Annotated in this window: 52 protein-coding genes and 1 other RNA gene (1 of these 53 running past the window's edge); 16 read left to right on the forward strand and 37 right to left on the reverse strand. The window is 60.2% G+C overall.

Annotation, left to right across the window (positions count from 1 at the left end; all coding sequences use genetic code 11):
* The first annotated feature begins 466 nt into the window (after window positions 1–466).
* The 5 genes from M5G20_RS21350 (at window position 467) to M5G20_RS21370 (ending at window position 7156) form a co-directional block, all read left to right on the forward strand.
* Entirely contained in the window at window positions 467–1627 is a 1161-nt protein-coding gene (locus M5G20_RS21350) for an efflux RND transporter periplasmic adaptor subunit (protein ID WP_273920728.1), read from the forward strand.
* Complete coding sequence (locus M5G20_RS21355) at window positions 1624–4731, forward strand: multidrug efflux RND transporter permease subunit (protein WP_273920729.1); 3108 nt, start codon at window positions 1624–1626, stop codon at window positions 4729–4731. Before M5G20_RS21350 ends, M5G20_RS21355 begins: the two co-directional genes overlap by 4 nt.
* A gap of 8 nt (window positions 4732–4739) precedes the next feature.
* A complete protein-coding gene (locus M5G20_RS21360) occupies window positions 4740–5417 on the forward strand; it encodes a heavy metal response regulator transcription factor (protein ID WP_273920730.1) in 678 nt (225 codons plus the stop codon).
* Window positions 5407–6771: a heavy metal sensor histidine kinase gene (locus M5G20_RS21365; protein WP_273920732.1), complete on the forward strand. Its 1365-nt coding sequence runs from the start codon at window positions 5407–5409 to the stop codon at window positions 6769–6771. The genes M5G20_RS21360 and M5G20_RS21365 overlap by 11 nt, the downstream gene beginning before the upstream one ends.
* Before the next feature lie 166 nt (window positions 6772–6937).
* The gene (locus M5G20_RS21370; RefSeq protein ID WP_337994299.1) at window positions 6938–7156 is read left to right on the forward strand and encodes a hypothetical protein; all 219 of its coding nucleotides are present in this window, start codon (window positions 6938–6940) and stop codon (window positions 7154–7156) included.
* A 154-nt stretch (window positions 7157–7310) separates the two neighbouring features.
* Here M5G20_RS21370 and lpxC read toward each other — a convergent pair whose 3' ends face one another.
* From lpxC to rsmI, 18 genes are all read right to left on the reverse strand, one after another.
* Window positions 7311–8222: a UDP-3-O-acyl-N-acetylglucosamine deacetylase gene (gene lpxC / locus M5G20_RS21375; protein ID WP_075945611.1), complete on the reverse strand. Its 912-nt coding sequence runs from the start codon at window positions 8220–8222 to the stop codon at window positions 7311–7313.
* A 112-nt stretch (window positions 8223–8334) separates the two neighbouring features.
* Window positions 8335–9528 carry a cell division protein FtsZ gene (ftsZ, locus tag M5G20_RS21380; RefSeq protein WP_075945612.1) on the reverse strand — a complete coding sequence of 398 codons (1194 nt, stop codon included), beginning with the start codon at window positions 9526–9528 and terminating at the stop codon, window positions 8335–8337.
* Between the two features lie 71 nt (window positions 9529–9599).
* Window positions 9600–10859, reverse strand: coding sequence for a cell division protein FtsA (gene ftsA, locus M5G20_RS21385; RefSeq protein ID WP_056853192.1), 1260 nt, complete (start codon window positions 10857–10859; stop codon window positions 9600–9602).
* 15 nt (window positions 10860–10874) lie between these two features.
* On the reverse strand, window positions 10875–11741 hold the full coding sequence (locus M5G20_RS21390) for a cell division protein FtsQ/DivIB (protein ID WP_273920736.1): 867 nt from the start codon (window positions 11739–11741) through the stop codon (window positions 10875–10877).
* A 4-nt stretch (window positions 11742–11745) separates the two neighbouring features.
* On the reverse strand, window positions 11746–12702 hold the full coding sequence (locus M5G20_RS21395) for a D-alanine--D-alanine ligase (RefSeq protein WP_273920738.1): 957 nt from the start codon (window positions 12700–12702) through the stop codon (window positions 11746–11748).
* Window positions 12699–14159, reverse strand: a complete 1461-nt coding sequence (gene murC / locus M5G20_RS21400) for a UDP-N-acetylmuramate--L-alanine ligase (protein WP_273920739.1) — start codon at window positions 14157–14159, stop codon at window positions 12699–12701. The genes M5G20_RS21395 and murC overlap by 4 nt, the downstream gene beginning before the upstream one ends.
* Window positions 14152–15222, reverse strand: a complete 1071-nt coding sequence (gene murG / locus M5G20_RS21405; protein WP_273920740.1) for an undecaprenyldiphospho-muramoylpentapeptide beta-N-acetylglucosaminyltransferase — start codon at window positions 15220–15222, stop codon at window positions 14152–14154. The genes murC and murG overlap by 8 nt, the downstream gene beginning before the upstream one ends.
* The gene (ftsW, locus tag M5G20_RS21410; protein WP_273920782.1) at window positions 15212–16423 is read right to left on the reverse strand and encodes a putative lipid II flippase FtsW; all 1212 of its coding nucleotides are present in this window, start codon (window positions 16421–16423) and stop codon (window positions 15212–15214) included. Before ftsW ends, murG begins: the two co-directional genes overlap by 11 nt.
* A 2-nt stretch (window positions 16424–16425) precedes the next feature.
* Entirely contained in the window at window positions 16426–17772 is a 1347-nt protein-coding gene (gene murD, locus M5G20_RS21415) for a UDP-N-acetylmuramoyl-L-alanine--D-glutamate ligase (RefSeq protein WP_273920741.1), read from the reverse strand.
* A 6-nt stretch (window positions 17773–17778) separates the two neighbouring features.
* Window positions 17779–18861, reverse strand: coding sequence for a phospho-N-acetylmuramoyl-pentapeptide-transferase (gene mraY / locus M5G20_RS21420; RefSeq protein WP_008005012.1), 1083 nt, complete (start codon window positions 18859–18861; stop codon window positions 17779–17781).
* Entirely contained in the window at window positions 18861–20228 is a 1368-nt protein-coding gene (locus M5G20_RS21425) for a UDP-N-acetylmuramoyl-tripeptide--D-alanyl-D-alanine ligase (protein WP_273920742.1), read from the reverse strand. Before M5G20_RS21425 ends, mraY begins: the two co-directional genes overlap by 1 nt.
* Window positions 20221–21684, reverse strand: coding sequence for a UDP-N-acetylmuramoyl-L-alanyl-D-glutamate--2,6-diaminopimelate ligase (locus M5G20_RS21430; protein ID WP_273920743.1), 1464 nt, complete (start codon window positions 21682–21684; stop codon window positions 20221–20223). Before M5G20_RS21430 ends, M5G20_RS21425 begins: the two co-directional genes overlap by 8 nt.
* Window positions 21684–23423, reverse strand: a complete 1740-nt coding sequence (locus M5G20_RS21435; RefSeq protein ID WP_273920783.1) for a peptidoglycan D,D-transpeptidase FtsI family protein — start codon at window positions 23421–23423, stop codon at window positions 21684–21686. The genes M5G20_RS21430 and M5G20_RS21435 overlap by 1 nt, the downstream gene beginning before the upstream one ends.
* Window positions 23423–23716 (reverse strand): cell division protein FtsL, encoded by a 294-nt coding sequence (gene ftsL, locus M5G20_RS21440; RefSeq protein WP_075945622.1) that lies wholly within the window; start codon window positions 23714–23716, stop codon window positions 23423–23425. Before ftsL ends, M5G20_RS21435 begins: the two co-directional genes overlap by 1 nt.
* The gene (gene rsmH, locus M5G20_RS21445; RefSeq protein WP_412071934.1) at window positions 23713–24660 is read right to left on the reverse strand and encodes a 16S rRNA (cytosine(1402)-N(4))-methyltransferase RsmH; all 948 of its coding nucleotides are present in this window, start codon (window positions 24658–24660) and stop codon (window positions 23713–23715) included. The genes ftsL and rsmH overlap by 4 nt, the downstream gene beginning before the upstream one ends.
* On the reverse strand, window positions 24657–25112 hold the full coding sequence (gene mraZ, locus M5G20_RS21450; RefSeq protein WP_007917012.1) for a division/cell wall cluster transcriptional repressor MraZ: 456 nt from the start codon (window positions 25110–25112) through the stop codon (window positions 24657–24659). The genes rsmH and mraZ overlap by 4 nt, the downstream gene beginning before the upstream one ends.
* Before the next feature lie 538 nt (window positions 25113–25650).
* An RNA gene (gene rnpB, locus M5G20_RS21455) (RNase P RNA component class A) lies at window positions 25651–26004 on the reverse strand.
* Between the two features lie 75 nt (window positions 26005–26079).
* Entirely contained in the window at window positions 26080–26952 is an 873-nt protein-coding gene (gene rsmI / locus M5G20_RS21460; protein WP_273920744.1) for a 16S rRNA (cytidine(1402)-2'-O)-methyltransferase, read from the reverse strand.
* A 209-nt stretch (window positions 26953–27161) separates the two neighbouring features.
* On the opposite strand from rsmI, the gene M5G20_RS21465 reads away from it, so the two are divergent.
* The 4 genes from M5G20_RS21465 (at window position 27162) to M5G20_RS21480 (ending at window position 30605) form a co-directional block, all read left to right on the forward strand.
* Entirely contained in the window at window positions 27162–28973 is a 1812-nt protein-coding gene (locus M5G20_RS21465; RefSeq protein WP_273920745.1) for a penicillin-binding protein activator, read from the forward strand.
* Window positions 28973–29335, forward strand: a complete 363-nt coding sequence (locus M5G20_RS21470) for a YraN family protein (RefSeq protein WP_133840321.1) — start codon at window positions 28973–28975, stop codon at window positions 29333–29335. The genes M5G20_RS21465 and M5G20_RS21470 overlap by 1 nt, the downstream gene beginning before the upstream one ends.
* A gap of 101 nt (window positions 29336–29436) precedes the next feature.
* Window positions 29437–30030 carry a phosphoheptose isomerase gene (locus tag M5G20_RS21475; RefSeq protein WP_007904374.1) on the forward strand — a complete coding sequence of 198 codons (594 nt, stop codon included), beginning with the start codon at window positions 29437–29439 and terminating at the stop codon, window positions 30028–30030.
* Window positions 30027–30605 carry a BON domain-containing protein gene (locus tag M5G20_RS21480; RefSeq protein WP_056853208.1) on the forward strand — a complete coding sequence of 193 codons (579 nt, stop codon included), beginning with the start codon at window positions 30027–30029 and terminating at the stop codon, window positions 30603–30605. The genes M5G20_RS21475 and M5G20_RS21480 overlap by 4 nt, the downstream gene beginning before the upstream one ends.
* A 94-nt stretch (window positions 30606–30699) precedes the next feature.
* Here M5G20_RS21480 and M5G20_RS21485 read toward each other — a convergent pair whose 3' ends face one another.
* From M5G20_RS21485 to rplM, 7 genes are all read right to left on the reverse strand, one after another.
* Entirely contained in the window at window positions 30700–31113 is a 414-nt protein-coding gene (locus tag M5G20_RS21485) for a ClpXP protease specificity-enhancing factor (protein WP_212626606.1), read from the reverse strand.
* A gap of 17 nt (window positions 31114–31130) precedes the next feature.
* Window positions 31131–31748, reverse strand: a complete 618-nt coding sequence (locus M5G20_RS21490) for a glutathione S-transferase N-terminal domain-containing protein (protein WP_056853210.1) — start codon at window positions 31746–31748, stop codon at window positions 31131–31133.
* Window positions 31749–31898: 150 nt separating this feature from the next.
* Window positions 31899–32681, reverse strand: coding sequence for a cytochrome c1 (locus M5G20_RS21495; RefSeq protein ID WP_212626605.1), 783 nt, complete (start codon window positions 32679–32681; stop codon window positions 31899–31901).
* Window positions 32681–33892 carry a cytochrome b gene (locus tag M5G20_RS21500; protein WP_273920747.1) on the reverse strand — a complete coding sequence of 404 codons (1212 nt, stop codon included), beginning with the start codon at window positions 33890–33892 and terminating at the stop codon, window positions 32681–32683. Before M5G20_RS21500 ends, M5G20_RS21495 begins: the two co-directional genes overlap by 1 nt.
* Window positions 33892–34485: a ubiquinol-cytochrome c reductase iron-sulfur subunit gene (gene petA / locus M5G20_RS21505; RefSeq protein ID WP_273920749.1), complete on the reverse strand. Its 594-nt coding sequence runs from the start codon at window positions 34483–34485 to the stop codon at window positions 33892–33894. Before petA ends, M5G20_RS21500 begins: the two co-directional genes overlap by 1 nt.
* A 268-nt stretch (window positions 34486–34753) precedes the next feature.
* The gene (gene rpsI, locus M5G20_RS21510; RefSeq protein WP_003228056.1) at window positions 34754–35146 is read right to left on the reverse strand and encodes a 30S ribosomal protein S9; all 393 of its coding nucleotides are present in this window, start codon (window positions 35144–35146) and stop codon (window positions 34754–34756) included.
* Window positions 35147–35160: 14 nt separating this feature from the next.
* A complete protein-coding gene (gene rplM / locus M5G20_RS21515) occupies window positions 35161–35589 on the reverse strand; it encodes a 50S ribosomal protein L13 (RefSeq protein WP_007917032.1) in 429 nt (142 codons plus the stop codon).
* 245 nt (window positions 35590–35834) lie between these two features.
* Between rplM and M5G20_RS21520 the strand changes: the two genes are divergently transcribed.
* The gene (locus M5G20_RS21520; RefSeq protein ID WP_273920751.1) at window positions 35835–36875 is read left to right on the forward strand and encodes an NADP(H)-dependent aldo-keto reductase; all 1041 of its coding nucleotides are present in this window, start codon (window positions 35835–35837) and stop codon (window positions 36873–36875) included.
* Between the two features lie 92 nt (window positions 36876–36967).
* On the opposite strand, the gene M5G20_RS21525 is transcribed toward M5G20_RS21520, so the two are convergent.
* Window positions 36968–38104, reverse strand: coding sequence for an acyl-CoA dehydrogenase family protein (locus M5G20_RS21525; protein WP_273920752.1), 1137 nt, complete (start codon window positions 38102–38104; stop codon window positions 36968–36970).
* A 146-nt stretch (window positions 38105–38250) separates the two neighbouring features.
* Here M5G20_RS21525 and M5G20_RS21530 point away from each other — a divergent pair, with 146 nt between their 5' ends.
* The 5 genes from M5G20_RS21530 (at window position 38251) to M5G20_RS21550 (ending at window position 44746) form a co-directional block, all read left to right on the forward strand.
* Complete coding sequence (locus M5G20_RS21530) at window positions 38251–39246, forward strand: GlxA family transcriptional regulator (protein ID WP_160390378.1); 996 nt, start codon at window positions 38251–38253, stop codon at window positions 39244–39246.
* Window positions 39247–39435: 189 nt separating this feature from the next.
* On the forward strand, window positions 39436–41382 hold the full coding sequence (locus M5G20_RS21535) for a flavin monoamine oxidase family protein (protein WP_273920753.1): 1947 nt from the start codon (window positions 39436–39438) through the stop codon (window positions 41380–41382).
* 197 nt (window positions 41383–41579) lie between these two features.
* Window positions 41580–42467: a nitrilase family protein gene (locus M5G20_RS21540; RefSeq protein ID WP_273920755.1), complete on the forward strand. Its 888-nt coding sequence runs from the start codon at window positions 41580–41582 to the stop codon at window positions 42465–42467.
* 17 nt (window positions 42468–42484) lie between these two features.
* Complete coding sequence (locus M5G20_RS21545) at window positions 42485–43690, forward strand: hypothetical protein (protein ID WP_273920756.1); 1206 nt, start codon at window positions 42485–42487, stop codon at window positions 43688–43690.
* 78 nt (window positions 43691–43768) lie between these two features.
* Window positions 43769–44746, forward strand: coding sequence for an asparaginase (locus tag M5G20_RS21550; protein WP_273920757.1), 978 nt, complete (start codon window positions 43769–43771; stop codon window positions 44744–44746).
* Window positions 44747–44935: 189 nt separating this feature from the next.
* Here M5G20_RS21550 and zapE read toward each other — a convergent pair whose 3' ends face one another.
* The 3 genes from zapE to M5G20_RS21565 form a co-directional block, all read right to left on the reverse strand.
* A complete protein-coding gene (zapE, locus tag M5G20_RS21555; protein WP_150733875.1) occupies window positions 44936–46030 on the reverse strand; it encodes a cell division protein ZapE in 1095 nt (364 codons plus the stop codon).
* A gap of 90 nt (window positions 46031–46120) precedes the next feature.
* Window positions 46121–47476, reverse strand: a complete 1356-nt coding sequence (locus tag M5G20_RS21560; RefSeq protein ID WP_273920758.1) for a tryptophan--tRNA ligase — start codon at window positions 47474–47476, stop codon at window positions 46121–46123.
* 24 nt (window positions 47477–47500) lie between these two features.
* Window positions 47501–48130 carry an alpha/beta hydrolase gene (locus M5G20_RS21565; RefSeq protein WP_273920760.1) on the reverse strand — a complete coding sequence of 210 codons (630 nt, stop codon included), beginning with the start codon at window positions 48128–48130 and terminating at the stop codon, window positions 47501–47503.
* A gap of 144 nt (window positions 48131–48274) precedes the next feature.
* Here M5G20_RS21565 and M5G20_RS21570 point away from each other — a divergent pair, with 144 nt between their 5' ends.
* Entirely contained in the window at window positions 48275–48709 is a 435-nt protein-coding gene (locus M5G20_RS21570) for a YhcB family protein (protein WP_047533043.1), read from the forward strand.
* Between the two features lie 85 nt (window positions 48710–48794).
* On the opposite strand, the gene M5G20_RS21575 is transcribed toward M5G20_RS21570, so the two are convergent.
* From M5G20_RS21575 to ehuR, 8 genes are all read right to left on the reverse strand, one after another.
* Window positions 48795–50180, reverse strand: coding sequence for an aspartate aminotransferase family protein (locus M5G20_RS21575; RefSeq protein ID WP_273920761.1), 1386 nt, complete (start codon window positions 50178–50180; stop codon window positions 48795–48797).
* Between the two features lie 11 nt (window positions 50181–50191).
* Window positions 50192–51664 (reverse strand): NAD-dependent succinate-semialdehyde dehydrogenase, encoded by a 1473-nt coding sequence (locus M5G20_RS21580; protein ID WP_273920762.1) that lies wholly within the window; start codon window positions 51662–51664, stop codon window positions 50192–50194.
* A 140-nt stretch (window positions 51665–51804) separates the two neighbouring features.
* Window positions 51805–52284: an Lrp/AsnC family transcriptional regulator gene (locus tag M5G20_RS21585; protein WP_273920763.1), complete on the reverse strand. Its 480-nt coding sequence runs from the start codon at window positions 52282–52284 to the stop codon at window positions 51805–51807.
* A 70-nt stretch (window positions 52285–52354) separates the two neighbouring features.
* Window positions 52355–53356, reverse strand: coding sequence for a N(2)-acetyl-L-2,4-diaminobutanoate deacetylase DoeB (gene doeB / locus M5G20_RS21590; RefSeq protein ID WP_273920764.1), 1002 nt, complete (start codon window positions 53354–53356; stop codon window positions 52355–52357).
* 3 nt (window positions 53357–53359) lie between these two features.
* Window positions 53360–54550, reverse strand: coding sequence for an ectoine hydrolase DoeA (gene doeA, locus M5G20_RS21595; protein WP_273920766.1), 1191 nt, complete (start codon window positions 54548–54550; stop codon window positions 53360–53362).
* A gap of 43 nt (window positions 54551–54593) precedes the next feature.
* Complete coding sequence (gene eutC / locus M5G20_RS21600) at window positions 54594–55586, reverse strand: ectoine utilization protein EutC (RefSeq protein WP_273920767.1); 993 nt, start codon at window positions 55584–55586, stop codon at window positions 54594–54596.
* A 36-nt stretch (window positions 55587–55622) separates the two neighbouring features.
* Window positions 55623–56594, reverse strand: a complete 972-nt coding sequence (eutB, locus tag M5G20_RS21605; RefSeq protein WP_273920768.1) for a hydroxyectoine utilization dehydratase EutB — start codon at window positions 56592–56594, stop codon at window positions 55623–55625.
* Between the two features lie 105 nt (window positions 56595–56699).
* A protein-coding gene (gene ehuR / locus M5G20_RS21610; RefSeq protein WP_273920784.1) for a MocR-like ectoine utilization transcription factor EhuR crosses the window boundary here: on the reverse strand, window positions 56700–57671 show its 3' portion. The gene runs 423 nt beyond the window's last position; 972 of the gene's 1395 nt are visible here — the last part of the coding sequence; its start codon lies beyond the right edge, outside the window; the stop codon is at window positions 56700–56702.

Genomic DNA, 57671 nt, shown 5'->3' on the forward strand with positions numbered 1-57671 from the left:
TCTTCACCACTCCACAGGCCGAGCGTTAGCTCGCCTGCCGCTCTTGATCTTGATCTTGATCCACCCGCCCCCTCGGCAGGCTGAGTGGAGGTTCTGCGCAGTGGGCAACCCGGCATGGATGCCGGGTTAGCCGCCCCCGGCCATGGATGGCCGATGGCGGCGGGCCCACGGAGCAGGACCGGAGCGAGGGCATGCCGAGCCCAGGCGAGGCACCGAACGAAAGGGGCAAGAGCCCTTTGGTTACTTTGGGGCTTTTCCAAAGTGACCCGCTGTAAGAGCGGAACCCTAAGCAGCCGTTACCGCAGCAACGGATATGTACTCGATCCCCCTACAGCCTGGTCGGCCCAGAGGCCGCCAAGGCGAGCCAAACTGACAGCGCCGTCAGTTAGCCGTCAGCTTCCCGACTACCAAACAGGTTTATAAAGGGACATACCCACCTGTAACCCAGCCCCGGCGCCCCACTCGCATGCGAATCCAGCAAAAGCCCGCCCTGCTCGTCGCCCTCCTGATCATCCTGGCAGCGCTGGGCGTGTGGTACGCCATCAAACCCGCCAAAGCAAAACCGGCCAGCCCCACCGCCATCCCCGTGCGGGTGGTCAGCGTGACCGAAAAAGATGTTCCGCGCTTCGTCAGCGGCATCGGCTCGGTGCTCTCACTGCACAGCGTCGTGGTCCGCCCGCAAATCGACGGCATCCTCACCAAAATCATGGTCAAGGAAGGCCAACGGGTGAAAAAAGGCGACCTGCTGGCCACCATCGACGATCGCTCGATCCGCGCCAGCCTCGACCAGGCCCGGGCGCAACTGGGCGAAAGCCAGGCGCAGCTGCAAGTGGCGCTGGTCAACCTCAAACGCTACAAACTGCTGAGCGTCGACGACGGCGTCTCCAAGCAGACCTACGACCAGCAACAAGCACTGGTTAACCAGCTCAAAGCCACCGCCCAGGGCAACCAGGCCTCCATTGATGCTGCTCAGGTGCAACTGTCCTACACACAGATTCGCTCTCCGGTGACCGGTCGCGTCGGTATTCGCACAGTGGATGAAGGCAACTTCCTGCGCATGACCGACGCTCAGGGCCTGTTCACCGTGACCCAGATCGACCCGATCGCCGTAGAGTTCTCCCTGCCGCAACAAATGCTGCCAACCCTGCAGGGCCTGATCAACGACCCTCAGCATGCCCGGGTGAAGGCCTACATCGGTGCCGACTCCGACGGCGAAACCGGCAACCTGTTGGGCGAAGGCCATTTGACCCTGATCGACAACCAGATCAACGCCAACACCGGCACCATTCGCGCCAAGGCCGAATTCAACAACCCGGGACAGAAACTCTGGCCGGGCCTGCTGGTGACGGTAAAAATTCAGACCGCATTGGATAGAGATGCGTTGGTCGTGCCGCCCAACGTCGTACAACGGGGCCTCGATCAACATTTCGTCTATCGCCTCAATGGCGACAAGGTCGAAACCGTCCCGGTGCAAATGGTCTATCAGGACAGCGGTCAGAACATCATCAAAGGCGTACAGCCTGGGGATAAACTGGTCAGCGACGGTCAGTCCCGCCTCAAACCCGGCTCGACGGTGCAGGTGCTGACCGAACCGCCGCAGGTGGTGCAATCGGAGCCAACACCATGAAGGGCCACGGTTCGATCTCCGCCTGGTGCATCGACCATCCGGTGGCGACCATCCTGCTGACCTTTGCCTTGGTGCTGCTGGGCGCGATGGCCTTCCCGCGCCTGCCCATCGCGCCGCTGCCGGAGGCGGAATTCCCGACCATCCAGGTGGCCGCGCAACTGCCCGGCGCCAGCCCGGAAACCATGGCCTCGTCGGTGGCCACCCCTCTGGAAGTGCAATTCAGCGCCATTCCCGGCGTGACCCAGATGACCTCGAGCAGCGCCCTCGGCTCGACCAACCTGACCCTGCAATTCACCCTCGACAAGAGCATCGACACCGCCGCCCAGGAAGTGCAGGCCGCGATTAACACCGCCGCCGGCAAGCTGCCCAAGGACATGCCCAACCTGCCGACCTGGCGCAAGGTCAACCCGGCCGACAGCCCGGTGTTGATCCTCAGCGTCAACTCGTCGCTGATGCCCGGCCCGGAGCTCAGCGACCTGACGGAAACCTTGTTGTCCCGTCAGCTCAGTCAGGTCGACGGTGTAGGACAGGTCTCCATTACCGGTCAGCAACGTCCGGCGATTCGCGTTCAGGTGTCCGCCGATAAACTGGCGGCCATCGGCCTGACCCTGGCCGACATCCGTCTGGCCATCCAGCAAACCAGCCTCAACCTGGCCAAAGGTGCGCTCTACGGCGAGTCGAGCATCTCAACGCTGTCGACCAATGATCAACTGTTCCATCCCGACGAATACAGCCAGCTGATCGTTTCCTACAAGGATGGCGCACCGGTTCACCTCAAAGATGTCGCCAAAGTCGTCAACGGTTCGGAAAATGATTACGTTCAGGCCTGGGCCGGATCGCAGCCGGGCGTAAACCTGGTGATCTTCCGCCAGCCAGGCGCCAACATCGTCGAGACCGTGGATCGCATTCAGGCGGCACTGCCGGCGCTGCAAGCGATGTTGCCGGCCTCGGTGCAGGTCAAGGTGCTGATCGACCGCACCCAGACCATCCGCGCGTCGCTGCATGAAGTGGAAATCACCTTGCTGATCGCCGTGCTGCTGGTGGTGGCCGTGATGGCGCTGTTCCTGCGCCAGTTGTCGGCCACGCTGATTGTGTCGGCGGTGCTCGGTGTGTCGCTGATCGCCAGTTTTGCCCTGATGTATGTCATGGGCTTCAGCCTGAACAACCTGACGCTGGTGGCGATCGTGGTGGCCGTGGGGTTTGTGGTCGACGATGCGATTGTGGTGGTGGAGAACATTCACCGCCATCTGGAGGCCGGCGACGGCATGCGCGAGGCGGCGATCAAGGGTGCCGGGGAAATCGGCTTCACCGTGGTCTCGATCAGTTTCTCGCTGGTGGCGGCATTCATTCCGCTGCTGTTCATGGGTGGCGTGGTCGGGCGGCTGTTCAAGGAATTTGCCTTGACTGCCACCTCGACCATCATGATTTCGGTGGTGGTGTCCCTGACATTGGCGCCAACCCTGGCCGCGCTGTTCATGCGCGCGCCGGCGCATCATGCCCACGACAAACCGGGCTTTGGTGAGCGCTTGTTGGCGTGGTACGAAAAAGGCCTGCGCCGCGCCCTCGCCCATCAGAAAACCATGATCGGCGTGTTCGCGCTGTCACTGGGTCTGGCCGTTGCCGGTTACATCTTCATTCCCAAGGGCTTCTTTCCGATTCAGGACACCGGTTTTGTCCTGGGTACGACTGAAGCCGCTGCCGATATTTCCTACGGCGACATGGTGAAAAAACACCTGGCGATGGCCGAAATCGTCGCCGCCGATCCCGCCGTCGACACCTTCTCGCACTCGGTCGGGGTCTCGGGCAGTAACCAGACCATCGCCAACGGACGGTTCTGGATCACCCTGAAAAAACGCGGTGACCGCGACGTCTCGGCCAGTGAGTTCATTGACCGGATTCGCCCGCAACTGATGAAAGTGCCGGGCATCGTCCTGTACCTGCGTGCCGGGCAAGACATCAACCTCAGTTCTGGCCCGAGCCGCGCCCAATACCAATATGTGCTCAAAAGCAACGACGGCCCGACCCTGAGCACCTGGACCCAGCGCCTCACGGAAAAACTGCGCGCCAACCCGGCCTTTCGCGATATTTCCAACGACCTGCAACTGGGCGGCAGCATCACCCACATCAGCATCGACCGCAGCGCCGCGGCCCGTTTCGGCCTCACTGCCAGCGATGTCGACGAAGCGCTGTACGATGCGTTTGGCCAGCGGCAGATCAACGAATTCCAGACCCAGATCAATCAGTACAACGTGATTCTGGAACTCGACACCCGGCAACGCGGCAAAGCCGAAAGCCTCAACTATTTCTACCTGCGCTCGCCGCTGAGCGGGGAAATGGTGCCGCTGTCGGCCCTGGCCAGATTCGATGCGCCGACCATCGGCCCGCTGTCCATCGCCCACGACGGCATGTTCCCGGCCGCCAACCTGTCGTTCAACCTGGCCCCCGGCGTGGCGTTGGGCGATGCGGTGATCATGCTCAATCAAGCCAAGGTCGACATCGGCATGCCGGCGGCCATCAGCGGTAATTTCCAGGGGGCGGCGCAGGCCTTCCAGAGTTCGCTGGCCAGCCAGCCATGGCTGATTCTCGCAGCACTGCTGGCGGTGTACATCATTCTCGGTGTGCTCTACGAGAGCTTCGTGCATCCGCTGACGATCATCTCGACATTGCCCTCGGCCGGCCTCGGCGCGGTGATCATGTTGTGGATCTGCGGCCAGGATTTTTCGATCATGGCGCTGATCGGGCTGGTGTTGTTGATCGGCATCGTGAAGAAGAACGGCATCCTGATGATCGACTTCGCACTCGAAGCCCAGCGCAACGGTGGCCTGTCGCCGGAAGAGGCGATCTTCAAGGCTTGTATCACCCGTTTCCGGCCGATCATCATGACCACCCTCGCCGCCCTGCTCGGCGCCCTGCCGCTGATGCTCGGCTACGGCACCGGAGCCGAACTGCGCCAACCATTGGGGATCGCCGTAGTCGGTGGCTTGCTGGTGAGCCAGGCGCTGACGCTGTTCACCACGCCGGTCATATACTTATGGCTGGAGCGTTTATTTCATAGGCACACTCCAGCAGCTGCGCCCACACCGGCGCTGGCGACCACAGACTGAGGCGGGTCATGCGCGTTCTGATTATCGAAGACGAAGAAAAAACCGCGGACTATCTGCACCGCGGCCTGACGGAACAGGGTTACACCGTGGACCTGGCTCGCGATGGCGTGGAAGGTCTGCACATGGCGCTGGAAAGCGACTACGCGGTGATCGTCCTCGACGTGATGCTGCCGGGCCTCGACGGCTTTGGCGTCCTGCGTGCCTTGCGTGCACGCAAGCAAACCCCGGTGATCATGCTCACTGCCCGCGAGCGGGTGGAAGACCGTATCAGGGGCCTGCGCGACGGGGCCGACGATTACCTCGGCAAACCGTTTTCCTTCCTTGAACTGGTGGCGCGCCTGCAAGCGCTGACCCGCCGCAGTGGCGGCCATGAACCGGTGCAAGTGAGCATCGCCGACCTGTGGATAGATTTGATCAGCCGCAAGGCCACCCGCGCCGGCACGCGACTGGAGCTGACCGCCAAGGAGTTCTCGCTGCTCAGCGTCCTGGCCCGGCGCCAGGGTGAAATCCTCTCGAAAACCGCCATCGCCGAAATGGTCTGGGACATCAATTTCGACAGCGACGCCAACGTCGTCGAAGTCGCGATCAAACGCCTGCGGGCCAAGCTCGACGGGCCTTTCGAAGAGAAACTGCTGCACACGATTCGTGGCATGGGTTATGTGCTGGAGAGCCGTGGTGTCCAGTAATTCCATTGCGCTGCGCCTGAGCGGGATGTTTACGCTGGTGGCGCTGTTGGTGTTTTTGTTAATCGGTTGGGCGCTCTACCAACAGGTCGACAAAGGCCTGGGATTGTTGCCCGAAGCCGAACTGGATGCGCGCTACAGCGTGCTTGAATCCACCGTGGGCCGCTACGGCACGCCCGAGCATTGGGTGAAGATCAACAACAAGCTCAAGCTGCTGGGCGAAGAAGACAAGCGCATCAGCTTCTGGATCGTCAGCGGCGATGCGCGCTACGAATACGGCAACCCAACACCGCAGATCCGCGCTTTCGCCGAAGGCTCGCTGGGCATGCGCGACATGCTCCTGCCGGATCAGCCCTACCCGCTGAAAGTGCTGGTCAGCGAATTCCCGGCCAAGGATCAGCGTCCGCCACTGCGCTTCATGATCGCCATCGACACCGAGACCTTTCACCAGACCCAGCATCAACTGCTGATTGCCTTGATCGCCCTGGCGATCGTTGGCGTGCTGATGGCCTCGGCGCTGGGGTATTGGGTGGCGCGCATTGGCCTCAAACCATTGATCAAACTGTCCCACGAGGCCCAGCGGCTGGCCCCGCCCCTGCGCTCCGGGCGCTTGCGCCTGTCGCCGTTGCCGCCGGAGCTGGATCAGTTCGTCAACGCCTTCAACTCCACCCTGGAGCGGGTCGAACAGGCTTACTCGCGCCTGGAGTCGTTCAACGCCGATGTCGCCCATGAATTGCGCTCACCGCTGACCAATCTGATCGGCCAGACCCAGGTGGCACTGACCCGTGGACGCTCGGCGGAGCATTATTTCGAAGTGCTGCAATCGAACCTCGAAGAACTTGAGCGTCTGCGCTCGATCATCAATGACATGCTGTTCCTCGCCAGTGCGGATCAGGGCAGCAAAGCGACCAAACTGACCTCGACTTCGCTGGCCGATGAAGTGGCGACCACCCTGGAGTACCTCGATTTCATCCTCGAGGACGCCCGGGTCGAAGTACACGTCAGCGGGGATGCCCGGGTGCGCATCGAGATCGCGCATTTGCGCCGGGCCTTGATCAACCTGTTGAGCAACGCGGTGCAGCACACCGAGCCCGGGCAGGTGATTGAAGTAAGGATCGAAGCCGGGGAGCATCAGGTCAGCATCGGTGTGGCGAACCCCGGTTCGCCGATTGCCAGCGAACATCTGCCACGGTTGTTCGAGCGCTTCTATCGCGTTGACGCCTCGCGCAGCAACAGCGGCAACAACCATGGGTTGGGGCTGGCGATCGTCAAGGCGATTGCGTTGATGCATGGGGGGGATGTGTTTGTACGCAGTGACCACGGGATGAACACGTTCGGCATTCACCTTCCTGTCTGAGACACACAAAATACCCTGGCGAGCGAGCTTGCTCGCGCTGGGCTGGCATCACCACTATTGCCGTAACCGCAATAGTCCTTTCATGAATCCGCGCTTTTTCCCAACGCCCGACATCCTTATCTTTGCCCGCACCAAACAGCACTTGCCAAGCAAGAAGGTTTTAAAGATGTCCAACAGTATGGGTATTGCCAGCGCTTTCGTTTTGTCCTCTTTGTTCCTGTCGCCATTCGCCATGGCCGAAGAGTCGCAGGCCTTTGTTGCACAAAACAGCGCTCGTGCCGCTGCGTACAAAGAGCACCAAAGTGAGATGACAGCCAAAGCCCGGGAAGCCACCCAAGCTCCACAAGCGTCGAGCATTCAGTCCCGAGTCGACAAAAACAGCTGATTTTCGCGCATCGCTCCACTTTCCCTCGACACTTTTCATCGGCTCTTCCCTTTGAAAAGTTGTCTTCAAAGCCGCTACTGTCAGCGGCTTTTTTTTGTTGCATAAAAAAAGGCCACCCGAAGGTAGCCTTTAAAAAACTAGAGAGGTTTTTTACTTACACGGCCGCAACAGGGCGCATGTAAGAGATCGGTGCAGTGCTGGCGTCTTCGAAAGTCACGACTTCCCAAGCATCTGTCTGCTCAATCAACTTGCGCAGCAGCTGGTTGTTCAATGCATGTCCGGACTTGAAGCCCTTGAACTCACCAATCAGGCTATTGCCCAGCAGGTAGAGGTCACCAATTGCATCGAGGATCTTGTGCTTCACGAATTCGTCTTCATAGCGAAGGCCGTCTTCGTTCAGTACACCATCCGCGTCGACCACAATAGCGTTTTCAACGCTGCCGCCGAGTGCGAGGTTGTGCTTGCGCAGGTACTCGATGTCACTCATGAAACCAAAGGTACGGGCGCGGCTGACTTCTTTTACGAACGAAGTGCTGGAAAAATCCACGCTTGCACTTTGTGTGCGGTCACGGAAAACCGGGTGATCGAAATCGATCTCGAAGCTCACCTTGAAACCTTCGAAAGGGACGAAAGTGGCGCGCTTGTCGCCGTCTTCCACTGTCACTTCACGCAGGATGCGGATGAACTTCTTGGCAGCGTCCTGTTCTTCCAGGCCAGCCGACTGAATCAGAAATACGAAGGGTCCAGCGCTACCATCCATGATCGGGACTTCGGACGCGGAGAGCTCGACGTAGGCGTTATCGATGCCCAGGCCAGCCATGGCCGAGAGCAAGTGCTCCACCGTATCCACTTTGGTGTCACCGTTGACCAATGTGGTCGACATCGTGGTTTCACCAACGTTTTCCGCGCGAGCCGGGATCTGCACCACAGGGTCCAGGTCGGCACGAACAAACACGATGCCGGTGTCGACAGGCGCAGGCTTGAGGGTCAGGTAGACCTTCTCCCCGGAGTGCAGACCTACACCTGTGGCACGGATAATATTTTTCAGTGTGCGTTGTTTAATCATGGCTTGGGCCGCTTCAGCGCAAATTGCGAACTGGTATCAACAAAGGCTGGCGATGATAGCAGACCACGCCTTTGCTGAACACCAATCACCTTCATAGCCCTGATACATTTCATCAATCGGCCTGACGACGCAGGAATGCCGGGATGTCCAGGTAGTCCAGATCATCTTGCGGATTCATCTTCGCGGCAGCCGCAGCACCGGCCTGAGCCTGGTTGCGCATGACGGTCGGACGGTCCAGGTCACGGTAGTTAACCGCTGGAGCTTCCTGACGAACAGGGGCTTGTTGTTGTGGCTGCGAAGGCATCGAAGTGTGAACGGTATTGTCGATGACCTTCACAGGCTTCTCGATTTTAGCGCCCAGACCGGTTGCAACGACAGTCACGTGCAGCTCGTCGCGCATGTCCGGATCGATAACAGTACCGACCTTGACCATCGCGTGCTCGGAAGCGAAGGCTTCGATGATGCTACCCACGTCGGAGTACTCACCCAGGGACAGGTCAGGACCGGCGGTGATGTTCACCAGGATGCCGCGTGCACCTTGCAGGTTCACGTCTTCGAGCAACGGGTTGCGAATGGCCGCTTCGGTGGCTTCACGTGCACGGTTCGGACCGCTGGCGCAGCCAGTGCCCATCATCGCCATGCCCATTTCGCTCATCACGGTGCGCACGTCGGCGAAGTCGACGTTGATCATGCCCGGACGCTTGATGATGTCGGAGATACCGCGAACGGCACCGGCCAGTACATCGTCAGCCTTGGCGAAAGCCGACAGCAGGCTGGCGTCTTTACCGAGGATGGTCAGCAGCTTCTCGTTGGGGATAGTGATCAACGAGTCGACGCTTTCAGACAGCAGGCGAATACCTTCGTCGGCCAGCTGCATGCGCTTGCGACCTTCGAACGGGAATGGACGGGTCACCACCGCAACGGTGAGGATCCCCATTTCCTTGGCCACTTCGGCAATGATCGGCGCAGCACCGGTACCGGTACCACCGCCCATGCCAGTGGTGATGAACACCATGTTGGTGCCCTGCAGGACTTCGGCAATGCGCTCACGGTCTTCGAGAGCGGCCTGACGACCTACTTCAGGGTTGGCACCGGCACCCAGACCTTTGGTCACGCCAGTACCCAGTTGCAGGATGGTCCGCGCGCTGATGCTTTTCAGCGCCTGGGCATCAGTGTTGGCGCAGATGAACTCAACGCCTTCAATGTTGCTCTTGACCATGTGGTTGACAGCGTTGCCGCCGCCTCCGCCAACACCGATAACCTTAATGACCGGGCTTGCGGGGATGTTGTCTACGAGTTCGAACATTTTCCCTCTCCTTTACGTTCTCTAGTTTTTTCGCCTACTGCGTGTATCTACAACGGTGCTGCGGTAAATCTTCAGAAATTGCCCTGGACCCAGCTCTTGATGCGATCGAGCAAGGCGCCTTTGGGCTCTTCGTTGCTGTAGCTGTCGCGACTGCCGATGCCCGAGAACGAAATGCCGTCGGATTGCTTCTGCAGGCCGTACATCAACAGGCCAACGCCGGTGGAATAGATCGGGTTGCGGACCACGTCATCCAGGCCTCGCACGCCGTGCGGAACGCCCAGGCGTACCGGCATGTGGAAGATTTCCTCGGCCAGTTCGGTGGCGCCTTCCATCTTCGACGTACCGCCGGTCAGCACGATGCCGGCCGGGATCAGGTCTTCGTAGCCGCTGCGACGCAGCTCGGCCTGGATCAGCGTGAACAGCTCGTCGTAACGCGGCTCGACCACTTCGGCCAAGGCCTGGCGGGACAGTTCGCGCGGCGGACGGTCGCCAACACTCGGCACCTTGATGGTTTCACCGGCACCCGCCAGCTTGGCCAGGGCGCAGGCGTAGCGAATCTTGATTTCTTCGGCGTACTGGGTCGGGGTGCGCAACGCCATGGCGATGTCGTTGGTCACCTGATCGCCCGCAATCGGGATCACCGCGGTGTGGCGGATCGCGCCTTCGGTGAAGATCGCGATGTCGGTGGTGCCACCGCCAATGTCCACCAGGCACACGCCCAGCTCTTTCTCGTCGTCGGTCAGGACCGAATAGGCCGAAGCCAGTTGCTCGAGAATGATGTCGTCGATTTCCAGGCCACAGCGGCGCACGCATTTTTCAATGTTCTGTGCGGCGTTGACGGCGCAGGTGACCACGTGAACCTTGGCTTCCAGACGAACGCCGGACATGCCCAGTGGCTCGCGCACGCCTTCCTGGTTATCGATCACGTAATCCTGCGGCAGGGTGTGCAGCACACGCTGGTCGGCCGGGATCGCCACGGCCTGGGCAGCGTCGAGTACGCGCTCAAGGTCGGCGGAGCTGACTTCGCGATCACGAATTGCCACGATGCCGTGGGAGTTCAGGCTGCGGATGTGATTGCCGGCCACGCCGACAAATGCCGAGTGAATGCGGCAACCAGCCATCAGCTGCGCTTCTTCAATCGCGCGCTGGATCGATTGCACGGTGGACTCGATGTTCACCACCACGCCTTTTTTCAGGCCACGGGACGGGTGCGTACCGATCCCGACGATTTCCAGCGTGCCGTCGTCCGAAACCTCGCCCACCAGCGCCACCACCTTGGAGGTGCCGATATCGAGACCGACGATCATTTTGCCGCTTTGCACGTTTGCCATGGGTCCTGCCTCTTCTTAATTCTTCGCGACAGCGGGTTGGGCTGCCGTCGGCGCTACTGGTTCCCGCCAGCCAACAGCGAGGCCGTTGGCGTAGCGCAGATCGATGCGCGCAATGTTCGTAATCTGTTCTTTGAGCGTCTTGTCATAGATGGCAATGAAACGGCGCATCTTTTCCACCTGGTTGCCGCGCCCCAGCAGCAGTTCGATCCCGGGGCCCGCACTGCCTGGGCCGGTGGTCAGGAACCAGCTGCCTCGTTCACGCAACTCCAGGCGCGCAATCGAGAAGCCCAGCGGTCTGAGCATCTGGCTCAGGACCTGGTATTGCTGCATCACCTGCTGTTGCGCCCGTTGTGGACCAAACAGCTGAGGCAAGTGTTCGTAGTTCGCCAACTCACGCGGGGTGAAGGCCTGGCCCTGGTTGTTCAACAGCGACTCGTCACCCCAACGGGCTACCGGCAGTTGCTCCTCCAGGCGGATCACCACTTGATCCGGCCACACCCTGCGCACTTCGGCGTGGGCAATCCATGGCATCTTTTCCAGCTCGGTGCGCATGCTCGCCAGGTCGATGGTGAAGAAACTCGACGCCACATACGGGGCGATTCGCTGCTGCACCGCTTGCTGGCTGATGTAACTCAAGTCGCCCTGCACGTTGACCTTGGTGATCGGCCGGTCGGCGTACGGCAGCAAACGCTGCGCGCCTTCGTAGGTACCGAACCCCAATGCCACCAGCAGCACCGGCCAGAACAGGCTTTTCAGAAAGCCAAAATTGGCTTTCGGCAGGCGCGCAGACATCGGCTCTTTGGCAACCATTCGGCTGGCACCCCGCGGCACCGGCTTGCGGCCGGGAGCGGGTGGCTGATGACGAAGCTGAGCGCCTTGCATGGTCTTAACCTCTTGCCTCGATACTTGCGGCCAGGATCGCCAGAACCAGTTGCTGGAAATCCAGACCGGCCGCACGGGCCGCCATCGGAACCAGACTGTGATCGGTCATGCCCGGTGCGGTATTCACTTCCAGAAACCAGAACTGCCCGTCGGCGTCCTGCATCACGTCTGCCCTGCCCCAACCGGCGATACCCAGCGCTTCACAGGCTTTCGCCGTGAGGTCCATGAGTTCCTTTTCCTTGGTGCTGTCCAGCCCGCATGGAATGCGGTACTGGGTATCGTTGGCGACGTACTTGGCGTCGTAGTCGTAGAAACTGTGCGTCGTGCCCAGGGCGATAGGAGGCAACACCTGGTCACGCAGGGTGGCGATGGTGAACTCCGGACCTTGAATCCATTGCTCGACCAACACTTGCGAATCGTAGGTACTGGCCGCTTTCCAGGCGTCGATCAATTCGGACGCGGAAGTCACTTTGGCCATACCGATACTTGAACCTTCATGGGCCGGTTTGACGATCAAAGGGAAGCCCAGTTCCGTCGCTGCCGAAATACAATCGGCCTCGCTGCGCAGTACTGCGTGACGCGGCGTCGGAATCCCGAGGCTGTGCCAGACCTGCTTGGTACGCAGCTTGTCCATGGCCAGTGCCGAGGCGAGGATGCCGCTGCCGGTGTACGGAATGCCCAGGCATTCGAGCAGGCCCTGCATGCTGCCGTCTTCACCACCGCGACCGTGGAGGATGATGAAGGCGCGGTCGATTTTTTCACTTTGCAGACGCTGCAACAGGTCATCGCCCACGTCGAGGCCGAACGCATCCACGCCCGCGCTTTGCAGCGCATCGAGAACGGCATTGCCCGACTTCAGGGACACTTCGCGCTCGGCACTCTTGCCGCCGAACAACACGGCAACGCGGCCGAAGTCCTTCGGCGCAAGGGTGGAAACGAGGTTGGCGTAAGCAGCAGTCATTTCAACTTCCCCTCGACCGGTGCTGCAACGGCACCGGCGAACAACGGACTATTCAACAGTTTTGGCGCGAGGCCACCGATATCACCGGCGCCCTGGCACAGCAGGATGTCGCCGGCACGCAGCAGCGGCTTGACCACTGGCGCGAGGTCGACACCGCGCTCGATGTAGATCGGGTCGAGCTGACCGCGCTGACGGATGCTGTTGCACAGCTTGCGGCTGTCGGCACCCGGGATCGGCTCTTCGCCGGCCGGATAGACTTCCATCAGCAGCAGTACGTTGGCGTCGGCCAGTACATTGACGAAGTCGTCGTACAGGTCGCGGGTACGGCTGTAACGGTGCGGCTGGTAGACCATCACCAGTCGACGCTCCGGCCAGCCGCCGCGCACGGCCTTGATCACCGCCGCCACTTCGGTCGGGTGATGCCCGTAGTCGTCAACCAGCATCACGCTGCCGTCGTCCACCGGCAGTTCGCCGTAGACCTGGAAGCGTCGGCCGACACCCTGGAACCCGGACAGGCCCTGGACGATGGCTTCATCGCTGACGCCTTCGTCGGTGGCGATGCAAATGGTCGCCAGTGCGTTCAATACATTGTGGTTGCCCGGCATGTTCACCGAGACATCCAGCGGCTCGCGATCCGGACGCAGCACGGTGAAGAAGGTCTGCATGCCTTGCTGACGCACATTGATGGCGCGCACGTCGCAGTCGTCGCCGAAACCGTAAGTGACGGTCGGACGCTTCACCTGTGGCAGGATTTCACGCACCACCGGATCATCCAGGCACACCACGGCCAGACCGTAGAACGGCAGGTTGTGGAGGAACTCGACGAAGGTTTTCTTCAGCTTGTTGAAGTCGCCGTCGTAAGTCGCCATGTGATCGGCGTCGATGTTGGTGACCACGGCTACCAGCGGCTGCAGGTGCAGGAAGCTGGCATCGCTTTCGTCGGCTTCGGCGATCAGGTAACGGCTGGTGCCGAGTTGGGCATTGGTGCCCGCGGCGTTCAGACGACCACCGATGACGAACGTCGGGTCCAGGCCACCGGCGGCGAACACCGAAGCGATCAGGCTGGTGGTGGTGGTTTTGCCATGAGTACCGGCGACGGCAATACCGTGGCGATAGCGCATCAGCTCAGCCAGCATTTCTGCGCGCGGTACCACCGGGATGCGGCGTTCCAGTGCGGTCGCGACTTCCGGGTTGGACGTGTTCACGGCACTCGACACCACCAGCACGTCGGCGGCGGCGGCGTTCTCGGCACGATGACCGATGAAAATTTGTGCGCCGAAGGTTTCCAGGCGCTCGGTGACCGGCGAAGCCTTCAGGTCGGAACCGGAGACTTCATAGCCCAGGTTCAACAACACTTCAGCGATCCCGCACATGCCCACGCCGCCGATACCGACGAAGTGGATGCGGCGGATGCGGCGCATTTCCGGTTGCGGCATGGCTTTCTGATTCTCAACCATGGGCCACCTCCAGGCAGGTATCGACCACGTTACGGGTAGCGTCGGGTTTGGCCAGACGGCGGGCCGCTTGGGCCATTTCTTCGAGTCGTTGCGGTTGCATCAGGACCTCTGTCAGGCGCGCGGCAAGATCCGCTGCACCAGTCGTTCTTTGTGGCATCAGGAAGGCAGCGCCTTCACGGGCCAAATAATCGGCGTTGCGGGTCTGGTGATCGTCGATCGCATGGGGCAAAGGCACCAGCAACGAAGGCAGACCGGCGGCCGCCAGTTCACTGATGGTCAGCGCGCCTGCGCGACATACCACCAGGTCGGCCCAGCCATAGGCTTGGGCCATGTCTTTGATGAAAGGCTGCACTTGCGCCTCGACGCCAGCCGCGCGATAGCGCTCTGCAGTCACTTCATCGTGGTTTTTGCCGGCCTGATGGAACACGTCCGGACGCAGGTCGACAGCGACTTGCGACAGGGCTTCAGGCAGCAACTTGTTCAACGGTTCTGCGCCCAGGCTTCCGCCGAGGATCAGCAAACGCGCCTTGCGGCCAGCCAGGGCTGGTCGCGATGTTTCGAGGAACAGCTCGGTGCGCACCGGATTACCGGTGGTCCGACGGCTGCTCGACAGGGTAAAGGTGTCGGGGAACGCTTCACAGACTCGGGCGGCGAACGGCACCAGCAACCGATTGGCGGTGCCGGCCACGGCGTTCTGTTCATGAACGATCACCGGCACGCCGGCCAGTTTGGCCGCGACGCCACCAGGACCGGTCACATAACCACCAAAACCGACCACGCAGGCTGGCCGCAGCCGACGAATGATCGCCCGCGCCTGCCAGACGGATTTGAGCAACATGAACGGCGCCTTGAGCAGCGACAACTTGCCCTTGCCCCGCAGACCGCTGGCGTTGATCCGATGCAATTCAATGCCGGCCGCCGGGACCAGATCGTTTTCAATGCCGCGCGGCGTACCCAGCCAGTGCACGGTATAGCCACGGGCCTGGAATTCACGAGCACAGGCCAGTGCCGGGAACACGTGCCCCCCGGTGCCGCCCGCCATGATCAATACGTTAGCGCCCATGGTTCGGCTCCTCGGCGAAGTCGCTCTCATGGAACTCCATCTCTTCACTGCCCAGGTGGGTTCGACTCTCCCACTCAATGCGCAACAACAACCCGAGACAGGCACAGCAGATCACCAGCGAGCTACCGCCATAACTGAGGAACGGCAAGGTCAGCCCCTTGGTCGGCAACAGGCCCACGTTCACCCCGATGTTGATCAGGAACTGGCCGATCCACAGGAACGACAACCCATAGGCAACATAGGCGGCGAAGAACTGCTTGGCCTTCTCGGCCCACAAGCCGATGTACATGCCACGGATACACACGAAGCCGAACAATGCGACGGTGCACAGGGAGCCGACCGCACCCAGCTCTTCGGCGAGGACCGAGAACACGAAGTCGGTGTGAGCTTCCGGCAGGTAGAACTGCTTCTGCACGCTGTTGCCCAGGCCAACGCCGAGCCATTCACCACGGCCGAATGCGATCAGGGCCTGGGACAGCTGATAACCGGCACCGAACTGGTCAGCCCACGGATCGGCAAAGTTGGTCAGACGCGCCATTCGATAAGGCTGCATCTGAATCAACAGCACCACGGCCCCGACGGCCAGCAGCACCATCAAGGAGAAACGGAACAAGCCGACCCCGCCAAGGAACAGCATCGCCGCCGCAGCCCCCATCATCACGACGGTGGCACCGAAGTCTGGCTCCATCAGCAACAGGCCCGCCATGGGCAGCAACACGATGAACGGCTTGAAGAAGCCCATCCAGCTTTCCCGCACTTCTTTCTGGCGACGCACCAGATAGCCGGCGAGGTAAATCACCACGAATACCTTGGCGATCTCGGAAGGCTGGACGTTGAAGAAACTGAAGCCGATCCAGCGCATCGAACCGTTCACTTCGCGGCCGATGCCCGGGATGATCACCATCACCAGCAAGCCGAACGCACCGATCAGCATCAGCCAGCCCAGGCGTTGCCAGGTAGCAATCGGGACCATCATGGTGACGATGCAGGCACCCAGGCCCAGCACCATATAAATAAGGTGGCGAATCATGTAATACAGGGCACTGCCCGACTGCACCGCCGCCACTTCGGTGGAGGCCGATGCGATCATGATCAGGCCCAGACCGAGCAACGTCAGGCAACCGGCAAGCATCGGGAAATCGAGGTCGATTCCGCGCCCGGTGATCAGCGGCGAAGGATACGGCTTGATGATGCTGAGCAGACTCATACCAGTTCCTCCACGGCTTGGACGAACTGGTGACCACGGTCTTCGTAGTTCTTGAACATGTCGAAACTGGCGCAGGCTGGCGACAGCAGCACCACGTCGCCCGGCTGGGCTGCGGCCCGGCATTGCGCCACGGCTTCGACCAGGGAACTCGCACGAATCAGCGGCACGCCATCACCGATGGCCTCGCCGATCTTGTCGGAGTCACGGCCCATCAGGATCACGGCGCGGCAGTTGGCCGCCACCGGATCGCGCAAGTCCTTGAACTCGGCACCCTTGCCATCGCCACCGGCGATCAGCACGATCTTGCCGTCGATGTCCGCGCCCAGACCTTCAATGGCCGCCAATGCAGCGCCCACGTTGGTGGCTTTGGAATCGTTGTAGTAACCCACGCCATCCAGGTCGCGTACCCACTGGCAGCGATGCTCAAGCCCGGCGAACGTCCGCAGGGCCGAAAGCATGGCATCGAACGGCAGGCCGACCGCATGGCCCAGGGCCAGGGCTGCCAATGCGTTGGACTGGTTGTGTGCGCCACGAATTTTCAGCTCGCGCACCGGCATCAGGTTCTGGAATTCGAAGGCCAGGTACTTTTCGCCGTCTTCTTCGCGAATACCGAACGCCTTGAAGTCGGGCTTGCTCAAACCGAAGGTCCAGCACGGCTGGCCCTCGCCCATCAGGGGACGGCTCAGGGCATCCTGACGGTTGACCACGAACTGCCTGGCACCACGGAAGATCCGGTGCTTGGCCAGGTGATAAGCCGGCAGACCGCTGTAACGGTCCATGTGGTCTTCGCTGATGTTCAGCACGGTCGCCACTTCGGCGTTGAGCTGATCGGTGGTTTCCAGTTGAAAACTCGACAGCTCCATCACGTACAACTCGATGTCGTCGCTGAGCAAGTCCAGCGCCGGCATACCGAGGTTGCCACCGACGGCGACGCGCTTGCCGGCCGCAGACGCCATCTCGCCGACCAGGGTGGTCACGGTGCTTTTCGCGTTGGAACCGCTGATGGCCACGATCGGCGCTTTCGCGTTACGCGCGAACAGCTCGATGTCGCCGGACAATTTCACGCCACGGGCGGCGGCAGCCTGCAGGGCCGGGGTCGCCAGGGCCAGGCCGGGGCTCACGTAGAGCTCGTCGGCACGACACAGGAATTCGACGTCCAGCTCGCCACAACGCACTTCCACGTGCGGATAGTCACGCTTGAGCGTGGCCAGTTCCGGTGGATTTTCCCGCGTATCGGCCACGGCAAACGCCACGCCCCGGCTCGCCAGGAAGCGAACCAGGGACATGCCGCTCTTGCCGAGGCCGACAACGATGCGGAAGTGGTCAGAAGCGATCAGAGACACGAGTTTCTACCTCAGCTTCAGGGTGGCAAGGCCGACCAACACGAGAATCACGGTGATGATCCAGAAACGGACGATCACGCGCGGCTCGGGCCAGCCCTTGAGTTCAAAATGGTGGTGAATCGGTGCCATGCGGAACACACGGCGACCGGTCAGCTTGAAGGACGCAACCTGAATGACGACTGACAGGGTTTCCATCACGAACACGCCGCCCATGATGAACAGGACGATTTCCTGACGGACGATCACAGCAATGGTGCCCAGGGCCGCGCCCAGCGCCAGTGCGCCGACGTCACCCATGAAGACTTGCGCCGGGTAGGTGTTGAACCACAGGAAGCCAAGGCCCGCACCGATCAGTGCGCCGCAGAACACGATCAACTCACCCGCGCCGGGTACATAAGGAATCAGCAGGTATTCGGCGAATTTCACGTTACCCGACAGGTAGCAGAAAATGCCCAGGCCACCGCCAACCATCACGGTCGGCATGATCGCCAGGCCGTCGAGGCCGTCGGTCAGGTTGACCGCGTTGCTCGAACCGACGATCACGAAATAGGTCAGGACAATGAAACCGGCGCCCAGCGGAATGCTGTAGTCCTTGAGCATCGGCAGGATCAGCGTGGTTTCCACCGGCGTGGCAGCGGTCATATAAAGGAAGATCGCCGCGCCCAGGCCGAATACCGACTGCCAGAAATACTTCCAGCGGCTCGGCAAGCCGCGGGAATTCTTCTCGATCACTTTACGGTAGTCATCGACCCAGCCGATGGCGCCGAACAGCAAGGTCACCAACAGCACCACCCAGACGTAGCGGTTGGTCAGGTCGGCCCACAGCAGAGTGCTGACGCCGATCGACGACAGAATCAGCGCGCCGCCCATGGTCGGGGTGCCCGACTTGGACAGGTGCGATTGCGGACCATCGTTACGAACGGACTGGCCGATCTGACGGTTCTGCAAAGTGCGGATCATCCACGGGCCATAGCACAGCGACAAAACCAGCGCGGTCAGTACACCGAGAATCCCGCGCAGGGTCAGGTACTGAAAGACCGCGAAGCCTTTGTAGAACTGTTGCAGATACTCCGCTAGCAGCAGCAGCATTAATGTTTCTCCAGACTGGTCCCGCACAAAGCGGCGACGATGTTTTCCATCGCGGCGCTGCGCGAGCCCTTGATCAAAATGGTGGTGTTTGGATCTTGCTCGGCGCCCAGGGCATTGATCAGCTCAGCCTGCGTGCTGAAGTGAAAGGCCTGTGGACCGAAGGCGTTGACGGCGTGAACCATCATGGGCCCGACGGCGTACAGCGCAGAAACCTTGCCACGGGCGTACTCGCCCACGTCACGGTGCCCCTGCTCCGCCCAATCGCCCAACTCGCCGATATCCCCGAGCACCAGAACGGTGCGGCCGGAAAAGCCGGCGAGTATATCAACGGCAGCGCACATCGAGGTGGGGTTCGCGTTGTAAGTATCATCAATAACGCGCATGCCATTGCTGGCCAGCTGCGCGACGGTACGGCCCTTGACCGGCTGCACGGCGCCAAGACCGGTGGCGATACCGAACAGCGATACCCCCAGGGCATGGGCAGCAGCGGCAGCAGCCATCGCGTTGGCCACGTTATGGGTGCCGAGCAGGTTCAATTGCACGCGCTCCACACCTTCAGGCGTGTGCAGATTGAACGCCGGGCAACCCCGGGCATCGGTGGTCAGGTCACTGGCATAGAAGTCGGCGCTGGCGGTGCTCAAGGCGAACGTCAGCACTTTGCGTTCGCCGGCACGCGCCTTCCAGATAGCGAATGCCTTGTCGTCAAGATTGAGAACGGCGACGCCATCGGCATCCAGCCCTTCGATAATCTCGCCCTTGGCTTCGACGATTTTTTCCGGCCCGCCGAACTCGCCAACGTGGGCGGTCCCGGCGTTATTGAGAATGGCCACATGGGGTTTGGTCATGCCCACGGTGTAGGCAATTTCACCCAGACGCGAGGCGCCGAGCTCAATTACCGCAGCGGTGTGTTCCGGCGCCAGTTCGAGCAGGGTCAGCGGAGCACCGAGGTCATTGTTCAGGTTGCCACGGGTCGCCAGCACCGGACCGCGGGTACGCAGGATGCTCGCGAGCATTTCCTTGACCGTGGTCTTGCCGCTGGAACCGGTAATGGCGGCGACCGGGCGAGTGAAGGCCTGGCGGTTCAGGGCACCCAACTGGCCGAGGGCCTTGCGGGTATCGCTGACCAGCAATTGCGGCAGCGTGCTATCAGCGACTTCGCGCTCGACCAATGCCGCCACGGCGCCTTTCGCCGCAACGTCATTCAGATAATCGTGACCATCAAAGCGTGGACCGGTCAGGGCTATGAACAGTTGGCCCGGCTTGATCGCACGGCTATCAATGCTGACACCGTCGAAGCTGGCATCGGCAGACACCAGGCGTGCATTCAGCGCGCCGGTCAGTTCGCTCAGTTTCAAGGTTTTAAGCATGGGCCACCTCCCACGCGGTCAAGGCATGATCGGCTTCGACCAGGTCGGAGAAGGCATGGCGCTCGCCGTTGATTTCCTGATAGTCCTCGTGACCTTTACCCGCCAGCACGATCACGTCGTCCGCAGACGCGGCGGCGATCAATTGGGCAATCGCCTGGCCACGGCCAGCCACGAAGGTAACTTTATCCACAGCCGTGAAACCGGCACGGATGTCATCGAAAATAATCGCCGGATCTTCGGTGCGCGGGTTGTCGTCAGTCACCAGCACGCCATCGGCCAGGCGCTCGACCACTTCGGCCATCAGCGGACGCTTGCCGCGATCACGGTCACCGCCACAGCCGAACAGGCACAGCAGCCGACCTTTGACGTGCGGACGCAATGCCGTCAGGACTTTTTCCAGGGCATCCGGGGTGTGGGCGTAATCGACCACCACCAACGGCTGAGTGCCGCCACCGAGGCGCTGCATGCGTCCGGCGGGGCCTTCAAGTTTCGGCAACACCTTGAGAATTTCGTCCAGCGCGTAGTCGAGGCCGAGCAAGGCACCGACCGCCGCCAGAACATTGCTCAGGTTGAAACGACCGAGCAAGGTGCTGCGCAGATGGTGCTCGCCCTGAGGCGTGACCAGCGTGGCGCGCACACCTTCGTCGTCGAACTGCGCTTCGCGGCAATACAGGTAGGCGCCGCTGTCGAGCAGGCTGTAGGTGATCAACCGCGATTCGCGTTTTTCCGCAGCCAGTTGCCGGCCGAAGTCGTCGTCGAGGTTAACCACCCGGCACTTCAAATCGTTCCAGGCGAACAACTTCGCCTTGGCTTCGCCGTAGGCCTGCATGGTGCCGTGGTAATCCAGATGATCGCGGGACAGGTTGGTCATCACCGCCACATCAAAAGCCAAGGCAGTGACACGGCCCTGATCCAGGCCATGGGACGACACTTCCATGGCGACGGCTTTGGCACCGGCCTTTTTCAGGTCGCCCAGGGTCGCTTGCACGGCGATCGGATTCGGCGTGGTGTGCAGGCCGCTTTCCAGCGCGCCGTAGAAACCGGACCCCAGCGTGCCGACGATGCCGCAGTGCTGACCGAGCAGATCCAGCGCCTGGGCAACCAGCTGAGTCACGCTGGTCTTGCCGTTGGTGCCGGTCACGCCGACCAGATTCAGATGATGACTCGGCTCGCCATAAAAGCGTCCGGCGATGTCCGACAGCTGCGCAGCCAGGCCTTTGACCGGAATCAATGGCACGTCAGTGATCGGCAGCACGGTGGCGCCTTCCACTTCATACGCCACGGCTGCGGCACCGCGCTGCAACGCATCGCCAATGTGTGCACGACCGTCGAATTTGCCGCCCGGCACAGCGAGGAACAAATCACCCGCGCGCACGTTGCGGCTGTCGAGCGCCAATTCACGGATCAACAGATCGTGGCCGGCGTGGGGGAAAATCTTGTTCAAACTTAGAGACATCAGCCGCGCCCTCCATTGGCTTTCAGTGGAACGACCGGCGTTGCGTTCGCTTGTTGAGTAGGTGGCAGGTTGTCCGGGGTGACGTTCATCAGGCGCAGGGTGCCGGACATTACGCGGCTGAACACCGGCGCCGATACCAGACCACCGAAGTAACCGGCCTTGGTCGGCTCGTCGATGACCACCACGATGGCGTAACGCGGATCGCTCATCGGGCCGAAACCGGCAAACAGCGAGCGGTAGGAGTTTTCGGCGTAGCCCTTGGTACCCACCGAGGTTTTGCGCGCAGTACCCGATTTGCCGCCCACGTGATACGCCGGCACCTGCGCACGGAACACGCCGCGCGGTGCTTCGATCACTTGTTGCAACATGGTTTGCATGGTTTTCGCAACCGCTTCGGGCAGCACCTGCGTCGTTTGCGGCGCTTTGTCGGATTTGATCAGTGTCAACGGCGCGAGGCGCCCGTTGTTGGCCAGCGCCGAGAAGGCGTGAACCAACTGGATCGCGGTCACGGAAACGCCGTAGCCGTAGGACAGCGTCGCGGTCTCGGCCTTGCGCCATTCGCGGTAGTTCGGCAGGTTACCAACGCGCTCGCCGGGGAAACCGAGGCCGGTGTCCTGGCCGAGGCCGACTTTCTGTGCCAGGCGGAAAATCGTCTCGCCACCGATATCGAAGGCGATCTTACTCATGCCGACGTTACTGGAATTGATCAGAATGCCCGTCAGGTCGAGCACTGGACCCTCGGTCCTGGACACGTCCTTGATGGTGTACTTGCCGATCTGCAAGGAGCCCGGGTACACCTCGACAGTGTCGGTCGGTTTCCAGCGGCCGGTTTCGATCGCGGCGCTCATGGAAATCGCCTTCATGGTCGAACCCGGCTCGAACACGTCGATCATTGCGCGGTTACGCATCATCGCCGGCTGCAAGTTGCGGCGGTTGTTCGGGTTGTAGGTCGGCTGGTTGACCATGGCGAGAATCTCGCCGGTCTTCACGTCCATGATCACCAGGCTGCCGGCCTTGGCACCGTTCTCGATGATCGCGTTGCGCAACTCGCGGTTGGCCAGGTATTGCAGGCGCAGGTCAATGGACAACGCCAAGGGCTTTCCGGCCTTGGCGTTTTTTGTAACCTGGACATCCTTGATCAACCGGCCGCGCCGGTCCTTGATCACCTGACGCTTGCCCGGCACCCCGGCCAGCCATTCGTCATAAGCCAGTTCGATACCTTCTCGACCGTGATCGTCGATATCGGTGAAGCCGACCATATGCGCGGTGACTTCACCGGCCGGATAAAAGCGGCGGAATTCTTCAATGCCATAGACGCCCGGCACTTTCAGGTCGAGCACAGACTGACCCTGCTCAGGCGTCAGCCCGCGCACCAGGTAAATGAATTCTTTATTGGCTTGAGCCTCAAGGCGCTCGGCCAGGGCCTTCGGGTCTTGCCCGAGCGCGGCGGCGAGCGCCGGCCACTTCTCTTTGGACTGCTGCATTTCCTTGGCGTTGGCCCACAGGGTGGTCACCGGTGTACTGACGGCCAGCGGTTCGCCGTTACGGTCGGTGATCAGACCACGGTGAGCCGGAATAGGAATATGCCGAACGCTGCGTGCGTCGCCCTGACCTTTAAGGAAGTCACGGTCAACCACTTGCAGATCGATGATGCGCCAGCAAATCGCAGCCACCATGACGCCGAGTAAACCCAGCACCAGACGGAAACGCCACGGAAAGAGCGCGCCTTCGAGTTTCATCATGGCGCCACCATCTGCACGTCGGCGGCGCCAGGAATGCGCATTTTCAGTTGTTCGGTGGCCAGCACTTCGATACGGCTATGGGCGGTCCAGGTGCTCTGCTCCAGAATCAACCGGCCCCATTCAGCCTGCGCCTTGTCGCGCACGCTCAACTCGTTGTACAGCGAGTTCAACAACTGGCGATTCCAGTGCGCGCTGTAGGACACGCCGATGGCCGACACGAGCACGCCGACAAACAACAGCAGCATGAAAAAGCTTCCGCCGGGAAGTGGCTTGGCGAAAAGCTTGCTCACCGCAGCTTCTCCGCCACACGCATGACAGCGCTACGGGAACGTGGGTTGGCTTTGAGTTCGGCGTCGGAGGCCGTCTGCGCTTTGCCATGGACTTTGATTTTCGGTTCGAAGGCGACGTGCCGAACCGGCAGGTTGCGCGGCAGGTTGTCGGCTTCGCCTTTCACCAGCTTGCGCATGAACAGTTTGACGATGCGGTCTTCCAGCGAGTGGAAGCTGATGACCACCAGACGACCACCGACTTCCAGGCATTCCAGAGCGGCTTCGAGGCCGGTTTCCAGATCACCCAGTTCGTTGTTGACGTGAATACGCAGGCCCTGGAACGCGCGGGTTGCAGGGTTTTTGCCTTTTTCCCAGGCAGGATTGGCGACTTTCAGTACTTCGGCCAGATCGGCAGTGCGCTCGAACGGCTTGATATCACGCCGCTCGGCCACGGCACGGGCCATGCGACCAGAGAAACGCTCTTCGCCGTATTCCTTGAACACACGGGCAATTTCTTCCACCGGCGCAGTGTTGACGAACTCGGCAGCGCTGATCCCGCGGGACGGGTCCATGCGCATGTCCAAAGGTCCATCGTTGAGAAAACTGAAGCCGCGCTCCGGGTCGTCGAGCTGCGGCGAAGAGACGCCGAGGTCGAGCAAAATACCGCTGACCTTGCCGGTCATGCCGCGTTCGGCCACTTCGGAACCGAGCTCGGCAAAGCTGCGCTGCACAACGACAAAGCGGCCGTCTTCGGCCGCTAGCGTTTGCCCTGTGGCAATCGCTTGAGGATCTTTGTCAAATCCGAGCAACCGACCATCGGGACCGAGCTGACTGAGGATCAACCGGCTGTGCCCGCCGCGCCCGAACGTGCCATCCAGATAGCAGCCATCAGGACGTACGGCGAGAGCCTCGACGGCTTCGTCAAGCAGTACGGTGATGTGGTTAAAGCCGCTATCAATAGTCACAGGATCAAATCACGCAGTTCATCAGGCATCGCGCCCGGTTGTTGAATAGCAGCCAGGTCAGCGGCAGAAACCGCATTCCAGGCATCCTCGTCCCACAATTGGAACTTGTTCAGTTGGCCTACCAACATCGCGCGCTTATCCAACTTGGCATATTCACGAAGACGCGGCGGAACCAGAAAACGACCACTGCCATCGAGCTCGAGGTCGACGGCATTACCAATCAGTAAACGTTGCAGGCGGCGGTTCTCTTCGCGAAGCGAAGGCAGTGCGCGCAGTTTGGTTTCAATAATTTCCCACTCATCGAGGGGGTAAACACACAAACACGGATCAACGGCATCAATGGTGACGATCAACTGCCCGGAACTACGCGAATCGAGCTCGTCACGGTACCGGCTCGGCATAGCGAGACGGCCCTTTGCATCGAGACTGATTGCGTTGGCTCCGCGAAACACGTCAGCGTTTCTCCAAATATTAGCGTTTTGCGTTCAAAAAACCCACTTCATGCCACTTTCCGCCACTTGCGCACACTATAGGAATGCGCCCACCACACCGTCAAGGCGCGCATTAAAGGAAAACCCTTACAGAACTGAGATTTAGGAGCATAAAAGAAGGGGTAACGAGAATCTGGCGGATGAAACCGACCAATAACTTGAATCAGCACGGAAGGCTGCGTTCGAAAGTTAAAGTAATTTATTAAGAGTAAGATTTTTTTGGTATTACGAAAGTGCTTCGCCGACGATTCTGAAAGGAGGGAAACCAGTGCTGCGTGGAGTTTTTGCGATCACTAAAAGCGTGGGCTAATCGATATCACAAAAGCGCTTCTCCTGGCGACTCCGAAAGGAGGGAAACCGGTGCTGCGTGGAGTTATTGCGATCACTAAAAGCGTGGGCTAATCGATATCACAAAAGCGCTTCTCCTGGCGACTCCGAAAGGAGGGAAATTGCTATCACCAGGACCCTGCCCGATGAATCAAGCAGAGGAAAGAAAAAGGTGGAGAGTCGATCTGTAAGCCGGGTTCTGTCTTGAACAGTCATTCGTCTACGATGGCCATCACTGGACATCTTTAGCAACCTACCCGGTCCCAGCGCGGGCCACGCCTTGGGACCCTATTTGGTCTTGCTCCAAGTGGGGTTTACCTAGCCACGAACTGTTGCCAGACGTGCGGTGCGCTCTTACCGCACCTTTTCACCCTTACCGGCGCCGAAGCGCTTAGGCGGTTATTTTCTGTGGCACTTTCCGTAGGCTCACGCCTCCCAGGCATTACCTGGCACTTCGCCCTATGGAGCCCGGACTTTCCTCCCCCCCCTAATTTTCATAGAGGGCAGCGACTGTCCGATCGACTCTCCGCCGCGCAGGTTAACGGCAGAGCGCCCGAAGAACAAGCGCTAAAAGCCTTCGAGGACGCCTGCGCGTCGGGTTTCACTCGCTTTTCTGTTTATCCAGCGCGACCTGATAAAGAACATTCTTACGCTCGCCGGTAATTTGCGCCGCCAATGCCGCCGCCCGCTTGAGCGGCATTTCTTCGAGCAACAGGTTGAGAATGCGCATGGCCTCGCTGCTGACCGCATCTTCAGACTCGGGCGCCGTCCAGCCAGCGACCAGCACCACGCATTCGCCGCGCTGCTGATTGCTGTCCGACTCGACGAACTCGCGCAATTGGGCCAGCGGCAACCCTTTGAGCGTTTCAAAGGTTTTAGTCAGTTCGCGAGCCAGCAATGCCGGACGCTCAGGTCCGAACACCAGTTCCATGTCCTGCAAACATTCCAGGATGCGGTGCGGCGCTTCGTAAAAAATCAGCGTGCGCGGCTCTTCCTTTACCAACTCAAGACGCGCTCGCCGCCCCACAGCCTTGGCCGGCAGGAAACCTTCAAAGATGAAACGGTCCGAAGGCAAGCCGGCTGCCGACAACGCGGCAACCAGAGCGCAGGCCCCCGGCACCGGCACCACGTTGATCCCGGCAGCGCGGGCCTGGCGCACCAGATGATATCCAGGGTCGGAAATCAGCGGCGTGCCGGCATCGGAGATGAGTGCCACATCATCACCCGCGAGCAGACGGGTAATAAAGCGACTACCTTCATCGCGCTCGTTGTGCTCATGGCACGCCGCCAGCGGCGTCGGAATACCGAAGTGCTGCATCAAACGCTGGGAATGGCGAGTGTCCTCGGCGGCGATCAAGGCAACCTCGCGCAGGATCTTCAGCGCGCGCGCACTGATGTCGTCCAGGTTGCCGATGGGCGTCGCCACCACATAAAGCGAGCCCGCAGCGGAATTCAAAGCACCTGGAGCAGTCAAAGCGCACACCTCATGATCGAGAAAGCAGCCATTGTAACCCGTAGCGACACTCGCGATGCGCGCGAGCAACACTCGCTTTTGCCGCCTTTTGTGCCGCACGGGAACATTTGCGCACGCTAAATTGATCGATTCATGCCACTAACATCGCGCCCCGGCCAGTGCTTGGGTACAATTCCACGCTAATTTGATCGAGTATCAGGAACACTTACATGATCGCTTGCCTGCGGCTGTTTACTGCCCTCTGCCTCGCTGCCTTGCTGGCGGCTTGCGCCAGCTCGCCCTCCTCCAGCCTTGGCGAACTTCCACGGACCCCGGATGCCAGCATCGAGCAACTGCTCGAGAAGGCCGCCCAAAGCAAATCGCCGGAAGACGCTGCGCTGTTTCGCCTGAGCGCCGCTGACCTGGCCTACCGCCAGGGCAATGCCGCCCAGTCCGCGCAAATCCTGCAGCAAGTACCCGTGGAGCAACTCAAGCCCGGTCAGCAGGTATTCGCCAGCACACTGGCCGCCGAATTGGCGATGACCCGCAACCAGCCGAAAGCCGCGCTGACGGCCTTGAGCCATCCAAGCCTGCAACGCCTGGGCGAATTGCCGGAAGAACAACAGATCCGCACCGGCACCGTCCGTGCCCGCGCCCTTGAAGCCGACGGCCAGACCCTGGCCGCCGCAAGGGAGCGGATCTTCATCGCGCCGATGCTCAAAGGTGAGGCCGCCAGCAAAAACCACGAAGCGATCTGGACACTGATCGCCTCGCTGCCGACTGATCAATTGCAGCCCAACACCACCGACGATCTCGGCGGCTGGATGGGCCTGGCGCTGGCGGTGAAGACGGCCGGCACCCTGGAACAGCAACAGACGGCCATCGACAACTGGCGCCAGCAGAATCCGAAACACCCGGCCGCCGTCCAGTTGCCACTGCCATTGACCAAGCTCAAAGAGCTCGCCAGTCAGCCCCTGGGCAAAATCGCATTGTTGCTGCCACAAGACGGTCCGCTGGGCTCCGTGGGCAAAGCACTGCGCGAAGGTTTCATGGCCGCTCACTATCAGGCGCAACAAGCCGGGCAGACCCCCCCAGCCATCGAGTTCTATGACAGCTCGCGCCTGACCTCCCTCGACGAGTTCTACCGCAAGGCCCAGGCAGACGGCGTGCAACTGGTCGTCGGCCCGCTGGAGAAGCCGCTGGTCAAACAGCTGAGCACTCGCCCGCAACTGCCGCTCCCTACCCTGGCGCTGAACTACAGCGAAGGCGAACAAGGTCCGGCGCAGTTGTTCCAGTTCGGCCTTGCCGCTGAAGACGAAGCCCGCGAAGTGTCCCGCCGCGCTCGCGCCGACGGCCTGCATCGTGCCGCCATCATGGTGCCGAAAGGCGAATGGGGCGACCGCGTGCTCAGGGCGTTCAGCCAGGACTGGCAAGCCAATGGCGGCAGCATCGTTGCCACCGAGCGTGTTGACCAGCCCGTTCAACTGGCCCAGCAGATTGCCGACATGTTCCAGCTGCGCCAGAGCGAAGGCCGCGCCAAGAGCCTGCAAAGCACCGTAGGCTCTACGGTCGCTGCCCAGCCTTCGCGCCGTCAGGACATCGAGTTCATCTTCCTCGCCGCCACGCCGCAACAAGCGCAACAGATCAAACCAACCCTGAACTTCCAGTACGCCGGTGACGTTCCGGTCTACGCCACTTCCCACGTGTTCAGCGCCAGCGGTGATGTCAACCAGTACAACGACATGAACGGCGTTCGCTTCTGCGAAACGCCATGGCTTTTGGACGCGAATGATCCGCTGCGCCAACAAGTCACGGCGCAATGGCCACAAGCCGCCGGTAGCCTGGGGCGCTTGTATGCAATGGGTGTCGACGCCTATCGCCTGGCGCCACGCCTGGGCCAACTCAAGGCCCTGCCGGACAGTCGCATCGAAGGCCAGTCGGGCAGCCTGAGCATGACCCAGAACCAGCGTGTCGTGCGGCAGTTGCCGTGGGCCGAGTTCGTCAACGGTCAGGTTCAACGCCTGCCGAACACGCCACGCTGATGCCTGACAGGTCACGCCAGCAAAGCGGTAAAGATGCCGAGCGCCATGCGCTCGAACATCTTCAACAACAAGGTCTGCGCCTGTTGGCGCAGAACTGGTTGTGTAAACGCGGCGAGCTTGATCTGGTCATGCTTGATGGCGATACAGTAGTATTCGTTGAAGTTCGCTACAGAAAAAACACTCAATGGGGTGGCGCGCTCGATAGCATTGATGAGCGCAAACGGCAGAAACTGATTTTTGCCGCGCAGTATTTTCTTCAGCGCGAGTCGCGCTGGGCCAATTCCCCTTGCCGTTTCGACGTGGTTGCCATCGACAGCCACCTCGATCAGTTGAACTGGTTGCAGAATGCCTTCGACAGCTGATCGCCTGCGCCACGAAGCGGATACAACCCAACATTTTTGCTCTTTGTTTTGCGGGCTGCACTTTCACGTGCCGGACAGCCGCGCTCATTAAGGTCACACAGATGGACATGCAATCCAGAATTCGCCAGCTTTTTCAGGCCAGCATCGACACCAAGCAACAGGCGATGGACGTACTTGCACCGCACATCGAGCAAGCCAGCCAGGTCATGGTCAATGCGCTGCTCAACGAAGGCAAAATGCTCTCCTGCGGCAATGGCGGTTCTGCCGGTGATGCCCAGCACTTCTCGTCGGAGCTGCTCAACCGCTTCGAACGCGAGCGCCCTAGCCTGCCGGCCATCGCGCTGACCACCGATAGCTCGACGATCACTTCGATCGCCAACGACTACAGCTACAACGAAATCTTCTCCAAGCAGATCCGCGCCCTGGGCCAACCGGGCGATGTATTGCTGGCGATTTCCACCAGCGGCAACTCGGCAAACATAATTCAGGCGATCCAGGCCGCACATGATCGCGAAATGATTGTCGTAGCATTGACCGGTCGCGATGGCGGCGGCATGGCGTCGCTGCTGTTGCCCGAGGACGTGGAGATTCGCGTACCCGCCAACGTCACCGCACGCATTCAAGAAGTCCACCTGCTGGCGATCCATTGCCTTTGCGACTTGATCGACAGCCAACTGTTCGGGAGTGAAGAATGACCCCTAATCGCCTCGGCCTACTGGCCCTGACCCTGTGCCTCGGCATCAGCGGCTGCACCTCGGTGGTTAATGCCAGCCGTGAAGCCCCCATTGAAGACGACCGCGGCACCCGCACTTTCGGTAGCAAGATCGATGACTCGCTGATCGACACCAAGGTCGGCGTGAACATCGCCAAGGCCGACCCGGCCCTGGATAACGACTCGCACATCGTCGTGACCAGCTTCAACGGCGTGGTGCTGCTTGCCGGCCAAACCCCGCGAGCCGACCTCAAGGCCAAGGCCGAACAGGCTGCCGCAGCCGTTCAACGCGTGAAGACGGTCCACAACGAACTGCAGATTCTCCCACCCTCCGGCTTCCTGGCTCGCCAGAACGACACCTGGCTGACCTCCAAGATCAAGACGCAGATGCTCACCGATCCGAACATTCCGGGCTCGCGCATCAAGGTTGTCACCGAGAACGGCATCGTCTACCTGCTGGGCTTGCTGACCAAACAGGAAGCCGCCCAGGCAACCAATCTGGTGCAGGGCGTCTCTGGCGTGCAGAAGATTGTGAAACTGTTTGAGTACATCGACTGACCCTCTCGGCGATGGCGATTTTGAAATCGCCATCGCCAGCAAGCGGGCTCTCACAGTAATAAAAAAGGCGATCCATTCGGATCGCCTTTTTTTATTACTTCACCACCTTCAAACTGGGTCGACCGCTGGGACGCGGCGGCTCGCTGTCGGGCGGCGGAATATCATCATCCGGCTCGATCTCTTCCTCGTCGTCCATAGGCGATTCCAGATCAAACACCATGCCCTGGCCATTCTCCCGGGCGTAGATACCCAGGATCGATGCGATAGGCACGTACAGCGTATGTGGCACACCACCAAAGCGGCCTTCGAAGCTTACCGCCTCGTTGTCCATGTGCAGATGACGCACCGCTTGTGGCGATACGTTCAGGACAATCTGCCCGTCACTGGCAAAACCCTGCGGAACCTGCACCGAGGGATACTCGGAGTTCACCAGCATGTGCGGGGTGCAATCGTTATCAACAATCCACTCGTAGAGCGCGCGGACCAGATAAGGTCGACTGGAGTTCATAGCGGCTCCTTAAGCCTTTAGCGCATATCGCGTTCGACACCAGACAGACTCGCCTGGAAAGCCTCACGCGCAAACTGGCGCTCCATGTAATCAAGCAGCGGCTTGGCTGGCCGCGGCAGTTCTATACCCAGGATCGGCAATCGCCAGAGTATTGGTAATAGGCAGCAATCCACCAGACTTTGTTCCTCACTGAGGAAAAACGGCTTGTCGGCGAACAACGGCGAAACGCCCGTCAGGCTTTCACGCAGTTCTTTGCGCGCCACGACACGCGCCGCTTCTTTGGTCCGCGAATCCAGAATCAGATCCACCAGACCACACCAGTCGCGCTGAATGCGGTGCATCAGCAGACGGCTGTTGGCACGCGCCACAGGATAAACCGGCAGTAGCGGCGGGTGCGGGTAACGCTCATCCAGATATTCCATCACCACCGTAGACTCCCACAACGCCAGGTCACGATCGACCAGGGTGGGCAAGCTGCCATAAGGGTTCACTTCGATCAGTTTAGGCGGCTGACGGCCAGCTTCAACGTAAATGATCTCGGCGCTGACACCCTTCTCTGCCAGTACGATTCGCACTCGGTGGGAATAGTGGTCGGCGGGGTCGGAGTAACAGGCCAACCGATTGGTCACGCCCATGGCGATCCTCCTCGCTTGTAGAAATTATCGGAAGCGGAAAAACGAGCGCGCCCAGAGGGCGCCTCCCGTAACGCCCGGAACACCAGGCTCGTTACATTTTCAGAGGCGCCCTTGGGCGCGCGCGATTAACAGCAATTGCTTAAAGCTTTATCAGTGCACATCTTTCCAGTATTCGCGCTTGAGCAAGTAGGCGAATACGAAGAAGAACGCGAGGTACAGCAATACATACGTACCGATGCGCTGATGTTGCAGCTTAACCGGGTTAGCCGAGTAAGCCAGGAAGGTTACCAGATTCTTGACCTTCTCATCGAACTGCTCTTCGGTCAAAGCACCACTTTTCGGCACAATGGTCAGCTGATCGCACGCTTCATGAGTCAGCGCGGTACCGGTCAGCGGATCATATTGCTTCTTGCCGTCTTCGACGATCTGAACCTGCTTGCAACCGACCACCTGACGACCTTGCAGGCCAACCAGAACGTTAGGCATGCCGACGTTCGGGAAAACCTTGTTGTTCACACCCCAAGGACGCGACGGGTCTTCATAGAACGACTTCAGGTAACCGTAGAGCCAGTCGGTGCCGCGAACACGGGCAACCAGGGTCAGGTCGGGCGGAGCCGCACCGAACCAGGCCTTAGCGTCAGCCGGCTGCATACCGATGTTCATGTGGTCGCCGATCTTGGCGCCGGTGAACACCAGCTTTTCGAGCATCAGTTCGTGAGGAATGCCCAGGTCATCGGCAACACGCTCATAACGCTGGAACTTGGCGCTGTGGCAACCCATGCAGTAGTTGGCGAACGTACGCGCGCCATCCTGCATGGCAGCTTTATCAGACACGTCGATGTCGACTTTTTCCAGCTCAGGACCACCGCCCCCAGCAGCGAAAGCGAACACCGGCAGCGCCGCAAGCATCAATACAGCAAATAGTTTTTTCATCAGCCAGTCACCCTTTCCGGAACCGGTTTGGTCTTCTCGAGCCTGGTGTAGAACGGCATCAGAATGAAGTAGGCGAAGTACAGGAACGTGCAGACCTGCGACAGCAAGGTACGACCTGGAGTCGGAGCCAGTACACCCAACACGCCCAGGATCACGAACGAGATACAGAACATCACCAGCCAGATCTTGCTCAACCAGCCCTTGTAACGCATCGACTTGACCGGGCTGCGGTCCAGCCACGGCAGGACGAACAGCACCGCAATGGCCGCGCCCATGGCGATAACGCCCAGGAGCTTGTCCGGAACCGCCCGCAGAATCGCGTAGAACGGGGTGAAGTACCAGACCGGAGCAATATGCTCAGGCGTCTTGAACGGGTTGGCCTGTTCGAAGTTCGGTTTCTCGAGGAAGTACCCGCCCATTTCCGGGAAGAAGAACACGATCGAGCAGAAGATGAACAGGAACACCACCACGCCGACGATATCTTTAACGGTGTAGTACGGGTGGAAGGCAATGCCGTCCAGCGGTACGCCGTTTTCGTCTTTGTGTTTCTTGATGTCCACGCCGTCAGGGTTGTTCGAACCGACTTCATGCAGCGCCAGAACGTGCAGCACCACCAGGCCGAGAATCACGATCGGCAAGGCCACCACGTGCAAGGCGAAGAAGCGGTTCAGGGTAATACCGGAAATCAGGTAGTCACCACGAATCCACTGGGTCAGGTCGTTACCGATGACCGGGATCGCACCGAACAGCGAGATGATCACCTGGGCACCCCAGTAAGACATCTGACCCCAAGGCAGCAGGTAACCCATGAAGGCTTCGGCCATCAGCGCCAGGTAGATCAGCATGCCGAAGACCCACACCAGCTCACGCGGCTTCTGGTACGAGCCGTAGAGCAAGCCACGGAACATGTGCAGATAGACCACGATGAAGAACGCCGACGCGCCAGTGGAGTGCAGCAGACGCAGGATCGAGCCGTACTCGACGTCGCGCATGATGTATTCGACGGAAGCAAATGCCTCTTCAGCCGACGGGGTGTAACTCATGGTCAGCCAGACACCGGTAACGATCTGGTTGACCAGAACGAGCAGCGCCAGGGAACCAAAGAAATAGAAGAAGTTGAAGTTCTTCGGGGCGTAATACTTGCTGAGATGGTCTTCCCACATTTTGGTCGCGGGAAAGCGCGCATCAACCCAATCCATGAACTTGCTCATCACGCTTTCTCCGTATCGACGCCAATGACAATGACGTCATCGGTCTCATAGGAATGCGGGGGAACTGGCAGGTTCAAAGGCGCAGGTTGCGACTTGTAGACGCGGCCAGCCAAATCGTAGTGGGAGCCGTGGCAAGGGCAGAAATAACCACCGACCCAGTCCTTGCCCAGATCAGCAGGCGCCACTTCAGGACGGAATGTCGGCGAGCAACCCAGATGGGTGCAGATACCGATCAGCAGCAGAACTTCAGGTTTGATCGACCGCGTTTCCGGGTCGACGTAGGTCGGTTGTGTCGAGTTCTTGGAGGTCGGGTCAGACAACTGGCCCTCGATCTTCTTCAGATTCCCCAGGATTTCCTGTGTACGGCGGACGATAAATACCGGCTGACCGCGCCACTCAGCAATCATCTGCTGGCCTGGCTCGATTTTGCTGACATTCACTTTCACCGGTGCACCTGCGGCTTTCGCCTTGGCACTGGGAAACCATGACCCCACGAACGGGACCGCAGCCCCCACCGCTCCTGCAGCACCCACCACGGATGTGGCTGCTACCAAGAAGCGACGCCGGCCTGCATTCACGCCGTCATTGCTCATTCAGTCCTCTCCCATCAGCTTTGTGGCCTGTTAAATCAGGCATCTACTAAGTAAATCTATGCACTTATAAAAATTTTGCCGAATGGTAATGAAAAGCCCCAATTCTGACAAGGTAATTACCCCGAGGCACCACTGCCAAGCCTTGCAGTATAGGGGGTCTACGGATGTGGCAAGTTGTCACAGCGCAATTCTTTGATAAATCGCACGCATAAAAAAACGCCCGGTTCCGTGAGGAAACCGGGCGTTCTTTTTTGAACGTGGAAGCGAATTAACGCTTCGAGTACTGCGGACGCTTACGCGCTTTACGCAGACCAACTTTCTTACGTTCAACTTCACGAGCATCGCGGGTTACGAAGCCGGCTTTACGCAGAGCGCTGCGCAGAGTCTCGTCGTAATCCATCAGAGCGCGAGTGATGCCGTGGCGGATTGCGCCAGCTTGACCACTTACACCACCACCGATCACGGTGACGTAGATGTCGAATTTCTCGACAGTCTCAGTCAGCTCCAGCGGCTGACGAACTACCATGCGGGCAGTTTCGCGGCCGAAGAAGTTATCCAGCGAACGGTTGTTGATGGAGATGTTACCAGTACCCGGACGCAGGAAAACGCGTGCGGTTGCGGTCTTGCGACGGCCAGTGCCGTAATTTTGAGTCGCCGACATAATGTACTATTCCGTTAAAACTTCAGTTCTTGGGGCTGCTGAGCAGTATGTGGGTGTGCAGCGCCCGCATAGACTTTCAGCTTACGGTACATGTCGCGACCCAGTGGGTTTTTAGGCAGCATGCCTTTAACCGCGGTCTCGATCACGCGCTCAGGGGCCTTGGCGATCAGCTTTTCAAAGTTGATCGACTTGATGCCGCCCGGGAAACCGGAGTGGGAGTAGTACATTTTGTCAGTGGTTTTAGCACCGGTAACACGGATCTGCTCAGCGTTGATTACGACGATGTAGTCGCCGGTGTCAACGTGAGGAGTGTACTCAGGCTTGTGCTTGCCACGCAGACGGCTCGCGATTTCGGTGGCCAGACGACCCAGGGTCTGACCAGCAGCGTCGACGACAAACCAGTCGCGCTTTACTGTTTCCGGTTTAGCAGTAAAAGTTTTCATTCTTTATAGCCTCAGGGGCCGCCCTGTAAATTAGACGGCGGATCTTACTGAATAGTGCGTACTTTGACAAGTCAAAGGCAGCCGGATACAGACGCTTTCGGGGGCTCGGGTCGGCGCGTCCGTTCAACGGCAAGATTCTTCGGCGGCGGCGCATCACTTCCACTGCAGAAAGAGGTGCGCAATTATGCAGATTGCGAAAAATAATTCAACCTGCTTTTATGATTGTTTTGCCCAAGGAGCACCCGATGGACTATCGCCAGCTAGGCCGGACCAATCTGAATGTGAGTGCCCTCTGCCTCGGAACCATGACCTGGGGCGAGCAAAACAGCGAGGCAGACGCCTTCGCCCAGATCGAGCGGGCCAAGAGCGCCGGGATCAACTTCATCGACACCGCCGAGATGTATCCGGTGCCGCCCAAGGCCGAAACCTACGCCACCACCGAACGCTACATCGGCAATTACTTCAAAAGCCGCGGTGATCGTGCCGACTGGATCCTGGCCAGCAAGATCGCCGGCCCCGGCAACACCATCGACTACATCCGCGACAAAAACCTGCGTCACAACCGACAGCACATCACCGAAGCCGTGGATGCCAGCCTCAAGCGCCTGCAGACTGACTACATCGACCTGTACCAGTTGCACTGGCCGGAACGCAGCACCAATTTCTTCGGTCAGCTGGGCTACAAACACAAGATCGAAGCCAACCTGACGCCACTGGAAGACACCCTCGAAGCGCTGGACGAACAGGTCAAGGCCGGCAAGATCCGCCATATCGGCCTGTCCAACGAAACACCGTGGGGCACCATGCGTTTCCTCGCCCTCGCCGAAGCCCGTGGCTGGCCGCGCGCGGTGTCGATCCAGAACCCGTACAACCTGCTCAACCGCAGCTTCGAAGTCGGCCTGGCGGAAATCGCCATCCGCGAACAGTGCGGCCTGTTGGCCTATTCGCCGCTGGCGTTCGGCTTCCTGTCGGGCAAGTACGAAGGTGGCGCGCGTCCGCCAAAAGGTCGACTGAGCCTCTACAGCCGCTTCAGCCGCTATTTCAACCCACAGTCGGAAGCCGCCTGCAGCCGTTATGTGGCATTGGCCCGTGAGCACGGCCTGGACCCGGCGCAGATGGCGCTGGCGTTTGTGACCCAGCAACCGTTCGTGACCAGCAATATCATCGGCGCCACGACGCTCGAGCAGCTGGACAGCAACATCGCCAGTTTTGATCTGAAACTTTCGGACGAAGTGCTGGAAGGGATCGAGGCGATTCACAAGGATCATCCGAATCCTGCGCCTTGATTGATCCATAGATTCCTTCGCGAGCAGGCCCGCTCCCACAAGGATCAAGCTGTACCTGTGGGAGCGGGCTTGCCCGCGATGGCATGCCCCGATCAAAGCGACCTGGCAATGATCTCCTTCATGATCTCGTTGGTCCCGGCATAAATCCGCTGCACACGCGCATCCGCCCACGCCCGTGCAATCGGGTATTCCCACATGTACCCGTAGCCGCCATGCAGTTGCACGCATTCGTCGAGTACTTGGCATTGCAGGTCAGTGCCCCAGTACTTGGCCATCGCCGCCGTCGGCACGTCGAGCTTGCCTTGCAGGTGCAGTTCCAGGCAGCGATCGACGAAGACCCGGCCGATCTGGATTTGCGTCGCCATCTCCGCCAGTTTGAATCGAGTGTTCTGGAAGTCGGCAATGGCCTTGCCGAATGCCTTGCGATCACGGGTGTAATCCAGCGTCCATTGCAGCGCCGCTTCGGCCGAAGCCAGACCGCCAATGGCCACGGTGAGGCGTTCCTGCGGTAATTCCTGCATCAAGTAGGCGAAGCCCATCCCGGCCTGGCCCAGCAGGTTCTCCTTCGGTACGCGCACATCCTGGAAGAACAACTCCGAGGTGTCCTGAGCCTTCATCCCGACTTTTTCCAGACGCTTGCCCTTTTCGAACCCCGGCGTGTTGGCTTCAACCAGGAACAGACTTGTGCCTTTTGCCCCCGCCTTCGGATCGGTCTTGGCCACGACAATGACCAGGTCCGCAAGAAAACCGTTGGTGATAAAGGTCTTGGAGCCGTTGATCACGTACTCATCACCCTCGAGCACCGCCGTGGTTTTCACCCCTTGCAGGTCAGAGCCCGCGCCCGGCTCGGTCATGGCGATGGCCGTGACCATTTCCCCGGAGACCAGTTTCGGCAGGTATTTGTGCTTCAGCACTTCACTGCCGTAATGCAGGATGTACGGCGCCACGATGTCCGAATGCAGCGAGAAGCCGATACCGGTCAGCCCCAGGCGCCCCACCTCTTCGATGACGACGGCGCTGTAAAGAAAGTCTGCCCCCAGGCCTCCGTATTCTTCCGGCAGGTGCGAGCACAACATCCCCGCCTCCCCTGCCTTGTTCCAGAGTTTGCGATCGATGTAACCCTGTTTTTCCCATTGACCATGGAATGGCACCGCCTCTTTTTCGAGGAAAGTCCGCACGCTGTCACGGAAAAGTTCGTGCTCGGAACTGAACAGGGTTCTCGGGATCATGCGGCACCTTTTCATTGTTTTTAGAAGGAGTTGACCTTCAGAGACTATGCCTCGCTTCCGATACAGGACACTGGACACATCCGACAAAAAATAAGACGATCCAGCCGTCTGGTGACCACTTCCCCCTATAAAAATAAAGTTGAATTATGTCTAACCAAGCCTCCACGCCATTACGGCGCGTCAGCATCCTGGCCATTGACCGGGTTTTCGCTTCCACCCTCCTGCAAGCCAAGGATTTCTTCCATCTCGCCAGCCTGCGCTACGGCAAACAACTGGGCCAGGGCCTGACTCCGGCGTTCGAGACCCGTCTGGTCAGCCCCGACGGCAAACCGGTCAATACCTTCAGCGACGTGATGATCCCGGTCGATGGCGGACTGGAAAACGCTGACATCATCGTTCTTCCCGCGTTCTGGGACGATTTCGACAGCCTCTGCAAACGTTACCCGCAAGTCCTGCCCTGGTTGCGCCAGCAACATGCGCGCGGTGCGGTACTGTGCGGCGAAGCGACCGGTGTGTTCTGGCTGGCCGAAGCGGGATTGCTCAATGGCAAGGAAGCGACCACTTACTGGCGTTTCTTCAATGCCTTCGCCGAACGCTTCCCGCAGGTTCAACTCAATCAGGACAAACACCTGACCGACGCCGACAACCTGTACTGCGCCGGCGGTACCACGTCGGCATGCGATCTGTACATTTACCTGATCGAGCGCTTCTGCGGCGCCAATGTGTCCCAGGCCGTGGCGCGGGACATTCTTTACGAAGTGCAACGCAGCTATTCGCCGGGGCGCATCGGCTTCGGCGGGCAGAAGTTGCACCAGGACGTGATCATCCTGCAGATCCAGCATTGGCTCGAAGAACACTTCGCCGACAAGTTCCGCTTCGAAGACGTCGCCCGCGAGCACGGCATGAGCATCCGCAACTTCATGCGCCGTTTCCAGACCGCCACCGGCGACAAGCCGTTGCATTATCTGCAACGCCTGCGCATCGAAACCGCCAAGGGCCTGCTGTCCGGTAGCCGCAAGAGCATCAAGACCATCAGCTACGAAGTCGGCTATGACGATGCGAGCTTCTTCGCAAGGCTGTTCCGCCAGCACACGGAACTGTCGCCGAACCAGTATCGGCAGCAATTCCAACAAGCGGCTTAAACCCATAGCCCGCCTTCTGCGGGAGCGAGCCTGCTCGCTCCCGCAGGGCACCTCGGTGTACTCACTTTCCTACGCAAAACCCGGAATACGGAGCGCCGACGAACCCGTTTTGGCTCATGTACGCCCACCCCCCAAATCTCCAACATACGTCCCTGCAAACATCATCAATGCTGACAAGGACGTTCAACAGTGACTATCGGATCAAGCTACAACTACCCCGCATTCGTGGCCAAGGCCGCCGCCCGTACAAAGCGCGCTACAGCCAACAAATGGGCTGCTCGTTTTCCCAGTCCACCGGACTTGTGCTTCGACTATCGAGCGCTGGTCGAGCAGGAAAACGGCATCGCCAAGGCAACGGACCCAGGTCATAGAATCTGCATCATCGGAGCCGGAGTAACCGGCCTGACCGCCGCCAGAGAGCTCTATCGCTGCGGCTTCACCCATATCACCCTGATCGAACAATCCAGTCGGATCGGCGGCCGGCACTTGACCGTTCCTGGCAGCCGGCATTCATCGCAAAGCCACACACCGTTTGAGATGGGCGCCATGCGCATGCCCTTCTTCAATCGGGCGGACGAGCCGCCGACGGCAGGTCGTTCGTTGATGGCTTACTACGCCCAGGCTTTCGATTTGTCGTTTTCCGATTTTGCCAATCCGGGCAGCCAGTGGGTGGCCTCCACCGGGATCTATCTCCGTGAAGGCAGCATGGGCGACGCCCCCAGCCCGCAGATGCTGATCTGGAAAAACCTCGATGGCCTCACCCCGCCGCCCGGCGAGAACCTGCAACGGGTGTATGCCAAGTGGAAGGCTTTTGCCGATCGCATGACGCAACAGGTTGCCGAGATTTATGCCAGTGCTGAGTGGGAGTCGATGTGGGCGGCCATCGTCAAAACGTATCAAGGCGTTTCATTTCGAGATTTGGTCAGCATGCCGGTCTTGCCGGCCTGGGACAGGCACGCGCCGGGTGATTTTGGCGGGATGGGCATGTCCCCCGAGGAGTCAGCGATTTTCTATGCCATCGGTATTGGCGACGGCAGCTGGGGGGCCTTTTACGACGTTTGTTGCCTCTATCCCCTGCGTACCGCCATTTTTGGTTTTAGCAGCCAGTTGCAACTGATCCACGGCCGAGTGGACTCAATGGGAAACCCGCTGGATGCACCGCACCTGAACAGCGAAGCCGTTTTTGATTCAACGGGACGGCGTTTCGACCGCCCCCGCTACATCGGCCTCGCCGCGCTGGACGAATGCCTGTTGTTCATGAAAATCGATGAAACCGGAAAGTCCGTCTACGAACATAGCCGCGAACGAACCCATGGTTTGCTGACGGACTCATCCGTCACCAGACTCAAAAAACTGGCTAACCAGCAAACCCGCGTTTACTTCAACGGCAATCACAGCCAACCCAAAGAAACCCGGGAACACTTCGAAGACTTTGATTCAGTCATCGTGACCCTTCCGTCCTGGTTGATCGAAACCCGGATCAGGCTTGAAAACTTCACGCAAGAGATGCTGCCGTTCGAGACGATCAACGCCTGGAAAACCGCGCACTGGGAAACCAGCTGCAAAGTCTATGCACCGCTGAAAAAATCCTTTCTTTCAAAAAACACCACCATCCCGCAAGCCATCGTCACCGACAGTTTTATCCACGACGTCTACACCTACCGCTACAACGAGAACTACAGCTATGACTGCATCCTCCTGAGTTACACATGGGAGGACGACGCGACCAAACTCGCCTCGTTCAGCGATAAAGAGTTGGTCACCCAGTGCGCTGAAGAGCTGGACCGCATCCTGATGAACGCCGCCAATATCCAGGAAAAAATCTCCCCTTACATCGGCATTGATCAAGCCGTGGTCCAGCGCTGGATCACCGATAAAAACTCACTGGGCTGCGCAAAGCTTTACCGGCCCGGCACCTATTACGATGCGGTCAGCCTGATGAAGTACAACAGGGACTACGCGCATGTGTCAGGCCTGTATTTTTCCGGTGAATCATTTTCGGTTGACGCCGGCTGGACCGAGCCGTGCTTTCGCGGCGCCGTCGATGCGGTTATTCACATTTGCAACAAAACCGCTGCGACGTTCAACGGCGGGTTTGCCATGAGCGACTATCCGCACTACCAGCTCAAAGCCTGATTCCATCGCCTCTCCAGAGCCATGCGCGACCTGCATTGGCTCTGCTTCGGATCCGATATCAAAAACCCCGCCCCTGCATCTTCGGACAAGGACTACACCCTTAACGGAAGCTGCTGACTTACGAGCACAGCCCGATTCAACTCTTATAAACACGCAGTTCAACAGCGTGAAAAAACAATAAAAAGAGGTTATCGGGAATGAGCGAGTCAACGAGTCCTGTTCGTGTAGCAGTCGTGCAATTCGATCCACAAGTGGGCGTTGAAAAGTGTGAAGGCAATCTGCGGCGCAGCCTGGAATTGGCGCTGGAAGCGGTAAACGGCGGCGCGAATCTCATCGTGCTGCCCGAGCTTTGCAGCACCGGGTATTTCTTCAGCAACCGGCAGGATGCCTTCGACCATTCGGAGGCCGTTCCCGAGGGGCCTAGCGTGCAGGTCTGGATGGACTTCGCCCGCGAGCACAAGGTTTACCTCGTGGCCGGCCTGACCGAGCGCGACGGCATGCAGCTGTTCAACACCGGTGTTCTGGTCGGCCCGGAGGGGTTTATCGGCAAGTATCGCAAAGCCCATTTGTGGAACCTGGAGAAGCTCTGGTTCACACCGGGCAACCTCGGCTTCCCGGTTTTCGACACCCCCATCGGCCGTATCGGTTTGTTGATCTGCTGGGACATCTGGTTCCCGGAAGTGCCACGAATCCTCAGCCAGCAAGGTGCGGACATCATTTGCAGCCTGAACAACTGGGTGTGGACACCACCGCCGCTGTTCGATGATGCCGGCAAGTGCATGGCGTCGTACCTGACGATGACCGCGGCCCACGTGAACAACGTGTTTATTGCAGCGGCGAGCCGGATCGGCGAGGAGCGTGGCGCTCGCTATCTCGGTTGCTCGCTGATTGCCGGGACCAACGGCTGGCCGATTGGCCGGGTGGCATCGGCGGACCAGCAGGAAATCCTGTTTGCCGATATCGACCTGACCAGCTCCCGCAGCGCGCCGATCTGGAACAGCCTGAACGATCTGCATCGCGACCGTCGAGCCGATCTCTACGACCAGATGCTCGGTTACACCCAGCACCCATGTCTCCCACGCTGATACAGGAGACATAAAACATGGAGATCACCCCTGAGAAAAACCGGCTTGCGCAACGATCGCCGGTTGATACCGCGATCATTCTGCTGATGATTGGCACGGCGCTGCTGATCATCTGGCTGTCTTTCACCAACCGTACTTTCTGGGAAGCCCACTGGCCAGGCTACAGCGACATGGTGTCTGCGCTTCCGCAGCCGAGCGCCTGGTTACGCTGGGTAATTGGCGACATCAGCGAAGTCGCTTTCTATAAACACGAGTTCGCCTCAATCGGGTTGTTGGCGGGCGCCTATCTGGCCTACTGGGCAAACCGGACGGGAAAATCCTGGCAAGGTTTTGCCATCTGCTACGGGACCGGTTTGTGGCCATGGCTGATCACCAGCTCATTGCTGGGCCTGCTGCTGAGCAATCTGCTGTGGGGCTGGACGGTGACGGCCAACAGTTGGCAACCGACCTTTGTCGCGTTCGTTTCACTGCCGGCGGCGATGGTGCTGATGTTTGGCGGCGGCTGGAAGGTTACGATCAATGGCGCAATCATGGGAGCCGTACTCGTCACGCCGATCTGTCTGCTGATGGTCAATTACGTGTGCAACCCGTTGGGCTTGCCCGTGGTAATCGGCAATGTCTCGGGCATGGCGATCGCCAGTGTGATTGCCTTTTTGCTCTGTCGCTACCTGCCGAGCCTGGTGAAGTCCGCGGAATCGGACCTTGCCGAGAAGCCCTGCGAAGCGCCTCCCGCCAACACCCGGACGCCGGATTACGGCGTCATCTGGACCCTGCGCCGGATCCTTGCCGATTTTTCCGAAGCGCCATTCTTCGGCAACGAACTGGCCAGCATCGGGTTGATCCTGGGGGCATTACTGGCCTACAGCTTGAACCCCTCGAGCCCGGTCTACGGTTCAGGCTTGCTGCCGCAACTGATCGGCGCCCAGGCGTTGACCTCGGCCATCGGCATCATGATCTGGCGTCGACAGTGGATGTTGCGTGGCTGGTACCCCACCTACATTCCGCTGGTGTCCGTTGTGCCGGCGGCACTGTTGACCCACGGCGGCAGTTGGCAGGTCATCGCCTCAAGTGCATTGTTGGGCGCGTTGATCGCCCCGCCCCTGGCCTGTGCGATCGCCAAGCGGTTGCCGGCCGATATGCACGCCTACATCGGTAATGTCCTGTCCATGGCCATCAGCACGTTGCTGATCATCCCGCTGATCGGGTGGCTGATCGCCAACTGACGCACTCTGCCATTCGGCTGTATCGCGGCCTCAAAAGCGGATACAGCCCTTTCTCATCACAACCATGCGAGGTATCAAATGGACTTGCCCAAACTGGCCATCGCGGCGCTCGGCGGCACGGTGAGCATGCAAGCCAGGAATGCCGGTGAAGGCGTCATCCCGACCGTCAGCGGCGAAACCCTGCTGGCCTGCGTGCCGGAGTTGGCGACACTGGCCCGGGTCAGCGTCGAAACGCTCGGCCTGCTGCCCAGTGCCTCATTGAGCTTCGAGGCATTGCTCAGCGTCCTGTCCTGGGCGAAATATCAGGTGGAACAAGGCGCCTGTGGCGTCGTTATCACCCAGGGCACCGACACCCTTGAAGAAACCGCCGTGTTTTTTGATTACCTGTGGGATTGCGATGAACCGTTGGTCGTGACCGGTGCCATGCGATCGGCAAAACAGGCCGGCGCCGATGGTCCGGCCAATCTGCTGGATGCCTGCCGTGTTGCCCTGGCCGATAGCAGTCGACAGCGCGGCGTTCAGGTGGTGATGAACGGGCAGATTCATCAGGCTGACTGTGTACGCAAAACCGATTCGCTGGCCTTGCAGGCTTTCTCCTCCCCGGTTTTCGGCCCCGCCGGGCTGCTCGTGGAAGGCGTGGTTCGTTATTCCCGTCCGCCGGCCGAGCGCCGATGTTTACCCTTGCCGCAACACACCACGCAGAAGGTGGCACTGCTGGAGGCGTCGCTTTCTGCCGATACGCTGTTATTGGAAAACATCCCGAAGCTGGGTTACGACGGGTTGGTGATCGCTGGCTTCGGCGCCGGGCACGTCTCGGAAAGTTGGGCCGCAGTGATCGAGCAGCTTGCCGACAAAATCCCGGTGATCGTTGCGACCCGCACCGGTTCCGGCTCCACTGCGCAAGCCACCTACGGCTTTATCGGCAGTGAGATGGACCTGATTCGCAAGGGCGCACACATGGCAGGATTTCTCTGCCCGCGCAAAGCGAGAGTCCTGCTGTGGTTGCTGCTTGGCGGTGAGCGGCAGCATGAGCTGGCGCGCTATCTGACCACATGAAAACCGCTTTCAAAATTGACGCATGACCCTGTGGGAGCGGGCTTGCTCGCGATAGTGGTGTGACTGACCCACCGCGTCGTCGAAATCGCCAGCAAGCCGGCTCCTACAGACCTTGTCGAGTCAGCAGCAAGGGTGACAGCCATAAAAAAATGGCCTGCAATCGCAGGCCATTTTTTGTCATCCGAAATCCTACGGCTTGTGCGCCCGGGACAGGAATTCGTGGGACTGCATTTCCAGCAAGCGACTCAACGTACGCTGGAACTCGAAGTTCAAGCGGCCGCCGGTGTACAGATCCTTGAGTTCGACTTCAGCAGAAATGATCAGCTTCACGTTACGGTCGTAGAACTCGTCGACCATGTTGATGAAGCGTCGGGCGATGTCGTCGGTGGTGACGCTCATCTGCTCGACACCGCTAAGCAACACGGCGTGGAAAATCTTGCCCAGTTCGATGTAATCGTTCTGGCTGCGCGGGCCGTCGCACAATTCGCGGAACTCGAACCACGCCACGTCATCGCAGGTGCGCAACGCACGGATTTCGCGGTTCTCGATCATCAGCACGTCGTTCTCGACCGCGGCGGTGCATTCCGGCGTCAGTGCGCGGAAGCTCTTGCGCAGGCTTTCGTGGGCCGCTTCGTCGAGCGGGAAGTGGAACAGTTCCGCTTGTTCGAGGTGACGCAGACGGTAGTCGACGCCGCTGTCGACGTTGACGATTTCGGTGTTCTGCTTGATCAACGCGATGGCCGGCAGGAAGCGCGCACGTTGCAGGCCGTCCTTGTACAAGCCGTCCGGCACGATGTTCGACGTTGCGACCAGGGTCACGCCGTTTTTGAACAGTTCTTCCATCAGCGTGCCGAGGATCATGGCGTCGGTGATGTCGGAAACGAAGAATTCATCGAAGCAGATCACCCGGGATTCGGTGGCGAAGCGCTTGGCGATGATGGTCAGCGGGTTCTTCTCGCCGCCGAGGGTCTTCATCTCTTCGTGCACACGCTTCATGAAGCGGTGGAAGTGAGTGCGAGTCTTTTCCTTGAACGGCAGCGCTTCGAAGAAGGTGTCGACCAGGTAAGTCTTGCCGCGACCTACGCCGCCCCAGAAGTACAGGCCCTTGACCGGGGTCTGATCCTTTTTGCCAAACAGTTTGCCCAGCAGGCCCGGCTTGTTTTGCTCGGCTGCGACCAGATCGTCGTACAGGCGCTGCAAATGACGCACGGCAGTTTCCTGCGCGGCATCATGGAAGAATTCCGGGCGTTTCAGATCAGCTTGATATCGTTCTAGGGGCGTCATAATTCGTTAGCAAGGCAACAAAAACGGGCCGTCACTGTAGCGACGGCCCGCAGGAATGGCAATCGGCCCTTGGTATGGCCGTGCCGCTGTTTATTCCTGAACCGGGGTCAGGGCAATCCGCAAAGCTGCAATGGCCGCGTCGCGAGCAGGGCTGTCGGCGAAGGCCGGGCTGTCGGCGACACACTCGCCTTCGAGCCAGACGCTAAAGCTCAGGTCTTCATTGCGCACGTCCAGAGGCTGGCCCGATTGCAGTTGCTTGGTCACCTGACCTGCGGTTTTGCCGTCGGCGAAATGGCGCGACAACAGCAGTTGTTCGCCATCGGCCGCCAGCAGACGGAAGCGGAAACTGCCGTCGTCTTCGCGGAAGCTGACAAAACGCGGCGCTTTCGCGGCTTTCTTCTTGGTGGTGGCCGCCACTTGGGTCTGGGCCACGAACGAACGCAGGCCTACGGCTTCACGCAATTGGTTGAGGAACGGCGTCGCCACCGCGCGGGCTTTTTTCGCGCCATGTTGCAGGATGTCTTCCAGGTCCGCCGGGCGCTCGATCAACTGGTGATAGCGCTCGCGGGACTCGCCCAGATCGCTGTCGAGCAACTGGAACAGACGATTTTTCGCCTCGCCCCAACCCAGGCCGTCCAGCAGTTCACTGCGGAACTCGTCGGCTTGCGCTGGAGTGGCGAACGCCTGGAACAGAGTGAACAGATGCGAGTTGTCCGGATCTTTCGCTTCGCCCGGCGCACGGGAGTCGGTGACGATCCGCGAAATCGCGTCCTTCATCTCTTTGGCGCTGCTGAACAACGGAATGGTGTTGTCGTAGCTCTTCGACATCTTCCGGCCATCGAGACCCGGCAGCGTGGCGACGCTTTCTTCGATCAGCGCCTCGGGCATGGTGAAAAATTCTTTGCCCTGACCGAACAGATGGTTGAAACGCTGGCCGATATCACGGGCCATTTCCACGTGCTGGATCTGGTCGCGACCGACCGGCACCTTGTGCGCGTTGAACATCAGAATGTCGGCGGCCATCAGCACCGGGTAGCTGTACAGGCCCATGGTGATACCGGCATCCGGGTCTTCGCCGGTTTCGACGTTCTTGTCCACCGAAGCCTTGTAGGCGTGGGCGCGGTTGAGCAGGCCCTTGGCGGCGACGCAGGTCAGCAACCAGGTCAGTTCGGGGATTTCCGGAATGTCGGACTGGCGATAGAAGGTCACGCGGTCCACATTCAGGCCACCGGCCAGCCAGGTCGCGGCGATTTCCAGACGCGAGCGCTGAATGCGCAGCGGGTCATCGCACTTGATCAGGGCGTGGTAGTCCGCCAGGAAGTAGAACGAGTCGGCATTGCTGTCACGGCTGGCCAGGATCGCCGGGCGAATGGCACCGGCGTAGTTGCCCAGGTGCGGCGTGCCGGTGGTGGTGATGCCGGTGAGGATACGGGTACGAGTCGTCATGGGTAATCGCTTGTCAGACTGCAATCAATTCGAGAGACGCGGCAGGATCAGATCCTTGAGATCGGTCAGCTTGCCATGAAAAAAGTGTCCGCATTCTGCCACTTTCAGCAGCTCATGGGGACGTTCAAGCGCGTCGGACCATTGGTAAACCAACTGCGGATCGATCACTTCGTCGGTTTCCGGCTGGATCAGGGTCAGTTCGCCGTGCTGCGGCAGTTGATCCTGCGCGCCCAGACGCATGACCGCCGGTGCGACCATGAACAGGTGCTTGATCTGTTCGCCCTGCGCTTCCAGGCGTCCGCCGAGACTTGCTGCAACAAAACCGCCAAAGGAGAAACCGAACAGGGTCAGCGGCAAATCCGGGTGTTGGCTGCGAAACCATTCAGCCACGGCCTGGGCATCGTCGACTTCACCGGTGCCCATGTCATGGCTGCCTTCGCTGGCGCCGACGCCACGGTAGTTGAAGCGCAAGGTAATCAAACCGGCATCGCGCGCGGTGCGTTGCAGGGTCGAGACCACTTTGTTGAGCATGGTGCCGCCCTGCACCGGGTTCGGATGGCAGATCAGCGCCAGGCCGCGCGGCTGCTCATTGTCGAGGTAAAGGGCTTCCAGTTGGCCGACTGGGCCATCAATCACTACAGGGGTTTCACGCATAAGCAAGGAAGGAACTCCGTGACCCCGGATCGGGTCGACTCGTCTAGCAAATTGTCTGTGGCTGTCTATTGCGAGCGAATCGCGGTATACAGCGCAGGTTCGAGCCGTTAACGTAAAGCAAAGCCGTTTATAGAGGAAGGACTCGTGGAACACTCGCTCTTAGTTTGGTTGTTGCCGACTCTTGCCCTGGTTGTGGGTGTCGCCATTGGTTTCCTGATCGCTCGCCTGGCGCCGAATGCCGCGCCGAGCAGCACACAACGTCAGCTGGACGATATTCAGGAACGTTTCGACAGTTATCAGAACGAAGTGGTGACCCACTTCAACAGCACTGCGACACTGGTCAAGAAACTGACTCAGAGCTATCAGGAAGTGCAGGATCACCTCGCCGAGGGCGCCAACCGCCTGGCCCTGGACGAGCAGACCCGCCAGCGCCTGCTGGCCTCCTTGCACGCCGACGCGGCGCAGGCCCCACGGGAACGCCTGACGCCACCGCGCAATCAGGAACCACCGCGCGACTACGCGCCAAAAGCCCCAAACGCACCGGGCATGCTCGATGAGCATTACGGCCTGAAGAAGTAATCAGGTTTCGCGCGACACAAAAAGCCCCCGGACAAATGGTTGTCCGGGGGCTTTTTGGTTTTGATGCGGTTTCGCGAGGCGGGGATCAGCCAAGCACTTCACTGGCGACCTGATCAATCGCGCCTTTGGTGATCTCGACAATCAGGTCCGCCTCGGCCTCGGTCAGGATCAGCGGCGGGGCAAAACCCAGGATGTCGCCATGGGGCATCGCTCGCGCAATCATTCCGCGTTCCAGGCAGGCCGCAGACACTTTCGGACCGACCTTCAAGGCCGCATCGAACGGCGTGCGCTGTTCACGATCGGCCATGAACTCGACCGCCGCCAGCATGCCATCACCGCGCACTTCACCCACCAGCGGATGGCCCTCGAGGGTTTCGCGCATCCGCCGGTTCAGATAAGCGCCGACCTTGTCGGCATTGGCCGTGAGGTTTTCCCGCTCCAGGATATCGAGGTTCGCCAGTGCCGCTGCCGCGCAGATCGGATGCCCGGAATACGTCCAGCCATGGCCCATGGCACCTTGGGATTCGGAGGCTTTTTCGATCACGTTCCAAACCTTTTCGCCGACGATCACCGCCGACAATGGTGCATAGGCACTGGTCAGGCCTTTGGCAGTCGTGATCAGGTCCGGACGCATGCCATAACGCTGGCTGCCCATCTTCGAACCCAGGCGACCAAAGGCGCAGACCACTTCGTCGGCGATCAACAGCACGTCGTATTTGTTCAACACCGCCTGGATCGCCGCCCAGTAACCGGCGGGTGGAACGATGATGCCGCCCGTGCCCATCAGGGGTTCGCCAATGAAAGCCGCCACAGTGTCCGGGCCTTCGGCGAGGATCATTTTTTCCAGCTCGTCGGCGCAATAACGGACGAACGCGGCTTCATCCATGCCGGTCGGCGCCTTGCGATACCAATGCGGGCACACGGTGTGCTTGATGCCTTCGGCCGGCAGATCGAAATGCTGATGGAAACTCGCCAGGCCGGTCAGGCTGCCGGTCATGATGCCCGAGCCGTGATAACCGCGATCGCGGGAGATGATTTTCTTCTTCTGCGGGCGACCGAGCACGTTGTTGTAATAACGCACCAGTTTGATCTGGGTTTCGTTGGCGTCGGAACCGGAGAGGCCGTAATAGACCTTCTTCATGCCTTCGGGCGCCCAGTCGATGATGCGGCTCGACAGCTCGATGATCGCTTCGGTCGAGTGCCCCATGTAGGTGTGGTAGTAGGCCAGTTCCTTGGCTTGCTTGTAGATCGCATCGGCCACTTCGGTGCGGCCGTAGCCGATGTTCACGCAGTACAGGCCGGCGAAGGCGTCGATCAGTTCACGACCTTCGTGGTCGCGGATGCGGATACCCGAGGCCCCTTTGATGATGCGTCCCTTGAGTGCGCCGCTGGCGTGGTCATGGGCGTGAGTCGAAGGGTGCATGAAGTGCGCACGGTCTTGTTCGAACAGCGAGTCGAGTTCTTGGTTCATGGCATGTCTCCTTAGAACTGGCCTTGATGGTGCAGGCAAAAGTATTTGGTTTCGACAAAGGCTTCGAAGCCCTCGGTGCCGCCTTCACGGCCCAGCCCCGAGGCTTTCATGCCACCGAACGGGATCGGATGGCCGGTGAACTTGACGCCATTGACCGCGACCATGGCGTGGTCTAGTCGGCGGATCAGCGGGTAAATCAGGTCCAGGCGATTGGAACAAATGTAGGCGGCCAGGCCGTATTCGGTGTCGTTGGCCATCTCGACGGCCTGATCCAGGGTGTCGAACGGCATCACCCCGGCAATCGGCGCGAAGTTTTCTTCGCGGTAGATGCGCATCTGCGGGGTGACGTCGGCCAGCACCGTCGGCTGGTAGAACAAGCCGCCAAGGGCATGGGCCTCACCACCCACCAGGCGTTGCGCGCCGTGTTGCAGGGCATCGGCGACACGCTCGGCGGTGACGTCGAAAGCGGCCTGGTGCATCAACGGGCCGACATCAACCTGCTGCTCACGGTCGCCGACCATGGCCGGGCCGACGCGCAACTCACGCACCGCCGTGGCAAAACGGCTGAGAAATTCCGGGTACACCGCGCGATCGACCATGATGCGGTTGGCCGCACAGCAATCCTGGCCGGAAGTCTGGAACTTGGCGGCCACCGCGACTTTCACCGCCAGCTCGAGGTCGGCATCGGCGCAGACAATGAACGGCGCGTTGCCGCCCAACTCCAGCGCAACCTTTTTCACATCCTGGGCTGCGGCTTGCAGCACCAACTTCCCGACACGGGTCGAGCCGGTGAAACTCACCGAGCGCACGCGACTGTCCTGCACCAGGGTTTGCATGGCCATTTGCGGTTCGCCCAGCACCACGTTGAACACGCCGGCAGGGAAACCCGCTTCCTCGGCGAGTTGCGCCAGGGCGAACGCCGAGTACGGTGTTTCATGGGCCGGCTTGATCACCACCGTGCAACCGGCGGCCAGGGCGGCTGCGGCTTTGCGGGTGATCATCGCCGAGGGGAAATTCCACGGCGTCAGCAAGGCGCAAACGCCAACCGGCTCCTTGACCGTGCCCAGATGCGCCCCCGGAATGTGGCTGGGAATATTTTGCCCGTACAAGCGCCGGGCCTCTTCGGCAAACCAAGGAATGAAACTGGCCGCGTAGGCGATTTCGCCACGGGACTCGGCCAGGGACTTGCCCTGCTCCAGGCTGAGAATTCGCGCCAGGTCTTCCTGATGTTCAAGCATCAATGCCGCCCAGCGCCGCAGAATTACCCCGCGTGCCTCCAGGCTCTGTTCGCGCCAATCAGCGAACGCACGGTGTGCGGCATCGACGGCGCCGACGATTTGCGGCTGATCGAGCATCGGTACATGGCCGATCAGTGTTTGATCAGCCGGGTTATGCACGGCGATGCTGTGGCCGCTGTCACTGTGCACCCAATGGCCGTCGATGTAGCAAAGCGCTTTGAACAACAGTGGATGTTTGTAAGTCATGGCGTTCACTCCAATCCGTGTGCGTGGGAACCATGCTAGGGCAGCGAAGCCGTGGGGATTTGGCGTTTGAAGGGGGTATGGCAGGTGGTTTTTTCTGATTGGGCGGGGTCAATCGTGGATTTTTGTGGTTTGCGGTGATTTCAGGATTCTTGAGACAGCTCGGCCGGCAAAGCGCCGCCGGTCTTGATGGTCTTGGTGACGATGTAAGTGAAGTAGCGCTCGATGCCCAGATCATCCAGCAGCAGCTGGTCGATAAAACGCTGGTAATGATCGATGTCCGGTGCCTGGATCATTGCCATGTAATCGACACCACCGCCGGTGGCGTAACAGAACGCGACTTCGGGCGCGTCGCTCATGCGCTGCTCGAAGCGCCGCATGTCTTGCGCGGTGTGTCGGGCCAGGGTGATTTCCACCAACACCTGCTGGCTCTTGAACACCGCCCCCCAGTCGATCTGCGCGCGATACCCCTTGATCAGGCCGAGGGCTTGAAGTTTGCGCACCCGTTCCCAGGCCGGGGTTACCGAGAGATTGATCGCCTCGGCCAGGCTCGATTTGGTGATACGCCCGTCGTCAGCGAGGATCCGCAGGATTTTCAGGTCATAGCGATCGAGTTTGTGCATGGGCCGATGATCTCCTGATTGGATGGGAAACCCTGTGGGAGCGGGCAAACCCGCTCCTACAGCTGGGTGTTTACAACAACACATCGGCGATTACCGCGAGGGTATCGCCACAACCCACCAGCCCCGGAAAGTGCCGCGCCGCCAGTAAACCACTGCGCGCCGCACGGTATTCCACCGGAGCCGCGCCGCTGCGGGTGACGTCGTAGATGCGGGCGATCACTTCGCCCTGGTCCACGTTATCGCCCAGGTCACGGCACATTTCCAGCAGGCCGTCGTGCTCGCTGGCGATGAAGCAATCGCCGTCGGGCATGTCGAGCATGATTGACGGCGCCGTCTGCACTTCGCCCTGGAGAATCCCGGCATGCACCAACAGATTGCGCACCCCGCGCTCGGCTATCGCCACGCTGCGTGCTGTCGACGAACCACCGCCGCCCAACTCCGTGGTCACGAAAACTTTGCCTTGCGACTCGGCGGCGGTGTCGTACATCGCCCCGGCATCGAGTTCGAGCATGCGCATGCTGTACGGCGCATTGAACGCACGCATGCCGGCCTCACATTGCGCCTGTTGCTGCTTGTCCGGCAGCACATGACACGCGGCGAACGGCAGGAAATCCAGGGTGCGCCCGCCGGAATGAATGTCCAGCACGATGTCGGCCAGGGGCAGCAAGGTGCGAGTGAAATAGTCGGCGATCTTCTCGGTCACCGTACCGTCCGGCTTGCCGGGAAAGCTGCGGTTGAGGTTGCCCTTGTCGATCGGCGACGTGCGCCGCCCGGCGTGGAACGCCGGGGCGTTCATGAACGGAATGATGATCACCCGCCCGCTGACGTCGGCGGCCGTCAGACGTTGTGCCAGTTTGCTCAGCGCCACCGGGCCTTCGTACTCATCACCGTGGTTACCGCCGGTGAGCAGCGCGGTCGGCCCACGACCGCGCTGGATCACCGTGACCGGAATCATCACCGCGCCCCAGGCGGAATCATCCCGGGAATACGGCAACTTGAGAAAGCCGTGCTGCACACCTTCGCGGGCGAAATCCACGGTGGCGCTGATCGGGTTGTCAGGCAGTTCACTCATGGCTCAATCCTTCACGAACAATTGGCGAGGCACGTTGCACAACGTCTCGACGCCGGTTTCGGTGATCAGAATGCTCTCGGTGATTTCCAGTCCCCAGTCATCCATCCACAGGCCCGGCATGAAGTGGAAAGTCATGCCCGGTTGCAACACGCTGGTGTCGCCGGGACGCAGGCTCATCGTGCGCTCGCCCCAATCCGGCGGATAACTGATACCGATCGGGTAGCCGCAGCGGCTGTCCTTGTGGATGCCGAATTTCTCCAGCACCTTGAAAAACGCCACGGCGATGTCGCCGGTGGTGTTGCCAGGCCTGGCCGCTTCCAGTCCGGCAGCGATGCCTTCGACCACGGCTTTTTCGCCGTCGAGGAAATGCTGCGGCGGCTTGCCCAGGTAGATCGTGCGCGACAACGGGCAGTGATAGCGTTTGTAGCAACCGGCGATTTCGAAGAAGGTGCCGGCGCCCTTTTCGAACGGAGAATCGTCCCAGGTCAGGTGCGGTGCGCTGGCGTCGGCACCGGTCGGCAACAGCGGCACGATGGCCGGGTAGTCGCCGCCATGGCCGTCGGCACCGAGGATGCCACTGCTGTAGATCTCGGCCACCAGTTCGTTTTTGCGCATGCCCGGTTCGATCCGTTCGAGGATCCGCCCATGCATCTTTTCGACGATGCGCGCGGCGATGCGCATGTAGGTGATTTCCTGCGGCGACTTGACTGCCCGCTGCCAGTTCACCAGCCCGACCGCGTCGATCAATCTGGCCTTCGGCAGGTTGTTCTGCAGCGACAGGTAAGCGGCGGCGCTGAAGTAATAGTTGTCCATCTCCACGCCGATGGTCAGCGCATCCCAACCCCGGGCGCTGATCACTTCCCGCGACAGGTAATCCATGGGATGCCGTTCGCGCGACTGCACGTAGTAGTCCGGGTAGCCAACGATGTTTTCTTGCTGCATGAACACCGTACGCCTGGCGCCATTGGCGTCCTGGCCGCGACCGAACCACACCGGTTCGCCGTCGAGCGCCAGCAGCACGCACTGATGAACGTAGAACGACCAACCGTCATAGCCGGTCAGCCAGGCCATGTTCGACGGATCGGTGACCAGCAACAGCTCGATGCCCTGCGCCTGCATGGCCACTCGCACCTTGGCCAGACGCTGGGCGTATTCCTCCCGCTGGAACGGAAGATTGACGACTATCTGAGACATGCACATGCCCTCTGATAAATGACGCACGGATGAAAAAAGCGGTTTAACTGCCGAACTGAAAACCCTTGCCGGCCGAACGCGCACGCTCGAAGGCCAGGTTGGCCATGGCCGTGTCCTGGGCGCCGGTGCCGGTGAGATCGCAGAGGGTGATTTGCATTGAATCGGTGCGACCGGGCCGTTGGCCGGCCAGCACCTGGCCCAGTTCTGCGAAGCCCGATTCGTCGCTGACCACGCCCGCAGCGAGGGCGTGATGCAGCTCGCCGAGGATGCGTGTCTGGCTCAAGCGATCCGCCACGTATCGGTCGACCTGCGCCAGCGCACGGGGGGAAATCTCGTTCTTGTGCTCGGCGTCCGAACCCATCGCGGTGATGTGCAGGCCGGGGTGCAAATGGCGCACATCGATCAACGGCTCACGGCTCGGTGTGCAGGTGATCGCGATGTCGACCCCGGCCACCGCCTCGTCGATGCTGGCGAAGGGTTTGACCGCCAGACCCGTGTCACGGGCCAGTTCAACGCTGAAGGCCTGGGCTTTGGCGGCATCCCGCGCCCAGACCCTCACGCTGTCGATCGGCCGCACCAGACGCAGGGCTTGCAGTTGCAACGCGGCCTGCTCCCCGGCACCGATCAGCGCCACGCTGCGGCTGTCCTCCCGCGACAGCGCCCGCGCCGCCACGGCACCGGCCGCCGCTGTTCGCACGGCGGTGAGGTAACCGTTATCCAGCAACAGGGCATCCAGCAGACCGGTGCGGGCGGACAGCAACATCATCATGCCGTTGAGGCTGGGCAAGCCGAGTTTCGGGTTGTCGAAAAAACCCGGGCTGACCTTGATCGCAAAGCGTTCCAGGCCCGGCAGGTAAGCGGTTTTTACGTCCACTTCGCCGTTATGTTCGGGAATGTCCAGACGCAGGATCGGCGGCATGGCCACGGCGGCGGTGGCCAGCAACACGAAGGCCTGCTCGATGGCTTCGACGCTGGGCAGGTCCAGTGACACGCAGGCGCGCAAGTCCGCTTCGTTCAGCAAGGTGATTTCACTCATCAACGCGGCACTCCATGGAGTCGTTATTGTTGGAATTCATGCGTCGGCACCGAGGAGCACGCGCAGGTGCTGATCGATATCGACGTTGCGTCCGCTGACCACCACCACGATCGGCCCGCGCGCCTCGATCACGCCTTCGAGCAACGCGGCAATCCCCACCGCCGCCGCGCCTTCCAGCACCAGACGCTCTTCGCGATAGGCATGGCGCATGGCGTTGGCGATGGCGTCTTCACTGAGCAGGTGCAGGTGATCGCAGGTGTCGCGGGTCATGGAGAAGGTGTAATGGTTGTCGAGGCCGATGCCGCCGCCGAGCGAGTCAGCCAGGGTCGGCAGCTCTTCGACTTCCACCGGACGTCCGGCGGCGAGGCTGGCGTGCATGGCCGCACCGCGTTGCATGCTGATGCCGTGAGTGACGATCTGCGCACTGGCACTTTTCAGCGCCAGCGCCACGCCGGCAAACAAACCGCCGCCAGACAATGGAATCAGTACTTGAGAGACGTCTGGCTGCTGTTCAAGGATCTCCAGCCCCAGCGTGCCTTGCCCGGCGATGATCGCCGGATGGTCGAACGGCGGCAGCAGCGTCGCGCCCTGTTCATGGGCAATGCGCTCGGCTTCACGCTGGGCGTCATCCTGGGACTGGCCGACGATGCGCACTTGTGCACCGAGATCGCGGATGGCCTGAACCTTGTTTCCCGGCACCAGGTGCGACAGGCAAATCGTTGCCTTCACGCCTTGTTGCGAGGCGGCGTACGCCAGCGCCCGCCCATGATTGCCGGTCGACGCGGCGACGACACCACGGTCCTTTTGCTCGGCCGTGAGCTGCGCCACGGCATTGCTCGCGCCGCGTAACTTGAAGCTGCCGGTGATTTGCCAGGATTCAAGCTTGAGATACACCGGCACGCCCAATTGTCGCGACAGGCTGGGTGAATGTTCCATCGGTGTACGCCGCACCAGCGCTTCAATGCGCTGGCGGGCGAGGTAAATATCGTTGAGCTGGAGCGTTGACATGACCGCATCCCGATGAGGTATTGGGCGCAGTCTAAGAGGGCTGGATTGTCACGCTGAATGTACTAGGGCAATTTAGTCGACAAATTTTTCCACGTCTTTTCCCGCTCAAAAATCGTGGATTTGCGGGTACTGGCCAAAAATTTCGCGCATCCCCATCAACGCATCGCGCATTTCCTCGTTACTGCATTCAGCCCCCACGCACACCCGCACCGCCCGTGGTCGCGGCGTACCGCGCACGGTGAACGGATCGGGCGAGGTCACCGCAATATGCTTGTGACGCAGGGCGCGAACCAGGCTGTCGAGTTCCCAATGCGGCGGAATACCGATCCAGGCATTCAGGGCATGGGGATGCTGGCCGAGCAGGTATTCGCCGAGGTATTCGCTGACCATCGCCTGACGCCCACCCAACAGCTTGCGCTGCAGTCCCACCAGCGTGTCGGCGCGGCCATCGCGAATCCAGCGCGCGGCGATTTCCGACACCATGGGCGTGGCCATCCAGCTGTTGACCCGCAAAATGCTTTCGGTGCGCAACGCCAGGCGCTTGGGCATCACCAGATAACCAATGCGCAAACCGGTGAGCACCGATTTGGTCATGCTGGTGCAGTAGAACGACAATTCCGGCAGGTAATGGCTGATCGGCGGCGCTCGGCGCTCATCCAGCAGCGGTCCGTAGACGTCGTCTTCGATGATGTGCACACCGAAGCGCCGGGCAATCTCGGCGATTTCCCGACGACGGTTGTCCGGCATCAGGCTGGTGGTCGGGTTGTTCAGGTTCGGTGTGCAGACCAGTGCGGTGATGCGCTCATTGCTGCACATGTCCTCGAAATGCTCCGGATCAATGCCGTAGCGATCCATTTCCAGGCCTTTGAGGGTGAAGCCCAGCACCTGGGAGTTGCCGATCACGCCATGGTCGGTGATGCCTTCGCAGAGCACCACGTCATCGGGGCCGGCCAGCGAGGCCAGGGCGAGGAAAATCCCATGGGCCGCGCCATTGGTGATCAGGATGTCATCGCGCTCGACGCGCAGGCCTTGTCGCCCGATCCAGTGCATCGCCGCTTCACGGTGCGACTCGAACCC

Origin of the sequence: Pseudomonas sp. TNT2022 ID1044 (assembly GCF_028656895.1) — a bacterium.
Lineage (GTDB): Bacteria > Pseudomonadota > Gammaproteobacteria > Pseudomonadales > Pseudomonadaceae > Aquipseudomonas > Aquipseudomonas reinekei.

Excerpts from the sequence above, each read along its gene's own strand:
- M5G20_RS21350 (WP_273920728.1), top strand. The coding sequence starts at position 467 with ATGCGAATCCAGCAAAAGCCCGCCCTGCTCGTCGCCCTCCTGATCATC.
- M5G20_RS21355 (WP_273920729.1), top strand. The coding sequence starts at position 1,624 with ATGAAGGGCCACGGTTCGATCTCCGCCTGGTGCATCGACCATCCGGTG.
- M5G20_RS21360 (WP_273920730.1), top strand. The coding sequence starts at position 4,740 with ATGCGCGTTCTGATTATCGAAGACGAAGAAAAAACCGCGGACTATCTG.
- M5G20_RS21370 (WP_337994299.1), top strand. The coding sequence starts at position 6,938 with ATGTCCAACAGTATGGGTATTGCCAGCGCTTTCGTTTTGTCCTCTTTG.
- lpxC (WP_075945611.1), bottom strand. The coding sequence starts at position 8,222 with ATGATTAAACAACGCACACTGAAAAATATTATCCGTGCCACAGGTGTA.
- ftsZ (WP_075945612.1), bottom strand. The coding sequence starts at position 9,528 with ATGTTCGAACTCGTAGACAACATCCCCGCAAGCCCGGTCATTAAGGTT.
- ftsA (WP_056853192.1), bottom strand. The coding sequence starts at position 10,859 with ATGGCAAACGTGCAAAGCGGCAAAATGATCGTCGGTCTCGATATCGGC.
- M5G20_RS21390 (WP_273920736.1), bottom strand. The coding sequence starts at position 11,741 with ATGCAAGGCGCTCAGCTTCGTCATCAGCCACCCGCTCCCGGCCGCAAG.
- M5G20_RS21395 (WP_273920738.1), bottom strand. The coding sequence starts at position 12,702 with ATGACTGCTGCTTACGCCAACCTCGTTTCCACCCTTGCGCCGAAGGAC.
- murC (WP_273920739.1), bottom strand. The coding sequence starts at position 14,159 with ATGGTTGAGAATCAGAAAGCCATGCCGCAACCGGAAATGCGCCGCATC.
- murG (WP_273920740.1), bottom strand. The coding sequence starts at position 15,222 with ATGGGCGCTAACGTATTGATCATGGCGGGCGGCACCGGGGGGCACGTG.
- mraY (WP_008005012.1), bottom strand. The coding sequence starts at position 18,861 with ATGCTGCTGCTGCTAGCGGAGTATCTGCAACAGTTCTACAAAGGCTTC.
- M5G20_RS21425 (WP_273920742.1), bottom strand. The coding sequence starts at position 20,228 with ATGCTTAAAACCTTGAAACTGAGCGAACTGACCGGCGCGCTGAATGCA.
- M5G20_RS21430 (WP_273920743.1), bottom strand. The coding sequence starts at position 21,684 with ATGTCTCTAAGTTTGAACAAGATTTTCCCCCACGCCGGCCACGATCTG.
- M5G20_RS21435 (WP_273920783.1), bottom strand. The coding sequence starts at position 23,423 with ATGAAACTCGAAGGCGCGCTCTTTCCGTGGCGTTTCCGTCTGGTGCTG.
- M5G20_RS21465 (WP_273920745.1), top strand. The coding sequence starts at position 27,162 with ATGATCGCTTGCCTGCGGCTGTTTACTGCCCTCTGCCTCGCTGCCTTG.
- M5G20_RS21470 (WP_133840321.1), top strand. The coding sequence starts at position 28,973 with ATGCCTGACAGGTCACGCCAGCAAAGCGGTAAAGATGCCGAGCGCCAT.
- M5G20_RS21475 (WP_007904374.1), top strand. The coding sequence starts at position 29,437 with ATGGACATGCAATCCAGAATTCGCCAGCTTTTTCAGGCCAGCATCGAC.
- M5G20_RS21480 (WP_056853208.1), top strand. The coding sequence starts at position 30,027 with ATGACCCCTAATCGCCTCGGCCTACTGGCCCTGACCCTGTGCCTCGGC.
- M5G20_RS21485 (WP_212626606.1), bottom strand. The coding sequence starts at position 31,113 with ATGAACTCCAGTCGACCTTATCTGGTCCGCGCGCTCTACGAGTGGATT.
- M5G20_RS21490 (WP_056853210.1), bottom strand. The coding sequence starts at position 31,748 with ATGGGCGTGACCAATCGGTTGGCCTGTTACTCCGACCCCGCCGACCAC.
- M5G20_RS21495 (WP_212626605.1), bottom strand. The coding sequence starts at position 32,681 with ATGAAAAAACTATTTGCTGTATTGATGCTTGCGGCGCTGCCGGTGTTC.
- M5G20_RS21500 (WP_273920747.1), bottom strand. The coding sequence starts at position 33,892 with ATGAGCAAGTTCATGGATTGGGTTGATGCGCGCTTTCCCGCGACCAAA.
- petA (WP_273920749.1), bottom strand. The coding sequence starts at position 34,485 with ATGAGCAATGACGGCGTGAATGCAGGCCGGCGTCGCTTCTTGGTAGCA.
- rpsI (WP_003228056.1), bottom strand. The coding sequence starts at position 35,146 with ATGTCGGCGACTCAAAATTACGGCACTGGCCGTCGCAAGACCGCAACC.
- rplM (WP_007917032.1), bottom strand. The coding sequence starts at position 35,589 with ATGAAAACTTTTACTGCTAAACCGGAAACAGTAAAGCGCGACTGGTTT.
- M5G20_RS21520 (WP_273920751.1), top strand. The coding sequence starts at position 35,835 with ATGGACTATCGCCAGCTAGGCCGGACCAATCTGAATGTGAGTGCCCTC.
- M5G20_RS21525 (WP_273920752.1), bottom strand. The coding sequence starts at position 38,104 with ATGATCCCGAGAACCCTGTTCAGTTCCGAGCACGAACTTTTCCGTGAC.
- M5G20_RS21530 (WP_160390378.1), top strand. The coding sequence starts at position 38,251 with ATGTCTAACCAAGCCTCCACGCCATTACGGCGCGTCAGCATCCTGGCC.
- M5G20_RS21540 (WP_273920755.1), top strand. The coding sequence starts at position 41,580 with ATGAGCGAGTCAACGAGTCCTGTTCGTGTAGCAGTCGTGCAATTCGAT.
- M5G20_RS21545 (WP_273920756.1), top strand. The coding sequence starts at position 42,485 with ATGGAGATCACCCCTGAGAAAAACCGGCTTGCGCAACGATCGCCGGTT.
- M5G20_RS21550 (WP_273920757.1), top strand. The coding sequence starts at position 43,769 with ATGGACTTGCCCAAACTGGCCATCGCGGCGCTCGGCGGCACGGTGAGC.
- zapE (WP_150733875.1), bottom strand. The coding sequence starts at position 46,030 with ATGACGCCCCTAGAACGATATCAAGCTGATCTGAAACGCCCGGAATTC.
- M5G20_RS21560 (WP_273920758.1), bottom strand. The coding sequence starts at position 47,476 with ATGACGACTCGTACCCGTATCCTCACCGGCATCACCACCACCGGCACG.
- M5G20_RS21565 (WP_273920760.1), bottom strand. The coding sequence starts at position 48,130 with ATGCGTGAAACCCCTGTAGTGATTGATGGCCCAGTCGGCCAACTGGAA.
- M5G20_RS21575 (WP_273920761.1), bottom strand. The coding sequence starts at position 50,180 with ATGAACCAAGAACTCGACTCGCTGTTCGAACAAGACCGTGCGCACTTC.
- M5G20_RS21580 (WP_273920762.1), bottom strand. The coding sequence starts at position 51,664 with ATGACTTACAAACATCCACTGTTGTTCAAAGCGCTTTGCTACATCGAC.
- M5G20_RS21585 (WP_273920763.1), bottom strand. The coding sequence starts at position 52,284 with ATGCACAAACTCGATCGCTATGACCTGAAAATCCTGCGGATCCTCGCT.
- doeB (WP_273920764.1), bottom strand. The coding sequence starts at position 53,356 with ATGAGTGAACTGCCTGACAACCCGATCAGCGCCACCGTGGATTTCGCC.
- doeA (WP_273920766.1), bottom strand. The coding sequence starts at position 54,550 with ATGTCTCAGATAGTCGTCAATCTTCCGTTCCAGCGGGAGGAATACGCC.
- eutC (WP_273920767.1), bottom strand. The coding sequence starts at position 55,586 with ATGAGTGAAATCACCTTGCTGAACGAAGCGGACTTGCGCGCCTGCGTG.
- eutB (WP_273920768.1), bottom strand. The coding sequence starts at position 56,594 with ATGTCAACGCTCCAGCTCAACGATATTTACCTCGCCCGCCAGCGCATT.